The organism is Dyadobacter sp., assembly GCF_017744695.1.
Taxonomy (GTDB): Bacteria; Bacteroidota; Bacteroidia; order Cytophagales; family Spirosomataceae; genus Dyadobacter.
In genome coordinates, this window is the sequence record NZ_JAGIAS010000009.1 from 230,687 (window position 1) to 288,357 (window position 57,671).

Sequence of the window (57,671 nt, forward strand, 5' to 3'; positions counted from 1 at the left end):
TTGACGATCAAGAACTTTCTGACTTTTAACGTTCAAGTGGATTGGATCCAGGGAAGCCATCTTTACAATCAAACCAAGGAATGGATGTACCGCGACGGAATCCATGCCGACTATGCAAAGCCGTTCACGATCGATGGTGAAACCGGAGCATGGACCGCGTTTTACCGGGGTGTGTATGCGGCTGTTACCAGAAATGGCACCAAAGATTATTTCTATGAAGATGCCTCTTTTCTCCGTCTGAGAAATATTTCTGTTGCTTTGGATTTTGCAAAACTGACTCATATCAAAGGATTCAGAAGGCTGCAACTGGTGCTCTCGGGACGTAACCTGGTTACTTTAACCAAATACACCGGTATGGATCCTGAAATCGTGTCGGGTGCTAACAACTCGGCATGGGACCGCGGAACTGACCACAGCAGTATGCCGAATTACAGATCTTATCAGGTCGGCTTAAACTTCGGTTTCTGAAAACATTCATTGCATTCTTAAAAAGATAAAACATGAAAAAAATAAAATTGCTATCGATATTGGTGCTTCTGGCGTCTGTTCTTTCCTGTAAGGATCAATTAGACGTTAAGAACCCCAACCAGCCAACCACCGGAAGCGCTAACTCGGAATCCGGTCTGATCAACCTGGCGCAGGGCGCGATCTATGTAAATGGCTTCCTGACTGTGAAGTATGGCGGTTTTTACGGCGGGTTTTTCGGGGATCCGTTTAGTTATCATGAAATTATGGGGGACGTCGTAGGGGTAGAAGCTGCCAACCAGCGGCTGAACGAAATCGGGGTGGCCAATTATGTGATCCTTGACAACGGCACCAGGGTAAAGAACCCGAATTCTCCGACGCTTCAACTGGACATGCTGCGGCAGGTAAATATTAATGCAAACGCGAGTGACAACCCGTTATATTACGAGTGGGCCTACATGTACAGTCTCAATAGCGGAGCCAATAACGTGTTGGCGCTGGTAGATAAAACCACATTTACAGGAGATGCCGAAAGTAAAAAGAACGCGCTCAAAGCCTGGGCATATTGGTGGAAGGGTTACGCTTATGGACGTATCGGGTCCATTTATTATGCCGGTATCATCAATGACCAGGCAGTGGGCACCAATAATACTTTTGTGAGTAAGGAGGCTATCATTGCCGAATCCAATGCCAACTATGACAAAGCCGCGGCAGCGCTAAGCGCTGTCAGCAGTGTTGCCGATTATTCAGCAGTGATCGGCAAAATTATCCCGGCATTTTTTCAGGTTGGAAAAGGAGGGGTGTTGACACCTGATATGTGGAAGAGAAACATCAATTCTATGAAAGCACGCAACCTGCTGGTGAATACCACTGTAAAAAGCATGACAGCGGCACAGTGGGCGTCCATTATCGCCCTTGCGAAAGATGGAGTTACAGCAACGGATTACGTATTTACGGCCAGATCAAACGAAACCAGCGATTTTATTTCCGCTACCGGCAGCACACCTTCGGCCCTTACTACGGGTACGACTAAAACCACCAGTTTCAAAGTCAGCGAACGCCTGGTACAGGATTTTAAAACGGGGGACAAAAGACTTGAGAACAATTTCGCGATTGAAACCAACCCATGGATCGGCAATAATGACCGTGGAAACATTTTCAATACCCGGTATGGCTTGATCGATGGCGGTAAGGGGCTTGCGGGCGTGGTTGTGCTGGGAAATAAAAAGGTCGGGGAATATGAATTCTATATGGCCACCACCTACGAAGAAAATCAGCTGACATTGGCCGAGGCGCTTATCAACACGGGAGATATCGAGGGTGGTCTTAAAATCATTGATGCCATCCGTAAACTTCAGGGTGCCGGTCTGGCCGCCGTCGCAGGTAAAGGGCTTGGCCTGGCAGCTGCCAGGGAAGAATTGAGAAGCGAGAGAAGGGTAGTCCTGCCTTTCCGAGGTCTTGCCTTCTACGATGCCAGACGTTGGGGAGTGATCGATGACGTTGCGACAGGCGGAGGCAGAACCGGCGCGGTTGTGGTTGACAAAGCAGGTGTGGTAAGCAAGAATGCGACCATTAATTACAACTTCCTGGATTATTGGGACGTGCCTGCCAACGAGCTTGCCTATAATAAGGCTGGCGAAGGGAGCGTGGCGGTTCAAAACCCAAAGGGATTGTAGGATTCCCTTATGTAGCCGTCCTCCGGGTGTGTTTGTGATACGACTGGATTAGCCAGATTTCGGCCCCGTTGATGCGCAGACCTACACTGAAAATGTATCGCTGGGCTATCTTTCAAAAGCTATTAGAGCTGGCAGATTGCGGGTGGGTTTTGTTTTGCTTTTTAAAACCCGTTTTCTGCCAGCCAACTTTTGAACATTCTGAACCAATTATCCTTACTATTCAGATCGGCAAGGGCAAATCCATGTCCCCCCGACTGCAGAATGTGCATTTCGGTTTTTACCCTGGCTTGCTGCAAGGCATTAAAAAAGGAAAGCGTGTTTTTAACGGGGATCACATCGTCATCGGCTGCATGGATCAGAAACGTCGGTGGTGTAGCGGCACTGACATGCTTGTCTGTACTATACTGATCCAGTATTTCGCGGGAAGGCATTTTGCCAATCAGGGTTTCGCGCGTACGGGGAGTGTCCGGATCGTAAATGATCACCGGATATAGCAATGCCATGAAATCGGGGCGAAGGCTAATTTTCTCTTTATTGTCGATCATCACCCTGTTCTGTTGCGTACCTTCCATCGATACCAGATGACCGCCCGCGGAAAGTCCCATCATACCAATTCTATCGGGGTTGATATTCCATTCGGTCGCCCGTTTACGCACCATTTTAATGGCCGCCTGCGCATCTTGCAGAGGGCCAATCGATTTGTCGACCATGATTGTGTCGTTGGGTAGCCGGTACTTCACGACAAAAGCAGTAATGCCTTCCGATTTAAGAGCCCTCGCTATTTCTTCGCACGCGCCAAGTGAAAGCAGCCGATACCCCCCGCCAGGGAAGATTAAAATGGCTGTTCCCGTAGCAGTCTGTTTCTCAGCAAAAAAAGGAACGAGCGCCGGTTGCGTTACCTTTATTACCCGCCCGTCGGCATCGGTTTGCTCGACATAATCTGCCGGAGCCTTGCGGGCATTGGGCACGCTGCTTTCATAAAGCGGTATTTCCCTCTGCTGAGCGGCAACGGGCAGCGAACAAATCATGAACATCAGTGCCGGGACAAAATTTGCGGATTTTAATAACCTGATCATCATACTTCTAACAGTTAAATGGTCAAAAGTAACGATGTCCGTTCACCGGCACTGTGCAAAAATGCTCAAATTAGTTCTCCAACCTGAAACGTGTCGGCTGCATGCCATAGGCCGATCTGAATGCCCGACTGAAAGCCCCGGCATTTTCAAATCCGCATGCCCAGGCAACGTCCTGTACCTGTTGGTCTGTATATTGCAATAACCCGGCCGCTTGTTTGAGCCTGATATCGGTTAGATACTGGTGTGGCGTAGTTTGAAAAACCGATTTAAACTGCCTGACCAGTTGAGGGACTGATAGCCCGGCCTGAGTACCAACCGTATTTAAATCCAGACTTTCCCCGAGCGACGAATGCAGAACATCTCTTGCGATGCACAAACGTTTATATATTTCACGCCGGGTGCTGGCTTTGACTGCTTTCACCAAGCCAACGCTCTTTATATCCGACCGGTAGATGCCGATCAGATCGCGTAACATAAAGATCAGGTATTCATCAACCCCGGCCTGATGATACTCCCCTGTTTGCAGAAGGCCTCTCAGGCCAGAAAACTGTCTGTTGATATCCGGCGTTATCTGACGAAGCGTTTGATAAAATTCGGGTATTTCACTGCTATCCCGCCTAGGATTGTCCAGCAAGAACTCCTCGGTATGCAACCTGTCGATCAACACCGATGAGGCAAAATCATTTTTAAAGAAGATGGAAAAGCACTGCACGTTCTCCTTACTTCTGATGCGGCAGCTGTAACGCTGATCATTATTCAAGACCAGCAACTGGCCGGGACGCACGGCCAATTGCCGGCCGTCTACGCCATAAATTTCTTCACCGCTCCATACGGTCTTAATGGAAAGGCAGCCTACATGGTCATCACAATAACTTTCTTTGCTTTCCGCATGAAAGATGATATTGTGCTTTCCGAATTTATCGAAATGCATGGTTTCATCGAAACCAGCCTTGGAGTGATCAGGTAAACTGGTGAAGTACATTTTGTTAAATGGAGAGCGCTTTTGCTTGCCGGTAATATAAAGTTATGCAGAGAATAAAGCGTAATAATGTTCAATAATCTGTTTACCGCCTTCGCGGGCATGCGGTTAAGCAGTGCTAGCGAATCATCAATATGACCAATTGCCTGGCAGTCGCCCCGTTTCAGCTTTTGGGTGTAATAAAAGCAATATATTCTGAAGAATATATATGAATTATATTGTATTTTTCTATGTATCCGATATTATATATTGCATTATACTGTTTTTTCGATATTTTCAATGCGTTAGCCGCACATTTGATACCATTACAGTATGCAGACCCGGAAAGGGGGCTGTTGCTATCAGACTATGCCCATCCGGTCTGATCCTTTGAAATGAATATCCAACTAAAATCACTCCATTACTATGAAGAGAAACTTACGAAAATGCGAATTCGTGGCCAGGCCTGCGATGCTCTTTCTGCTCATTTGTTGGTTGCCGTTTACCATGCAGGCTCAAAGCAAAAGGATTACCGGTAAAGTGTTTTCTGCATCCACTTCGGAGGTGTTTCCTGGTGTGAACATCATCTTGAAAGGAAATACGAACAAAGGTACTATTACGGATAATCAGGGAATGTTCTCGATCGATGCGGCGCCGGGCGATGTCCTGGTATTCAGCTTTATAGGTTTTAAGACCAAGGAGGTTAAGGTAGGTTCCGAGGCAACGTTAAGCGTTCCGCTGGAAGATGGTGGCACAGAGTTAAATGAATTAATAGTTACCGGGTCCAGAAACACGGGGCGAACCATCCTGGAAACACCCGTCCCTGTGGATGTCATTTCCATCAAGGATATCATGGCAGATCTTCCTCAGATCGATCTAGCCCAAATGCTGGCGTTTGTTGCACCCAGTTTTAACGCGGTCAGGTCCCAGGGTGGTGACCTTGATTCCCATGTGGATCCTGTCCAGCTCCGCAACATGGCCCCCAACCAGATACTGGTCCTGGTGAATGGAAAACGAAGGCACACTTCCGCCCTGCTTATTACCGGAACGGCCGTCGGCAGCCCATCCACCTCTGTCGATTTGATGACCATTCCGGCTTCCGCCATTGACCGGGTTGAAATTTTACGCGATGGCGCTGCTGCTCAATATGGTTCTGACGCAGTGGCCGGCGTAGTCAATATTATCCTCAAAAAAGGGACAGATAAGCTGACAGGCAGCTTTACCGGCGGAGGCTATGCCAATACCGGCGGTAAGGCAGGGGAACTGACCAAGGATGGCAAGCCGGACGGATTCAATTATCAGTTCGATGCCAATTACGGCTTCAAAATGGGAGACAAAGGTTACTTTAACCTGTCCGGGCAAATTACGCAAAAGCGCCCGACCTTGCGACCTTTTGTGAATGATTGGGGATTTTTTGATAATACCTACCTGAACAACCTGCGGACCGATAAAAACGGAAATCCGGTCATCACCAATCCCGAGCTTGTTGCTGCACAGGCTTCTGGCAACACGGCGGCACTTGCTTCGCTGACCACAGAAGCGGGATTGATGGCGGCACGCGGCCTGACCAAAGCTGATTTTGCCGTTTATGCGGGTATGCCTGCCATTACCCTGGGTAGTACTTTTTACAATGCAGGCTATCAATTGAATCCTACCACAACGCTGTACAGTTTTGGGGGAGCGTCTTACAAATACCTCAAGGGATTCTCATGCTACTTCCGCCGTCCCGCACAAACCGACCGTTTCAATTACCTGCTATATCCCAATGGCTTCCGTCCACAGATGACCTCCAATACTTCGGACCTTTCCAATACAACCGGTATTAAGAGTAAGTTGGGGGAATTCAATGTTGATTTCAGCAACACATTTGGCCGGAACCGGATGCGCATCGGAATGGTCAATACCATGAATGCTTCACTGGGTTCCAATTCACCGGTCAACATGTATTTGGGTACGCACCAGTTTACCCAAAATTCCACTAACCTTGATTTTTCCCGCTATTTTAAAGATGTGCTGCGCGGTCTGAACATTGCCTTTGGCGCTGAAATGCGTATAGAAAACTACAAAATTATGAAGGGTCAGGAAGAGGCATATACCTATGGAGATGCAGGTGTGCTTACCGTAGGCAAAACTGGTCTGCTTGTAGGGCCCGACGGAAAACCCTTGGAAGATGCCAGCAGCACACCGATCGTAGATGCAAATGGGAATCCGGTCAGTGTGAATGCGGGCCAGCAGGTTACCGTTAAATCCTTGTCGTCAAACTGCCAGTGTTTTGCCGGATTTGGCCCGAAAAACGAAAGGGATGAGTACCGCACCACCATGGCTGCTTACCTTGATGCCGAGCTTGAAGTGACTAAGAGCTTGCTGGTCGCCGGAGCTTTTCGTGTAGAAAATTATTCGGATTTTGGTGGCGTTACCATCGGCAAATTAGCCGCGAGGTATTCCATCGCCAAAACGCTTTCATTGCGTGCTTCGATTGCTTCCGGATTTCGCGCGCCATCCCTTCAGGAGTTGAATTATACCCACACAGCTACGGCATTCGTGCCGGACGCAAACGGTATTCCGCAACCCCTTGATGTGACAACTTACCCAACCAACAGCACAGCTGCCAGGGTTTTAGGGATTCAGGGCCTAAAGCAGGAAAAATCGAGAACCTATGGTTTCGGCCTTACCTATCAACCGGCCCACGGATTTGAAGTAACTTTGGACGCTTATCAGATTGATGTAGATAACCGTATTTTCAGGACCAGCTACTTCAATGCTTCCGAGGTTGGCAATCATTACGACGAGGTCATCGGTGGGGGAGAAGCCCAGTTCTTTGTGAATGGCGCAGACGTACGTTCCAAGGGAATTGAAGCGGTCGGGAACTATACACTGACCCTGAGCCGTGGTAAAAGCTTTATTTTCAGCCTTGCAGCTATTTTTAGCAAAAACACCATTCTGAACAGGAAAGTACTTGATCTGAATGTGGCTAACCTGACCGAAGACCAGATTGTGGCCAAGTACCTTGACCGGGCCACCATTGGGCAGTTTGAAACCGGAACACCAAGACAAAAATTGATCGGCTCGGTAACCTATCGCGTCAATAAATTTCATGCTATGGTGAGAGGAACATACTTTGGGACGGTTACCTCCCGGTCGACTTCCTCCGATGCAGAAGGTAACTTTTATGATCAGAAGTTTTCTGCGCAATCTATTTTCGATGCCAGTGTTGGCTACGATCTGACCAGGAACTTGAAATTGTCCATTGGCGGCAGTAACGTTTTCAATAAATACCCTGACATTTTGCGCCCTGAAAATCAAGGATTTTACCTGTACGACAACAATCAGCAGGGCTCCAACGGATCGTATTACTACGGCCGTGTTTCTTTCAACTTTTAATGATCATCCCGACATGAAAACATATATCAGCAAAATCACCCCGATGTTATCCCTGGTTATCACGATGATGCTATTTGCGTTGCTTAGTTCTTGTGAACAACAGGACTACCCGCCCAATTTAAGTACAGCACCAGGTGGAGGCACGGTATCGACGTATAAGGCTTATACGTTAGGTGCCGCGACTACGGAAAACATTTATGGACGCGTAGTCTTTTACAAGTACAACAAAACGATCACCTTAGTGCAGATGGGCCTTTATAACGGGGTAAAAGGTAGCTCTTATACAGCTGCTATTTTTCCCGGAAAAGTGACGGCAACGCCCGGCACGGCCCTAAAGGTGCTCGACACGGTCGCCGGCGCTACGGGGGCGTTCGCGACCAGTAAGTATTTTAGCATTAATGAAGAGGGTTTTTTCGATAAACTTGACGCCTACAATGCTAACGTAACGGTTAAACTAGGTGCGGTCACCGTTGCCGCTGGTAATATAGGCGCTAACGCAGCACCGGCGGCGGAGTCCAAATAAAATAAGGTGTGGTTAAACAGAGTCCGGGAAGATGTTAAAATAGCTTCCCGGGCATTGCCGTTACTTTTGTCGTCCCAGCTTGTTGGGTTGGGGCAAACTCCTATCATCCCGAAAGTATAGGTTTCGCCAGCTTTGGCGGAACGCTATGAATAGGCTGAGTACAATGGTCCATCAAAAGTGTCGCAATTCTGCTCAGAAAATTTCGATAAATTGCAAGTCTGGATGTTGCAGAACTTTCCAAGGCCCTGTGAATCTTCGTCTTAAACATAAATATCATGTACAAAGCTTATTTCGTCGTCGTACTGGCTTGTATCTCGCTTTGTACGGTCCGCGCGCAGACGCGGGGGCGCATTCCCGTGCTCATTGTGGACGGGTTCAGCAATCATGACTGGAAACAGACATCTGCCGTGACGAAATGGATACTGGAAGAAAGTGGGCGCTTTAAAGTGGATATCAGCACCGTTCCAATGGACTCTTTGGCCCGCGCAGCCTGGAATCCTTCATTTAGCAATTACGCTGTCGTTGTACAGAACACCAACAATATTCAGAATACCAGGCTCCGCTGGCCATCTCATGCAGAGCGAAACCTGGAAGCGTTTGTAGAAGGCGGGGGCGGATTGTACATCCTGCATTCGGCCAACAATGCGTTCGCCCATTGGAAAGAATACGATAAAATGATCGGGCTGGGTTGGCGCAAGAGTTCGGAGGGCTATTCGCTTGAAATCGGTCCGTCTAATCAAATAACCAGAATCCCGCCGGGCGAAGGGCAGGGTACTGGTCATGGAAATAGATTCAATGCCCTGATTCAGATCGTGAACCGTCATCCAATCAACAAGGATTATCCGGCGCTGTGGCAGACCGCCAATACGGAGGTGTACTACTTCCCTCGCGGACCTGCTGAAAACCTTACGGTGCTCTCGTGCGCATATGATAGCACGAGTACAAAAAGAACCTGGCCGGTGGAATGGGTCGTTACCTACGGTGCGGGACGGGTTTACAATTCGAGCATGGGGCATTTATGGATTGGGGAATTCTATCCGCCGGCTTATCGTTGCGTGGGTTATCAGACAACTGTAATCAGGGCGACCGAATGGCTGGCGACAGGGAAAGTCACTTACAATGTACCGGCGCAGTTTCCAACGGCGGAAAGGCAAAGCCTTAGAGCAGAGAACACTTTTAAGGGTCCCTGAGCTTAGGGGTAATGAGGATGAAGTAGATATGAGGAAAATGTATCCTGACTAACCGGCCGTCCATCAGCAAGCCAGAAGAAATGGACGTCGTGAAAAATCCCATCATAAGTGTAGTCAACAGAAACTAGTAGTTTTTGTGCCTTATTTGGTTTTTGGATTGTTTAATTTGGTGATAATGAGGGAGTTGCGTATTTTTTATTGGTAGAAAAGTAGATGGAATACCAGTAAGAAATAATATACAAACGCCTGAAAATTAGATATTTGATCTAAATTTTCAGGCGTTTTCTTTTACTCTTCTCCTGGTGATTTACTAATCATTGTCCCTCAAGACCAGTTGGTTTTGGAAGGTATACAAAAAAGGAGAGATTACTTCTCTTATTTACGCTTAAATAAGCTTACAAGAACTCAAACATTTCCAACACCAGCATTTGCTAGCATTGATTTTTCGGGACCTGAGTTGCCGAATACAGCGATTCCGCCGAGCAAGAAAATGCAAATAACGTAATTAATACTAATAAGCATAAAACACAGCAAATTCATATATGTATCCTGATGGAAGCGTAGCTACCTCATTATTGTTTTTCGAGTAAAAATGATCATCAATACTGCTATTCCAATACCTATGAATCGGAACGGCATTATTTATTGCTTGATTGTAGGCATAAAAAGCAATTCCTTCGTACGTGTAGGCTGGGTTGCCACTGACGTCACTTTGATTAAGGGTGTAGAAATGATCTCCAAGACTAGCTCCACCGTGAAAGTATCGGTAAACAGGGACTGTTCCCGCTACTTGTGTCGAAAAAGCATAAAACGCTATACCTTCATAGATATAGTCATTATTTGATCCGTTACCTTTTTCGTTAATGTTAGCAGTATAAAGATGGTCTTTAGAACCGTTTCTACTGAAGTATCTGTAAATTGGTACAGAACCCGCTACCGGGGGATTTTCTGGATACAAAAATTGCGCAGTTAGTATGTCATTACTCGATAGTGCCGTTGCTCCAAAATTACATTCACCTCCATTCATTAATGAATTTGCGTCCGTTCCGGTCGGCGTTCCAAATATATGCTGCAGCGACCCCTGCCAATTGCCTTCATTGGTCTCTCCAATACTTGACCAATTTGTATGAGCAAATCCAATTGCGTGTCCAAGTTCATGTGTAATCGTGCGCCGTCTTTGCAAAGTGCTAAAACTAGCAACCACGTTAACATTTATATTTATCCTATTTCCTGCCTGTCCGTTTATTGGGGTATATGCGTTTCCGCAAGTATTGGAACCTAGATCACTATTGTATATAGCTATGTCTGCATCGCTTCCTGTTACGAGTGTCAGATTAACTCTACAACCGGGGACGTTATTCCAATTAGCTATCGCAGCAGTTATATCATTTGTATAGGCACTCATTGATGGATCAATACGAACCGTCACAAATGGCTGTTCATTATATCCTATATAATTACTTACACCATACTGCTGCACCCGCCCGTTACGATTATTTAGAGTATCTGGCACAACCGATTTGTCAAACAACATATCTCCATCTACCAGAAAATCGTTTCCGATATCCTTGATCTCCGAATCTTTGAACCCCAATGATTTAATGTAACTATAAACTTTTTGAGATGTTTGGGCCTGGTTGGGCTTTTCTACTTGAACTTCTTCATTCTTAATAGTCGAAATTTCATTTTCTTGACAGGAAAACAAACCCGCTAACGCGATTACACTTAATACAAGCTGTTTCATACTTTTTTTGTTGTTGAGTTGAGAATTGAAAAATTTTACATTTATAAGCGTTACGTCGCTTATGGTTACATAGTAATGCAATGTAATAGTTATTTTATAAACTTAGAATTAATTTATACAAAACTTGAAAACTTATTTGACTGCACATTTAAATCGCGACGCGGAAGATTGGTTACTACACGGAACCTATTAAAGCCTTATTGAGAGCGTCGCATGACAGAATTGCGATCAATCAAGCGTTCGCCGAATGTGGAGCATCGAAGGAAACGAGTGCATTTACAAGCTGTACATTGAAGCCTTCAATCACATGGATTACGTTCAAGCCGTCGTATTTACCTTCCAGCGTAAACATCTAATTTGATTTGCTAATGACTTACACCGCCCATTTTCTGACACGCGGCGACACTGAGATATTATCCCAACGGCATATAGAAGTCTATGGAGACCAATATTGACGCTTGGCCAGCACGTGACAGCAACGGAGTAATCTGTGTCCTATCTTATATTTGACAAGACTTGTTTAATATAACTGTTCTTGAAGAGCGGCCGGAAAATTAGATTTTCTTTGTGCTGGTATTTTATACTTATTTTGAAGTACGATGACTTATGTTGTTCCTCGTTTGTTTATTGAAATTATTGATAATATGTGCGTGATAAGTTTTGTATCGGAAGGTAATAGGCCATAAATACAGATAAAAATCTATAATTAAAATTAACAAAAGCCGCATTTGGAGCAATCTGATATGGTTTATCAGTTGTTTGGAGATAGTATTGGTTTATTGAGCAGCTCGTTAGGAAAAGCATGAGTAATGGCGGAAACTTTGTCATGGTGGAGGGTTTACATCGGTGATTCCTACAACTTTCCAATAGCAGCAACGATCCTATCTACTGCGATTCATCGTGGCCCGGAGAAAAGTACCTGCCCGTCTGAAATTGCGCGCATGCTGTTTCCTGACGGCTGGCGTACCATATGAAAGAGGTACTCGCAGTAGCAATTGATTTGCACAATAGATGGAGCGTAGTCATAACACAAAAGGGTACACCTGTGTACGCCTGTCGATGTTATGAATATCAAAGGGCCGGTTCGCATTAAAATTATCTGAACCGGCCAGTCGCTGCATGTCAGACATCAAAAATTAGCGGCCTTACCGGTGTCAAACCAAAGGCGAGTTGCGATGTCATCCTTCGCGCCAGCTCCCATTTTGGTTACCGCATCGGCAACCGCAGCGGTATTACCCGTTCGCTCCGCGTTGTCAAAAGGCATTCTTTTTATAAATTCTCCCGCAGGAATAACTCCCCAGGTTGGGTTGCTGGCGTTTTTGGCGGCAGAAGGGATTTTGGGATAGCCTGTTCTCCTGAAATCTACCCAGGATTCGAGCGTATTGGTGAAGTTGTTAATGTACTTCTGAGTAATGATCTTTTCCAGTTTCAATTCGTTTGAGTCGTTGTTGTCCCATGCCACGGTAATGGTTGAAAGCGCGGTGAAGTTATTGCGGGCATCGACAGGATCCACATAATTGATGGGCTTGCTGGTTTTGTCAGCCAGGTAAGCATCTGCACCAGCTGCCCCCCAATCTGCAAAGGACAACTTTACGCCGTCTTCATAATTTGTTTTAGGGTCACCGGCTCCGGCCCAGCCCCTGAGTCCGGCCTCCGCTTTGAGGAAAGAGACTTCCGCAGCGGTGAAATTTCTTCTGCTGGTTACCGTGTTGAAATCTTCACTTACCTTGGAGAAAGGCACGTGATCCGCTTTGGCGTTTATGTGTCCGCCGTTCCGGATGCCTTTGTAAGGGACGGACGGATGGTCTGCATATAAAGCCGGAGTGGCTACGGGAGCGAAATATCTAGATATCCGACCATCTTTTAAACCCACCAAAAAGGATTCCATTGCCGCACCCATTCGTGTATCATCCCATTCATAGCAAATTTGGGCTACCGGTATCTTTTGTCCCATCAGCGAATTGGTGAAATTATCTGCGTTGGTGTTGATCAAACCAGCCGGATCTTTCAAAGCTTTTTCGCCTTGAATTTTCGCCTGGGCCGGATCTACTTTTGACAAACGCATGGCCAGTCTAAGACGTAAGGAGTTAATCACTTTTTGCCATTGCGGAATGCTGCCGGCATAATTTGACGGGTCATAATCTTTGAATTCGGCATAAGTTTTTTTGGCGTTAAAATCAGTCTGGATAGAATCCAGTTGTTTAAAGAAAAGCGGGTACAAGTCGGATTCCTTGTCGTAGGGAATTGAACTGGCATTGATTCCGTATTGAGAATAAATGATGGGGCCGTGTACGGCCGTTAGTTTGGACATAGCCAAAATACGGACCAGCTTAGCCCAGGAGGCAAACAAAGGTAATTTGTTCGCTGTGGCAATTTGTATCATTTGTTTTGTAGGAGCCATGACGTTGCTGTATTCCCGCCCCCAAAATGAATTCCAGGTGATGCTGTAAGTGCTGTTATTAACATTATTGAGAAAAATCGAAGGAGTGCCCATATACCCAAGCCAATTGTCAGCAGAAAGGTCTTCTTCGGTCTGATGCCCGTTGAGGTTGAAGATCACCAGGGGAAAACGGGGGCCTAGCTGACCGAAATTTGGAGTTGTTCTTGGGTCGACATCTGGCTCCACCTCGACAGACTTTTTAGAACAAGCAGCAAGCGCAATCAGAGTCACAAATGCGACAAATATCTTTTTCATGTAAATGATTTTATGTTTTAAAATGAAAACTTAAGGTTTAACCCGTATGATCTCGTCGATGGCATACCAAACACATCCGCGGATTGCAGCGAGTTGCTGGTGCTCATGGCCTGTTCGGGATCGAAAGGCGCCTTTTTGTAAAAGAAAAGTAAATTCCGACCAACTAGGGATATGGAAGCATCTTTGAATATTAGTTTTGCCGTTCTGGATTTGATTGTATAGCCCACGACAAACTGTCCCAGCCTGACGTTCGTTCTGGAAAATACATAGGGCTCCATGATTCTATTCCGATCACCCAAGGCAGAAAAATAGGTGTATGGTTCAATCGAAGTAACGGCCGCCCCATCGACTCCCACTGCATGAATAGCTATTTTTTCGCCATCTCTTACGGCCGCAGTCCTCTCACTCACCCCGTATGAGTCCAGAAATGCTTCTGTTTTAGATAATACCACTCCACCAAATTTCCCGTTTACGAGAACACTGGCAAAGAAGTTACGATAATGAAAGTTGTTCTTCCATCCCAGCAGAAATTTGGGATTGACATTGCCCACTTTTGCCGGAGTATCTTCTTTGGTTGGAAAACCTGCGGAAGACAAAATGATCTGTCCGTCGGCGTTTCGGGCAAATTGATAGATGTACAAGTCGTTGATCGATCCGCCGGCTTTGCTCAGCGATGTAAAACCTTCATTGTCGCTACCTATCTGATACGAAGGATAAGGCGCGACCAGTTCGATAATTTTGTTTTGATTCTGCGAAGTATTAAGCGAAGTAGTCCACGTGAAGCGATCTGTGCGGAACGCCTCAGCATTCAAGGTCAGTTCAAATCCTTTGTTGGTGATTTTTCCGGCATTAAAGTACATGATGGCTACTCCCGACCCCGGAGGTCCCGGCAAAAGAAGAAATTGATTGGTACTCCAACTATTATATATTGTAAAGTCCAGTCCCAGCTTGTCCTTGAAAAAATAGGCTTCAATTCCATATTCATTGGTAACAACTTTCTCGGGTTTGAGCTTCGAGAAGGCCGCACGCGTCACGACGTTGAGGCCACCCGGGCCATTTGGGCCACCCGCCCCGCCATTGGTAATTAATGCGCTCTCAATGTTGTAAGGCACCTCATTTGTTGTTTGTGACAACGAAGCTCTTGCCTTCAATAGTGATATCGCATCAGGTAAATGAGCCATTTTGCTGATGATCGCAGCTCCACCAACGGACAGATTGAGATTCGACTGACTACCGATAAAGTCCCGGGTAGAAGGCCAGTTATTACGTCCTGCCAGATCCAGAAAGAGTAAATCCTTAAATCCGACAGACAGATTGGCAAACGCCCCCTTTTTGGTCATTTTACTATAACGTGCGTCGTTATTAAACATCACATTGTAGGGCATGTTCGCAAATGTGAATACGTTTGGATATTGCAGCGATACAGTTCCATTGTTAACGGTCATGCCATCATAGAATATGTTCTCCTGGTAGCTGAGACCTGCGAGTGCATTTAAACTGAGTTTACCAAAGCTTTTGTTGTAAGTGAAAATGCCGTCGGTATAAATGGATTGATCAGTATATGCTGCGTAGTTCCAGGTCCCGTTGGGGCTGACACTTACAGCATTGCCTGCCGCTGCGTAGCGCTTATCGTCCAAAACGTTGTTGTAATCGATATTGCCCCGTACTTCAAATTTTAGATTCTTTATGATATCGTAGGAGATTTTTGCATTTGCAATGATCCTTTTGGAGGATTGTAGCTTGGAGTTTTTGTTAATTTCCCAATAAGGATTATTTTGCTTTTCTTCCGTCGAATACCAGTTCATCATGTACAAATTCCTGATTGGATTGAACACGGCGTAATTGGCTTTGTAGCTGTTGAAGTCACGCTCCCTGGCAAACAAATATAAACCTGTGAGCGGGTTGTTATCGTAACCTGCACCCGGCCGGTTCCTGGATACTTCCGAGGACAGAATCACGCCTGAACTTAGTGTAATCTTGTCATGCAGCAGCTTGGTACTTTGTCTGAACGAAAAGTTATTTTTATGGTAGCTGCTTGTGGGCATTACGCCCGTCGAAGAAACATTAGCGTAGGAAAAGTAGACATTTGTTTTGGCGTTCCCTCCTGCGATTGATACTGCGTTTGCAGCTGTTATGCCCGTCTGGAAAAAGTCCTTAATATAGTCTTTCTGGTAGTCGTCTGATTTGACAACCGCTGTTCCAACGGGAGTCCAGTTATAATCGTTACCGGTCGTTCCATAACGATACTGGAATTTGGGAAGGCCGGATACCTGTTCGAAAACTGTACTTGAATTAAGGTCCACGGATATCTTGCCTTCCTTACCCTTTTTAGTTGTGATCAGGACGACACCGTTAGCGCCTTGGCTGCCATAAAGGATGGAGGCATTGGCCCCCTTCAATACGTTGATGCGATCAATATCCGATGGGTTAATCATGGAAAGACCATCTCCGCCATCTGTTCCACCAAAAGAGCCTGGTTGGTCACCCTTGTTGTTGACCATGGGAATACCATCGATCACATACAGTGGCTCACTGGATCCTTGGAGCGATCTGCTCCCACGTAGTAAAGCCCTTGTCGAACCACCAACACCGGAGCTGTTTACTTTAATGTCAAGACCCGCTATCTTACCGTTGAGCGCATCAACAAAATTTATATTAGCCGCGCTACGCAATTCATCACCACTAATCTGCTGTGTGGCATAGGTCAACGTCTTTCTCTCTCTTTGGATACCAAGGGTAGTAAAAACAATCTCTTTCTGAGTATCAACATCAGGTTCGAGCGACACGCTGACCGTAGTCATGGAACCGGTGATCTGAACTTCTTTGGTAATGTACCCTTTCATAGAAACAACCAACGTATCATTTGATGCCAGACTAGTAGAAAAATCTCCGCTTGCATCCGAGCTGATCGCTTTGGCGGGGCCTTTTGAAACGATAATTGCGCCGGACAATCCCGCACCTCTTTCGTCAATGACCTTACCGGTGATACGCCGCTCCTGGGCATATACCTTTGATAAAATGAACACCCAACAAACCAAAATGTGCAATCCAGCTTTTAATTTTTTCAGCATATTCAATTTCAGCGTATACTTTTTGTTTTACGAAGTTTGGTTTATTGAAGGGGTTTTAACATCAAACTCATTATGACGTAATTTGTATATGGCTGATTTTCAGGCCCTGGTTGTCAAAAAAAATCGAAGTGGCAAAAAACCACTTCGATTTACAACAAAGATATGTTTAAACATCAAAAATTGGGAGTCCTATAAACTTCACGTCAATTTAGATTTGGTGTCCCTGACTTATAGATTTCTATTTAATTCGTATGCTATATTTTGAATGCAGTGACTTTTGAAAGCGGATAAATAAAAAAGTAACCATTAAAATGAGGTTTTTGTAGAGAGAAATGGGGAAAACTAATTCACCTCAGTGGCTCGTCGAACTTATCAAAGCCAGGAAGTCGGCAAGGATCCTGTTTTCCCAGTTTTGAGGGTTCTCCGCTAAGTCCTCCCTAAGCGCATGTGCAAATCGGACGAAGGTCGCCCGGTCGGATACTTTCGCGTTCCCTTCTACAAGTTGCTGCTACTAAAACTAAATTACCTTAAATTATCAGCGTTTAGGCTCACTCGCCCTGTTTTGATCTTTGTTCAGCCGTGTTAATGGACTTCGAAGCGCGGAGGGAGAATGCTATATCGTCAATAAAATTTTAAGAATTCCTCGTTGTGCAATTCTCTTTGTTTGATGTCATCGTCTTGATCGGGGTACTTCAAGGTCTAATTGTGAGTATCCAGCTCTTTCGTCGTAATCGGAGCAGCGCGGACCAGTTGCTGGCCTGGATTTTAATTACGACTGTCCTTTTGAACTGTAAAATATTGCTGCATACACTGGGCCTTTGGAATACTCGTTTTTTTCGCTATTTCCCGTTGGCTGTCGACCTGACTATCCAACCACTGCTGTATTTGTACGTAGTTTCTATTACCGGGTCCTCACCCAAACTCCCGCGACGGGCCATACTCCACCTTTTACCTTCTTTCTTGTTAATGGCTCACGCTTTACTGGTGTATGTGTGCGTGCTGCCGCTTGACGACTTTTCAGAGAAGAGTAAGGTAGCTGCCGCGCTTGCCTATAATTCTGTCAAAGAAATTGAAGACTACTTGTCTGTTTTCTCCTTTGGGATCTATTTGTTTCTCAGTATCAGGCGTCTGAAAATGTACAGATCCTGGCTGAATGATACGATCTCTGATAGCTCATACCCGACCTACGGTTGGTTGAGAAATCTGTTGCTGCTCATAAGCGGATTAACGATACTATTACTCGCCAACATTACGCTGGATTATGGAATCAACTACGGGCAAGCCAATTTTTTCCATTGGCAGTTGTTTTATTTTCTGATGACGGTGATCATCTATTACATCGGTTTTCAGGCAAGCAAACAAACGAATTTGCCTCTGCAAGCAACTGTCATTGTGAGTAAGGCAGACCAGATCGCGCCGGTGTCGCCGGAAAAACTTCCGCAGATTTACACGGCGATTGAAGTGTTATTGGAAAAAGAGAAGATATATCGAAATCCAACGATCACGCTTACAGAAATGGCCCGGCGACTGGACGTATCGCCCAACGTATTGTCTTTCACAATCAGTAAGTGTTACGAAAAGAGCTTTCGCGACCTTATCAATGAACACCGGGTAGAGGAAGTAAAAGACAAGCTTGTTAGTGGTCGTTTATCCCACCTGTCGATTCTCGGAATCGCGTTGGACTCGGGTTTTAATTCCGAAGCGAGCTTCTACCGGGTGTTCAAAAAACACACCAACTGCTCCCCCAAAGAGTTCCAGGAGCAGCACAGCTAAGCTCTCACCTTACATTTTGCTAGTACAAAACGCTTTGTAACGACCTCTCAAATTTCATTTTGAGAGGTTTCCTGGCATTTTGTTCCCTTGTTTTACAGAAAAATCGATGGGTACACGTTTGCCCGGAGCAACTAATTTCTCAACCGTCTTAGCTATGAACAAACTATTTTACGTCCCGTTGCTTGCACTATTAAGTACCGGCTTTTATAATAAGGGCAGCTACACCGAAAAAGCCATCAACAAGGAAGCGGGGCATGTGATAATGGCCGTTGTGGCACACCCGGATGATGAGCTGTTGATGGGAGCCCTATTGAGTCACTATGCTGCCCGGGGAGTGAAGGTCCGCGTTGTAGTGGCAACAAACGGTGCTTTGGGGCAAACAGATTTTTATAAAGTCCCCGAAGGCAAAACATTAGTGGAGATCAGACGGGACGAAATGTCTTGTTCCGGCAATGTCCTGGGACTTGAAAAACCAATATGGTTAGGTCTTCCAGACCAACTATTGGCAAGCGAAGGTAAATTACAGAGCCAAATTGACTTGCTACGATACAAAATTGATTCTCTGTTTCAGCTTTATCAGCCAGATGCAGTGCTCACTTTCGGAGCCGCAGGTATGACCGGGCACCCGGACCATAGATTGATCGGAAACATTGTAACGGAAGTATTTGAATCCAGATCCTGGCCATGGAAACCGAAACTGTATTATCCGGCGCTTCCAACAGGAAGTATCAATGAACAGAGCTGGGCAACTTATTTAACTGTTGATTCATCACACCTCACCGTGCGTATCAGCCTGGATAGTATCGACTACGTAAGGTTGGGGCGCGCCTACCAATGTCATAAAAGCCAGTACAGGGAGTCTGTAAGGACCAAACTCCCCATTTTTATGAAGAATGTCCAGAAAGGGCAGGTGCTGCTCCGCCCGTTTTCGTCGGCAGGGCCATTGAAAAATTCGTTGTTTTAAACCTTTTACCCCAACCAGCCATGAAGAAGATCGCTTTCATTCTTGTATTTCTGTTCATCGTACAGCAAGCTTTTTCACAATATCAGCAAATTAATATTCCGGCAGACTCTACGCTCAAAAGGCTCATGCACGAGCATAAGGTCCCGGCATTGGCGATCGGGGTGATAGAGAATAGCCAGGTTTCCCAGACCAAAGTATTGGGCGAATTGAGGAAGGGGACGCCCGCCCCTTCAAATGCTATTTTTCAGGTGGCTTCACTAACAAAGCCTGTTACCGAAATGACGACTTTGCGTCTGGTCAGCAAGGGGTTGTGGGATTTGGATGAACCACTGTTCCATTATTGGACCGATCCGCAGGTAGCGGATGACCCACGCCACAAGCGATTAACAACCAGGCACGTTATCTCACATCAAACGGGATTTGTGAATTGGAGATGGTTACACAAGAGTGGCAAGCTGACCTTTGATTTTGAACCAGGAACGCAAACGCAATATTCCGGGGAAGGACTTGAATATTTGAAACAGGCACTGGTAAACAGGTTCAAGTTGCCGTTTGAGGAAATCGTCAGAAAATATCTTCTCAAACCCGACAAAATGGTCGACACCCGATTCTACTGGGATGAAGATATGGACCAGGACCGGTTTGCAGTAGCGCACGACCGTAATCGAGAACCGCTTCCGATTAAAAAGTATACGCAACCTTCCGCCGCAGATTTGCTGATGACCACTATTGCCGACTATACCCGGTTTGGAGCCAACGTATTGAATAAAAAAGAATTAAATAGCCACGTGTATAGCGAAATGATCACGTTTCAAGATAAAAAGCACACATATGGGTTGGGATGGCAGCTTTTTAAAGGCCTGAAAAGCGACGAATTTGTGATAATGCATTCCGGGGCCGATCCCGGTGTACGGACTATCATTATACTATTGCCAAAGTCGCAGAGAGGGATAGTACTATTCACCAACAGCGATAACGGCATGTCATTGATCAAAAATATTCTGAGTCTGTCACTCGATCTGGGTGATGAAATAATTGAGCGTGCGAAATAAGCTTCTTCATTTTTGGGCTTGTAATAAAATAGCTTCGATGCTTTCTTTGAAGCCATTAGACTAATCGGATTTGCCAGGGAATGGAAATCAAGATGAAACTGACCACCTAATTTTAAATTTCTCCTGCCCTGAAGGTGGCAAAACGAACTGAATTTAAAGCTTAAAAAAGGAGTGATGTACCCCCTTGCCGACAGCGCATTAACGTTCGCTGGCCGCGACCGATACTTCCAACTAAACCACCTTTAAATGAGTCCGGTAAACAGAATAGTCTTAATTGGATCTCTACTGATATGTCGATAAATCTTCCAAAACCAGACCGGCTGATGAAAAGCCTTTTATTCACCGGTATATGCATGCTGAATTTCCTAAATTGTAAGGAAGATAAAATTAGTTCAGTAGCACTGGATTGTTATTCTGGGTACGAAGGGTTAACACGTGACGAATATGTAGTCGATGTTCCGGTAACAGTACAATTAAGCGGCGGATTAGCCAGCGGTAGCCAACTGATTGCGTCCAATGGCGTTGCTTGGGGCGGGTGCAATCTTCCGAAACAATTTATGCAAGATAGTTTAGCCATCTACGTGACGGGTTATTTTTTGGCTTCTAAGACCCTTGAAACAATGAATTTGACTCCTTTACCTTTTGTAGTTACTTCCGCAAAACTCAGATAATGGCGATCGATTTTCTAATCGCATTAATACCGCATCGAATGATTTAGTTGAGCAGGGATATTGTGGCCAATACAATCCGAAATGCCGGGGTCAGCCCAAATCAAAATGCGGTGGTCGGTAGCTTCGAATCCTCCCATTTGAAAAGATATTCTGACAAATATTTAAAAGTTACCGGATTTTCATAGATTAACTGTGGGTTACATTATACGCTCAATCATGCTATGAATACTTCCGGCGTAAAGTGGCTGCGTTCGGCTATTTTTTTTCTTGGATTATCGTTAGAAAGTTTGTTTAAACCGGCAGTCGCGCAGAACTACGTGATCACCAAACTCAAACTTTTTCCTGACCGGGATGAAGTGCTGATCAAAGATGTAGCTACGGATAGTAAAGGATTCGTATGGTTTCTGACCAACGGTGAAATATACCGGTACGACGGTTACCGATCGCTCGATATTTTAAAAACGATCGCAGACCAGGTTCATACGACGGACATGCCACAGCACATTCTCATCGATAAGCACGACAGGTTATGGATGACCGGCAACGCCAACCTCAGCTACCTTGATCTGAGGAACTGGAAGGTACATACGGTAGCGTCGTCCCTGCTGCCACCGGTTCAGGACCGCGTAGTATACTCGATTACCGAGCTGGCCGATTCGACCGTTGCCGTGGCCTACGAAAACGGGCATTTACTGCTGGTGAAAGGAAACCGGTTCTTCCGGGTAGACGATCTGTTTGAGCTAGGTAAAAAATCGAGCAATAAATTGTCTCCGAGGGGGATGACGGTCTGGAAAAATAAGATTTGGGTGGGTACGACTGGCGGCAGTCTGTTGTCTATCGACCCTGCCAGGGGTTACAGAACGCAAATCAGGAAATTGCCGGGAGAGGACAGTTATGTGAGAACGCTGATAGGCTGTTCGGATACGCTGTTTGTGGATGTTCCCGATGGTGTCAATATCCGGTTGGAGGAAGGTTTCGCCCGACAAATGCGGCCGCGGGGCTTTGAGCTGTCGGAGGACAAGTATTTTGTATTGAAAGAAGGAACGGACATGCACGTTTACGCCGAAGATGATGCTTTGTGCGTGATGGATCCTGCGTTAGGCTTGCGCCAGAGGCTGAAAATCCCGACCAAACGCAAGTTCAGGACCGTAGCCGCGGAGATCACCAGGAGTGAAATTTTGCTCGGAACAGAAGAGGGGATATTTGTGGCTTATCCTAAAACAAAAGGACTTTCGGAACTAAACATAGCCAATTCCGGGCCTAATACAAGCGTGCGGGGCATGCATGTTTACCCGGATGGCTCGCTCTTCTATGGCACGTATAGCGGGGCGGGGTATGTGGATGCTGGCGGAAAAGCTATTGCATTTCCCGAATTGAAGCATGCCTACACGATGTTCCCCATGAACGATAATGAGCTGCTGGTTGGCACAGAAGGCGGATTCCTGAAAGTATTCAACAGGCGGGAGCGGAGGATTGAACCTCTCCAATATAGCCTCGCTCCTAATGCGCGGGCGAAGTACATGGCGCACCTTCCGATTTACGTGATGTGCCTGGGTGAAACAGCGGACAATTTCCTGATAGGTGGAATGAACGGGCTCTGGCTGCTGAATAAAAAGAGCCGGCAACTCGACCGTTATGAACTTACCGGCGGCTCGCCCCATGCACTCGATCTGCAGATCAGGCATATACAACAGCTCTCCGGGGAACAGCTGCTGCTGAGCACCAACCTGGGGCTTTTTGAGTTAAAACAGGGAAGACTATTGAAAAAATACCCGAAGTCGGGGAATACCGGCGTTTACAAGGTGATCGCCGATGGTAATAAGCTATGGGTCGCTACGCAGGGGGCGGGGCTGGTAGTGATGGACAGCAATGGCCGCGCGTTACAGCAGTTGACTACTGAAAATGGTCTCAGCAACAATTTGGTTTACAGTTTGGAACGGGTAAGTGATGTGATGATCCTGGGTACTGCCGACGGGTTGAATCTTGTGGATGGACAGCAGCGTGTGCGGCGCATTGGTATGGCGGAGGGATTGAGTCAATCGGAATTCAATTCGGGTGCCTCCTTTGTGGATAAGACGCGGAAGCGCGTATATGTGGGAGGGTTAATGGGTTACACCGTTTTGAATATGAACCATAATTGGTTCGACAAAAATGACCAGCTCGATAGCTATGTGACCGAGATTCATACTTCCACCGGCAAAGCCGGGCAGAGAGTCAGGGATTATAGCTGGCCTTACCGCGGAGAGACGCAGCTATCGCTCGATCACAACCAAAGCCTGACCGCATTGTATGTAGGCACCCCCGGCAACTACCGTGCCAACAGCCAGGTGACATATGCGCTGAATGATGGCGACTGGGAGCCGCTCATACGCGGGCAGTTTATTTCGCTCATCGAGCCATCGCCAGGAACGTACAAACTTAATTTGCGAACCCGGAGCTTCGGTTTGGAAAGCAAACAGAATGTAGTGACGGTCATCAAAAAGCCACATTTTTCACAGACCTGGTGGTTCCGTGGATTACTCGGGCTGTGCGCAGTGGCTATCGTAGTGGCATGGTACCACAGCCGCATCGCGAAGATCCGCCGCGAGCAGGATATCCGTAACCGCATCGCAGCGGACCTGCATGATGAAGTGGGTAGTTCGCTGACGAGGATTTTTTTTCAGGCGAGTACGCTGGTTAGTAGTCCGGCGGCCGGCGATCCGGCGGCCGGCGATCCGGCGGCCGGCGATCCGGTGGCCGGCAGTCCGGTGGCCGCTGGTCGGTTAACTACCGGTGAACAGGAAGCAGCCGAGCGGCAAAGCAGGCAATTGGAGCTGATCGCCGACACGAGCAAACAGGCCCTTTTAACGATGAGTGACATGGTATGGTCTATCGACTCGCGGTTTGATACCATGAAAGATTTGGTGATCCGGATGAAGGATTATGTGTACAGGCTCAAAGAGGAACTGGAATTTAAATACCGGTTTGAGGAAGGCGCGGAGGTAGAATCGGGCAAAGTTTCCCAAGCCGTCCGGCAGAACCTTTTCCTTATTTTTAAGGAAGCCCTGATAAACGCCATCAAATATAGCGACGGGACTGAAATTCTGATTTCATTGCATGTTGAACCGGTTATCAGGTTGACTCTATCTAACGGCTACCTGCCAAAACCGGCCACTCCGGGTGGACGCCAGGGAGGGCGAGGGCTGGAAAATATGGAATTGCGCGCCGGAAAAATCGGGGGAAAGCTTTCGGTGAGTGATGCGGGAGGCATTTTTCGAATTGTTTTCGAGATACCACCCAAAAGGGGGATATAAACTGAAAGAGCCGTAGCCTAGATTTGTGTAATGATACGATTGGGCATTATTGAAGACGACGATGAGATCAGGCGTATGCTGGACCAGTACCTGGGGACCCAGCCGGGCATTATCGTTTTATTATCGGCGCCGTCGGTAGAGTCGTTTTTTGAACAATGGAACGATGCCATCTACCTGGATATCGTCTTGTCCGATATCGGCCTGCCGGGGGAGTCGGGCATCAAGGGCATTTCGCGTATTAAACGACGGGCTCCTAAATGCAGTGTGATGATGCTCACAGTGTACGACGATGCGAGCCGCATCTTCCAGGCATTGTGCAATGGCGCAACGGGTTATTTGCTGAAACAAACACCTTTACCGCAGATCAAAGAGGCGGTAACATCCTTGTATCAGGGCGGTGCGCCGATGTCGCCAGGTATAGCGCGGAAGGTGGTTGAGTATTTCAATCCCAAAAATGCAGGTCAGCTGTCGGACAACCTGACGCCCCGGGAATCACAAATCGTCCTGGCGATTGAAGAAGGCCTTACCAACAAGGAAGTGGCTATTCGAATGGACATTTCCCTGGAAACTGTAAAATATCACATTAAGAATATCTACGAAAAGCTTCAGGTAAACAGCCGCCACGCGCTCATTAGCCGCAAATACAAGTAAACCCACCCCCCCAAAAGAGGGATACCCTGGTAACCGCGAATTGATTCACTTTGCGATACTATGGAAAAACTTCTACAAATTATATCGATAGGCTGCGGTCGTTGGGTTAACGGTCACCGGGCCTTTTGGACTATGCTCGTGTGCTGGCACGGGATTGCTTTTCTTCATACAACTGCGTCAGGTCAGGGGATTTCGCCCGACGGCAACAACATTCTGTATGTCGATATCAATGTGAACACCGGAGCAGGCGGCTATACGGGTGCCGGGAATTCCTGGGCCAATGCAGTTCCGCAACTGGCAGATGCGCTCAAATGGGCCCGGGAAGAATATGCTGCCGGCGACCACGGTTGGAGCAGCGCGAACCCCCTTCGTATTTTCGTTGCCAAAGGGAAGTATCTGCCGGCATATCACTTAGACGACCGGTATTACACCACCAACGGCGGCAGAAACAATGGGTTCGTCATGGTGCGCGACGTACAGCTTTATGGCGGGTTTGACCCGGCTGCCGGAATTGAAGATCTCGACGATGCGCGTATACTTCCCAACGTAGCGACACCTGGCCAGGGTACCGTATTGAGCGGCGACCTGGCCGGAAATGATAGTCCCGACAATTTCGAAAATCATGCAGAAAATGTACGCCACGTGGTCCTGGCGGGAGGGACAGTCGGGGCGGGAAGCATCGATGGTTTTACGATTTCCGGCGGTAAGGCCGACGACAGTATGGCGGACATGCTTGCGGTAAACGGGCAGTTTGTTATGTCGTCGGCGGGTGGCGGAATGTATTTGGCGAACTCGTCCCTGTCGGTGAAAAATAACCTGTTTTACCGGAATATGGGAGTTTTGGGTGGAGGTGCGCTCGTTTTTGGTTCAGCTTCGGAGCCGGTGTTCTCGCATTGTACATTTCATTCAAATGCGGCTGAAACCGGTGGTGGTGCGGGCAATTTTACTGCGGCGCCCACCTTCAACGACTGTGCGTTTTCGGATAACACCTCATCTTCTTCCGGGGGAGGAGCGGGCAACGTTCAATCCAATTCCTCCTTTACGGATTGCAGGTTCACAGGCAATACGTCCGATGCAGGAGGTGGAATGGGAAACCAGGGAAGTAATCCGACCATCACCAATACCAACTTCATCGAAAACTCAGCCCGAAATGGCGGGGCCATGCTCAACGGCGGAGGATTGATCACGTTGAACGGATGCGAGTTTTTACGAAATTCGGTCGAGGCAGATGGCGGCGGGCTATTCAATGGGCAAACCCAGGTGTCTTTCTCAAAATGTATTTTCGAGGGGAACAGGGCCGATCAGCGGGGAGGGGCTATGCGAAACGACCGCGCTACCGTGGCGATCAGAAACAGCCGGATTACCGCTAACAACTCTATCCAGGGTGGCGGAATCATCAATGAAGGATGCCCCTCCATTTTGCTGGTCAATAGCATCGTGTCGGAAAATACGGCGCAAATGGCCGGAGGCATGATGAGCGGAGTGAGTGAGTCCGTTGTTGTAGCCAACTGCACATTCTGGGGGAACGTTTCCGAACAGTCGGGCGGCGGAGCTTTGTTGAATTTTCAGGCACCGCTGAGCTTAACTAATACGATTATCTGGGACAATGAGGCAATCGGGGCCGGCAATAGCGCCGAAGCGTCCATTTTCATCGCGGGGGATCAATTGCCGGTCGTTACGAACAGTCTGGTGGCTAACTGGGGCGGAAGCGACAACTGGAGCGACCTCCGAGGGGTAGATGGCGGTGGCAATATTGACATCGATCCCGCGTTCGCATCAGTTACCCCCACAGATGCGAACTTTCTGGATCTGACCGATTTAAGTCCCGCCCGCGATGCTGGGAGCAACAGTGCCTACACAACAGCGGGAGGAAATTTAGCTAATGACAAGGACTTCGCCGGTAGTCCGCGCTCCTTTGGCACGTCCGTCGATATGGGGGCCTATGAAAACCAGCATGCGCAGGCAGTGATGCGGGTCCTGTATGTCGATGCAGCAGCGGGGGACGATAGCGCTGACGGTATTTCCTGGCCAACGGCATTCAAAACCTTCTCCCATGCATTATCAGTCGCCAATGCGGATACTGATGTGGATACGATTCTGGTAGCAAAAGGTACTTATTATCCCACCGGCATTGCTTCGGGTACCAACCGGGCAGAGGCGTTTCATATCGGTCGGGGTGGCATTAAAATCTTTGGCGGATACGATGCCGGTACCGGCCAGCGAAACCTGGCCGCAAATCGCACGATATTGAGCGGAGGGATAGGCGATGCCGGTGCTCCGACAGATAATAGTTATCATGTAATGGTGATCGCCGGAATTCCGGCAGATTCGGATAGTATCGAGGTTAATGGCTTTGTGGTCACGGATAGCTATACCGATGGAGGTGGAAGCACCCGTTACAATGGCGTCGACGTGGCGCAGAACTACGGCGGCGGTATTTATACTAAACAAAATGGTTTGGGTTCGAAACTCCGGTTGGCCAATCTGATAATTCGGAATAACTACGCAAACTATGCCGCGGGGATCTTCAACGACGAACAGTCGTCGCCGTTGGTGGTCAACTGCCAGATAACCGGTAATGCCGCTGCCTACAACGGGGGCGGGATGCTTAACCGAAACGGCTCTTCGCCTCAGATTATCAACTGTACCATCGCCGGAAATGAGGCCGATGACGGTGCCGGGATATTCAATAACATCAATGCTTCGCCAAGTATTCACAATAGCATCGTTTACGGCAATCGCTCCGGCATCAGCAATTATGGTGGTAGCAATCCTACGCTGACTTACAGCCTGGTTCAGGGCCAGCCGGTCGGATCGGGCAACCTGCCGGGGGCGGCTATCCCTGGCTTTATAGCCCCGGCCGGATACGACCTCGCACCCACCAACGGAGGCGATTATCGTTTGCAGGCATGCAGCCCGGCATTGAACAAGGGCAATAATTCCCTATTTCCTGGAATTGCAACGCTTGACGCGAACGGCGACACACGAATAGCGCATCTGCTGGTCGATCTGGGCGCATTCGAGCACCAGGGAACACTTCCGACTGCGGCCGACGCGTTGGCTAAAAATGGTGACCAAAGCAGCAGGACTGTCACCGCGGTAACCGATTTCTGGGCCAATGATGAAGCCTGTCGGCTGGTTGCGCGGCTGGAACCTACTGGCAACACTCCGTTGTCGGGTAGTGTAACGGGCCGCGTAGACATTGATGCCGAAGTAGCTTTCCACAAGGGCTCACCCTACGTCCAGAGACATTACCTCTTCAATGGGCCCGCCGGTGGGTCGGCCAGGATGACGCTCTATTTTACGCAAGCCGAGTTTGATCGTTTCAATCTGGAACTCCCTTCTGGCCCGCTCCCAGGCAATGCCACCGATGAGGTGCACAAAAGTAATCTTCGCGTGTTCCAATATGAGGGCACGGCGGGAAGCAAGCCGGGCGATTTTCAGGGTGCTCCATCGGTAATTGACCCGGACGACGCCAATATCCGCTGGCATGAGGCGTTGCAGCGTTGGGAGGTCAGTTTCACGATTGAAGGTTTCAGCGGTTTTTTCATCGGATCGATAGCCAGCCCGCTGCCTGTGAAGCTGGTATCGTTTGCCGGGGCGGCGGATCCGGAGAATGCTGTCACGCTGGACTGGCGGGTAGTTGAGCAGGAGAATATTACAGCCTATGGCATTCAGTACAGTACGAACAGCCGCGATTTTCAACACGCCGGAACGGTGCCAGCTACCCAGGCATCCGAGGCCAGCTATACTTTCCGTCATCATCCGCCACTGAGCAGCGCACAACTTTACTACCGTTTGCTGATCTCGGAAGGGGACGGTAGTCAGAGTTTTAGCAAGATAATTAGTTTAAAAATTCAGGATTTGGAGCACGCGTTCGTCTATCCCAACCCGGCCAGCGAGGGCTTCCGGATCAAAAGGCGGGGAGTTGCGGGTACCACGGCGAGCCTGGTTAACATGGGCGGGATAAATCTGAAAACATGGAGATTCAGGTCCGACGAGGAATATCTGGATGTCCGGTCGCTGCCTGCAGGCGTTTATTTTATCCGGTTCAACGACGGAACTTATATGAAAGTGGTCAAAAATTAACCGAATTGGCGTTTAGCAACTTTTATAACTGCAATAAGCAGAATTTCTGCCAGATCGATCCCGACCACTTTGGCGCCGGATTTAATGAAGATGTGCTACTTCCCCAATGTATTCGAGGGCAAGCGTGAAGATTTTGCAATGCATCCCGCCGCCGGACGCGACGGCTTTCAAGCCCGCCGAAAGCTGGAACACTGGTAAAATCGTGGTGGTGGATCCCGGAACTGCGCCAAAAATGGATCGCGAGCAATAGCGGACTAGCCTGTCCGATTTCGAACAAGCAGGGAAAGGAAAAAGAGGCTTTTCGAGCGAAATGAGGTATTTTTTAGAGCGGGTACAATTGTTTCGCTTCCATTCAACAAATGAAGGGGGCATTTTCGGCCCGCCTGATGAGACGACGGCAAATCAGAACTATCAGAATATGCTCCTCAATTATACCATTAAGTTGCTAATGGTGCTGTTGTGGATCGGCGTGAAAACCATTGCTACTGCATTGCTCGACCCCGTCAAATCGCTCAGAAGCGAGTGAGTGTCAAAATCTGTGAACCGTGCAAAAATATTTCTTCATTTTATTCCTGCTTATTGCCGCGCCGGCATTAGCACAGCCACGAGGCATTCCGCAACAGCCAATGTCGCTGTCGTATGGTAAAATGCTCGACTGGTATTCCCCAACTGTGGGGGATAGCTTTCGCACATATGTTTTTCTTCCGCCGGGATACGATAATTCCCTTGCTAGCTATCCTGTATTGTACCTCACAGATGGCGATTGGCTATTTACGAGCGCCGTAAGTGCGTTGGGTAACCTGAAACAGGATTACCAGGTGCATGAGCCGATCATCGTTGCGATCGGCTATGGCGACCGGGAGAACAAGCGTCATCGCGATCTCGATCCCGACCAGGGCGGTGCCGCGTTTCTGCGCGCGCTGAAAAAAGAGGTGATGCCATGGGTGCAGGAGCACTTCAGGGTGGATCAAGATCAACTGCTTTACGGATATTCGATGGGCGGAAAGTTTGCGACGTTCGCTTTATTCAGTGAGCCTACATTGTTTTCTTCGGTGATGATTGGTGCGCCAGCCGATGGAGGTACGCATATGCTGCCTACGGCAAGAAAATATGAACCGAATCTTCGAACGCTCCGCACAAAAGTTTTCATGGGTGCCGGATCGTATGAGCACGAGACGGTCGATCAAATCCGTCGCTTCCGGTTGTGGTGCGCACAGCACGTTCCCGGAGCGGCAATTACCACATATACGGCCCCGGAAATGAACCACGGTGCTGCTATTTCGGCAGTACTCCAGGAAGCGTTACGGGTAAACTTTGCGGTCTTGCAAAAGGAAATTGCCGTGCCGCCGTCAACTTTGAAACGCTACACTGGTGTGTACGTAAATAGAGCCGATTCTGCAATGTCCAGCAAAGTCTTTCTACGGGACGGACACCTTTATATTTCCCTGCACGGTTACGGCGATAGTTACGCGCTGCAACTGCACGCTACCTCACCGGGCACCTTTTTCCTTAAAGAATATGAGCAAAACAGTTATACCTTTTTTCCTGCGGGTTTGCGCATTCGTCTGAGCAACGGGAACACTCTTGAATTGAACAAGAGATAGTCTAGCCTTTTTATTAATCTAACCCACAAACCTTGCCATGAATAGGAGTCGGTCTATCCCATTCTCTCAGCCCAGTGAAGACCGGCAGGGCACCGAACTTGTTCTCGATAATCTTCTCCGCTCCGGCCCGGTTGTGTCATCTCGACCTACTGGTCCGATTAAAGCACTGATAATATTGGATATTATATGATGGCCTGGCAGATGTTCAGCATAATGTGATCCACGAATCTCCTTTCTTAATCCCGTGTAGGAGCCGGCCGCCCAATTGTTTCCAGTTTTTAGCAGTATTTTGCCACTATGAAAATACTGGTGGTAGAAGACGAAGAATCACTCGCCCAGGTCATATCGGAATCGCTTGTGATAGAAGGGTATTCGGTGGAGGCTGCGGACACCTTCGTCAGCGCAATGCAAAAGCTGCTGGCCAACGATTACGACTGTATCCTGCTGGATATCATGCTCCCGGGCGGTAGCGGACTGGATTTGCTGCGTGAGCTGAAATCACTCGGCAAATCGGATAATGTGATTATTATTTCGGCCAAGGATTCGGTCGACGACCGCGTGACCGGTCTTGATCTCGGCGCGGATGATTATCTACCCAAACCTTTTCACATGGCCGAACTGACGGCCCGCGTGAAGTCGGTGATCCGCAGAACAGCGATGCCGGACAGTCATTTGATCGTCGTCGGGAATGTGAGTCTCGCCCCTGAAGGCCGGACGTTATCTGTCAACGGGCAGTCGCTGGCCGTAAACCGGAAAGAGTTCGATATTCTCGCCTATCTGATCGCCAACCGTAACCGGCTCGTTAACAAGGCGTCGCTGGCAGAACATGTGTGGGGCGACCGCATCGATCAATCGGACGATTTTGAATTCATTTATTCCCAAATGAAAAACCTTCGTAAAAAGCTGAAAGACAACGGTGCAGACCTGGAAATTCAAGCGGTTTACGGGATCGGATATAAACTCGTTCAGGCATGAATCTGCTCAACCATACCCTTAAATACCTCGCTTTCGCATTGCTGGGCATTATCAGTGTGTGGGCCGTCATTTTCTATGTCAATATGCTCGATGAGGTGTACGACAGCCTGGACGATGGGCTGGACAACTATAAAATGCTGATTATCGAAAAGGCACACGCCGACCCTGCGACCCTGCGAAAAACCGAATTTGCAGAAGGGAACTACGAAATCAGGGAGATCGACCCGGGCCGCGCCAAGCACATGAAGGACGTGCACAAGGATACGCTCATGTACATGCCCTACGAGCAGGATATGGAGCCGGTGCGTATCCTGACGACGTCCTTTCATATCGACGACAAATACTACGAGCTGAAAATCATTTCATCGATGGTGGAGGAGGACGATCTTATCGAAGACCTTTTGTATGCGCTGATATGGCTCTATGTGGCGCTGGTCGTGAGCATTCTGGTGGTGAACAATCTGTTGCTGCGAAAGATCTGGAAGCCGTTTTACCATCTGGTAGGCCAGCTCAAAAGTTTCAGGCTGGGCAGGAACCAGCAGTTGAACCCGGCGGCTACGAATGTGAAAGAGTTCAAAGTCCTGAACGAATCCGTAGCAGCGCTCGTACAGCATGCGCTGGATACCTACAACAGTCAGAAACAGTTTATCGAAAATGCATCCCACGAGCTGCAAACGCCTGTTGCGATCAGTATCAACCGGTTGGAGCTGTTGGTCGAGAAGAGCGGAATGACGGAAGCGGATCTGGAAACGGTAGGAAATGTGATCCAGACGTTGGAAAGACTATCTCGCTTGAATAAGTCGCTTTTGCTGCTTTCCAAAATTGAAAACAGGCAGTTCGAAAAGGCCGAACCGGTCTCAATCAACAGCGTGGTGGCAGATTTGAAAGAGGAATTCGCGGATTTCGCGGCCTACAAATTGGTAGCGGTCAACGTTGCCGGGGATGCCAGCGTGGATGTGATTATGCAGAAAGACCTGACGGTGATCATGATTTCCAACCTGCTTAAAAACGCGATCGTGCATAACCATACGAACGGGTTTGTGCAACTCCTGCTAAGTGAAAACAGCCTCAGCATTGCCAATTCGGGTGCCAATGCGCCGCTCGACGGGCAGCGGATATTTCAGCGGTTTCATAAATCCGCAGCCGGTAACAGCCATACCGGGCTCGGCCTGGCGATTGTGAAGGCGATCGCAGACCTGTACGGATTTAAGGTCACTTATGCGTTTGACGGCCGGCACATCATGCACATCGATTTTCGGATGCAGCAAGATAACTAGGGGCCTGCTGCTTCCCAATTCCTTCCGGTTTTGACCTTTAACATTGTAATAAAAAAGTTAAAGGCATGAAAAAGATCATCAACACACTGCTGGTACTGCTGGCCGGAATCACGGCTTTTGCACAAACCGATTCGATTCAAAACCGGAAACCGCTCAAAATTCGCCATGCCGAACCGCTGTACATGGATCTGATCCGCGACCTGGGTGCGCGGAAAGGTGAAAAGGAATGGAATGTGGGTTATGGCCTCGAAGGACACAAAAAGTATACCGCCAGCCACGCATTTGTGGAATACGAATTTTCGCCCGTCAACCGCCTGGGGCTGGAAGCGGAAGTGCCGTTTGAGTTTTATACCGGCAGGATTGGAGAACAGGCGGGCGATGTCCCGCGCAACAGGCTGGAAGGATTGAAACTCGCCTCGCAATATACTTTCCTGGTTTCTCAAAGGCATCAGATGTCGATGGCGGCGGGTTATATGCATGAATTCCGCACGCATTCATTCTACTCGATCGATCACGGCCGCGGAATGCTGAAAGGCAGCACGGTGAGCCCGTTCTTCATTATCGCCAAGAAATGGGGACAGCGTATCCACAGTCTGCTCTATACCGGCCCGGAATGGGAATTCACCCCCGCCGAATCCCGCCGGCAGACATTCTGCCAGGTCAATGCGAGCATGCATTACGTGCTTCCATCGGGCAATTTCGTAGGGCTGGAAGTGAACGATGAGTTCTCTTCCGAAGGCCATAGCCCTGTTTTCCGACCGCAAATGAAGCTGGTGCTGAACCAGCGCCTTGCTCTGGGACTGCTCGCAGGCATCCCTGCCCGCGCGCGTGAGGGCGGCCTGAGCTTCATGGCGCGGCTGGTGTTTGAGCCATAACCGGGTGGATCGTTAACTCCGTATTCTTCGGGCCGGGGTGTAAACCATCCTGAAAAAATTATGATCCAACGAATGGTTCGATTTATGTGCGGGAAAGCAGTATTTGAAGTGTTTCGAACATTGTTTAGGGTTATATTATTAGCATATTAAACTCTGTTTGCAAGTAATTTCATTTTGTAATTTGTTTTATTGAACAGTGTTCAATAATTTTGCAATGAACTTTAAAAACAGTGTTCATGAAGAAGGCATTCATCACAGGTGCAAGTGGCGGGATCGGGCTCGAAGTAGCCCGGCAGCTTGCTGCCCGACAATACCAGATAACCATGGTAGCCCGCAACGAAAATAAGCTCAGGGAAGCTGTGAAGTCCCTGCCAGGGAGCGGCCATTTATTTTTGGCCGCCGATTTGACCGACGAACGGGATTTACAGATGGTCGCTGATCATTTGGCCACCTACAAGTACGATCTGCTGGTAAACAATGCAGGTGCAGGGATTTACGGTAGATTTACCGATATCAAACTCGATGACCACCTGGCGAATATGCATTTGAATATGGATGCGCTGGTAAGGCTGTCATACAGCTTTTTACAGCATGCTACCTCCGGGGATGCGCTGGTCAATGTGGGTTCTTTGCTGGCCCATTCTTCGCTGCCCGGCGGGTCGGTTTATGCGGCTACTAAGAGTTTTGTTGCTAACTTTTCCGAATCATTGTGGTATGAATATAAACGAAATGGCATTTTTGTGATGGGTTTTAACCCGGGCGCCGCCGACTCGGAATTTCATGCTCATGCCGGCCGGACAGCCGGTGATTTTCCCGAATTTGTGGTTTCCAAGGTCGCCGATGTGGCGCGGGAACTGGTCCAGGCGCTGGAAAACAGGCAAAAACCGCGTGTGATGCAAGGGTGGAAAAACCGTCTGATGATGTTTGGTTTTCGCTTCCTGAGCAGGAAGTCGGCAGTTAATATCATGGGGCAAATAAGCCCGGGAATGCGTAGTTAACATTATTGATCATATACATTATTGAATATGGGGATTGCAGAACGTAAACTGGAAGAAAAGCAAGAAATGCGTGACCGTATCTTAAACGGAGCGCGAAAGATATTTCTGGAAAAAGGTTATGAGCAGACCAGTATGCGCAATATCGCCAATGAGATCAATTACAGCCCCGGCTCGATATATTTTCACTTTAAGGACAAAGGCGAGATTTTTCATGAGCTTCATAAAGAAGGATTCAGGCTGCTGCTCACTCAGCTGAAAATATTGAATAAGGTGGCCGACCCTTTCGAACGTTTGAAGGCGGTTGGGCGCATTTTTATTCAGTTCGCGCAGGAAAATAAGGATTACTACAACCTGATGTTTATTGTCGAAGAGCCGGCGAAGTCACCTGGGGCGGGCGGATTCCAGATCGCTCAGGAGGCAATCAACCACTTGCTGGGCATCGTCAAGGAATGCCAGCAGAAAGGCAGGTTCAAAGACATGGACACGGAGTATTTTACGTTCATGGTCCTCTCTGCGATGCATGGTATCTGCGCGCTTTTCTGCAAGGACCGCGCCACGAACTTTGTAACCAAAACCAACGAAGAGCTCATGGAACATGGCTACGAATGTTTTGTAGCGCTGCTCGAAAAAGGCTAGTCCTTTTTTTGTCCTATTATTGAACAATGTTTAAAATTAAAACAATGATCAAATCAATTTCAAGATTATCGAAACCGGCCTGGCACTTGCTGATGGTATTGTCGATGGCAGGTGTTGATAACGCCAGGGCGCAAAGCAAGCTCGATGAATACATTCGGGAAGGGCTCTTATCGAACCAAAGCATCCGGCAGCAAAATTTTGTGCTTCAAAAAAATGTCGATGCTTTAATGGAAGCAAAAAGCATGTTTCTCCCGCAGGTATCGCTTTTAACAACCTATACCAAGGCGGACGGCGGACGTACGATCGATTTTCCGACCGGCGACCTGCTGAACGGGGCTTATGCGACGCTTAATCAGCTGACGGGGAGTAACGCATTCCCGCAATTGCAGAACCAACGGATACTGCTGAATCCCGATAATTTCTACGACGCCAAATTCCGCACGAGTCTTCCCATTCTCAATGCAGAGCTGATCTACAACAAACGGATCAAAACCCAACAGGTGGATCTTCAAAAAGCAGAGGTGATGCTCTATAAGCGCGAGCTGGTAAAGGAAATCAAGACGGCTTATTACAATTATCTGAAAGCAAACACGGCCATTGGTATCTATGAGTCCTCTCTGAGGCTTGTTCGGGAGGGCGAAAGGATCAATACCAAACTACACGACAACGACAAGGTAAACCGTACGGCAGTGATCCGGAGCCGGAACGAGGTGTCTAAAATCAATGCTTCACTTGTCTCGGCAAGGCAAACCGCAGCATCGGCACGTTACTACTTCAACTTCCTGCTTAACCGTCCGCTGACTGACAGCATAATGGTAGATCAGGTTACCGCATTGCCCGGGCAGGACGGGCTTCCCGGCGATGATGTCAGCGGCCGTGAAGAATTATCCAAGCTCGGTATTGCAAAAGATATCAACAGCAATCTCAACGGGCTTGCCAAAGCTTACATCATCCCGAAGGTAGGCACTTACCTGGATCTGGGCTCGCAGGCTTTTGACTGGAAGTTCAACAGGCACAGCCGGTACTATTTCCTGGGTGTCTCTTTGGAATGGAATCTCTTTTCCTTCGGCAAAAACACTTATAGAATCAAACAGACGCTATCCGACCGCGACGCGATCGCCGCGCAGACCGACTACGTGCGCCAGCAGCTGCTGACGGAGCTCGCGGTCAAGCAGGCAGGTATGCAAGGTACAATTGCCGAATACCATGCCGCAGAGTCACAGTTGAACACCAGCAAGACCTACTACCAGGACATGGTCAGGCTGTATACGGAAGGTGCAGCTATCTACATAGAGCTGCTTGATGCGCAAAACCAATGGATCGATGCCCAGCTGCACGCCAATATTGCCCTTTATGACGCATGGATCGCCAACGCGGCCATTGAACGGGCCAATGCCAGCTTCAACATTCAATAATCAGAAACATCATGAAAAGAAATCGTATACTCAGCATCGTGATCGCGACTGCATCGCTGCTGACCAGCTGCAAACCAACCCATAAGCAGCAAAATCCAATGGGTGAACCGGACGTCATTGCCGTTAAGACCTCTGCCGTATCTGTTTTAACGGTACCCGACCATATCCATGCCACCGGCCTTGTAAGTACAGAAGATGAAGCCAGGTATTCCTTCAAGATAGGTGGGGTGATCAGCCGCATTTTTGTAGATGAAGGGCAGTTCTTCAAAAAGGGCCAGCTACTGGCAACGCTCAATGCCACCGAAATATCGGCTGGCCTGGAACAAACCGATTTAAGCATGGAAAAGGCCCGGCGTGATTACGGCCGCGCGGTTAACCTTTACCGCGACAGCGTATATACTTTGGAACAATTACAGAATACCAAAACGGCCCTGGACATTGCTGTGAAGGCCCGGGAGGCCACCGCGTTCAATGAGCAGTATTCAAAGATATATGCGGCGTCCGACGGTTTTGTAACCCAAAAGATCGCCAGTGAAGGCGAGGTGGTTAGTGGCGGCATGCCGGTGCTGCTGATCAATTCAACCCGGCAGCACAACAGTTATGTCCTCAAAGTGGGCGTCACCGACCGTGAATGGGCTGTTATCAACCCCGGACAGCCGGCAACGGTAACCCTGGACGGTTACGGGAGCCAAAAATTTGACGCAGTGGTGTTCCGCAAGTCGCAATCCGCAGACACGCAGCTGGGCTCTTTTCAGATCGAATTGAAACTTTCTTTAAATAATGTAAGGCCTGCGGTAGGCATGTTTGGGAAAGCGGAAATCGCAACCCGGCAGCAAGACAGGCTAATGGTTATCCCATACGGATCATTGGTGGAGGCAGACGGCAACAAAGGTTTCGTGTTTACGCCGGTCGGGACCAATCGGGTTAAGAAAATACCGGTTACGATCCTTCGGTTCGACAACGAAAGGGTGTACCTGAAAGACAAGCTCGAAGGGATAAACGAAATAGTCATTTCCAACAGCGCCTATCTGAATGAGCAATCCGCTATCAAAATCATCCGGTAATACCCACAGCTATGAAAATCACAAATTTTTCTGTCAGAAACTATCAGTTCACGTTGATAATATTTCTTCTTGTCGCGGTAGTCGGTGTGCTTACGCTATTCACCATGCCGCGCTCGGAAGACCCGACCACGCATCCGCCGCAATATCTGATCACGGTCATTTATCCCGGTACCAGTCCCAAGGACATGGAAGAGCAGGTAGTAAAGCCCATTGAAAACAAAATCTATGGACTTGAAAATATTGAAAAGATACTGACCACCGTAGAGGACGGGGTGGCGGTGATCCAGCCTAAGTTCAAATACGGCGTGGATGTGGACAACAAGTATCAGGAGATTTCGACGGAAATCAATGCTTTGAAGAACAGCGAGCTTCCCAAAGACATTTACCTGATCAAAACGGAAAAGATATCTTCTGCCGATGTAAAGATTTTGCAAATCGCCCTGGTGTCCGACAATGCCTCGGGGAAACTGCTGAGGGACAAAGCCGATATGCTTAAGACCCGTCTGGAGAAAATCACCAACCTGAAAGAGGTGAGGTATTTCGGCATGCCCGAGCAGCAGATCCGCATCGACATGCACCTGGATAAGCTGGCTCAGCAAAAAATACCGCTGAATGTCGTCATAGGCAGCCTCCAAAGCGAAGCGGCGGATATCCCGGGAGGCAGCATTAACCTGGAAAGCAAGATCTTCAACGTAAAGACGAGCGGCAAGTTCAAGACCGTCGACGATGTAGCCAATACCGTTATTTATAATGCAGGCGGCAAGATCGTATACCTGAGCGATGTGGCCGATGTGAGCTACAAGGACGGCACGGTCGATCACATTACCCGTTTGAACGGGCACCGCAGCGTACTGGTCACCGCGGCGATGAAAGATAACGTCAATATTGCGGCGGTGCAGCAGGAGTTCCTTCCGGTGCTCGAAGCATTTTCCAAAGAGCTTCCGGGTAATATCCGCTTGGTCAAGAACTTCGATCAGGCCAACATGGTCTCGCAGCGCCTGGGGCATCTGGGTTTTGATTTCGCGCTGGCCATTTTACTGGTGGTCATTACCCTTTTGCCTCTGGGTTTCAGGGCATCGCTGATCGTAATGATCTCGATTCCTCTTTCGTTGGCGTTGGGTCTTATCGCCTTAAATGCCCTGGGGTACTCTTTAAACCAGCTAAGTATCGTCGGGTTGGTTGTGGCGTTGGGCTTGTTGGTCGATGACAGTATTGTGGTGGTGGAAAACATAGAAAGGTGGCTCAGGGAGGGGCACTCGCGAAAAGATGCCATTCTAAAAGGGACGAAGCAGATCGGGGTTGCGGTGGTGGGATGTACGGCCACTTTGGTCATTGCATTTTTACCGCTGGCTTTTTTGCCTGACGTGGCCGGAGAATTCATCCGCAGCCTGCCGGTAGCGATCATGACCAGCGTTCTGGCTTCTATGATCGTGGCATTAACGCTGGTACCATTTCTGGGAAGCCGGATGTTGAAAACGCACACGCACGGAGAGGGCAATGTGTTTTTGAAGTATCTGCAAAAATTCCTGACCTGTGCTTACAGCCGCGTCATGCCTTTGGCTTTAAAGTGGCCCAAAACCACAGTCGCGTTATCGCTGGCTTTAAGCGGACTTGCTTTTTTTCTGTTCACCGTAACCGGGTTCAAGCTTTTTCCTACGTCTGAAAAGCCGATGTTTCTTATCAACATCAAAATGCCTTTACAGGCCGACATCCCCGAGAGCGACCGCGTAACCAGGCTTGTAGAGCATGAATTGAAAAAACACAAAGAGATCGTCTATTATACAGCCAATGTGGCCAAAGGCAATCCACAGGTCTATTATAACGTACACCAGCAGGATGTAAAGCCGGATTTCGGACAGGTATTTGTGCAGCTGGATGACGAGGCCAGTCCCGGTGAAAAAACGGCGCTGATCAAAAAGCTTAGAGCGAAGTTCAAAGATTTTCCGTTTGCAAGAATTGAAGTAAAAGATTTCGAGCAGGGAACGCCTATCGAGGCCAATATCGTCGTCAGGCTTTTTGGCGAAGATCAGCAAAAGCTCCGGGAGCTCTCTTTCAAGGTGGAAGAGCTGCTTAAAAAACATCCCGGGACCTTTTATGTCAACAACGAGTTGAATACCTACAAGTCGGACCTGAAAATAAGGATCGACAAGGAAAAGGCCCGGACCCTGGGTGTGCTTACCAGTGATGTGGACAGGGTGATCCGGATGGCCGTGGCGGGACTCACCGTGGGGGATTATATCGACGACCGGGGCGATTCCCGCAGCGTTGTGATCACCCTTCCCAGGGATAAGTTCACGAATCTGGATGCATTTAAGAATTTGTATGTTAATAACCTTCAAGGCAAACCAGTCCTTGTCGACCAGATCGCAACGATCGAATTTGAAACTTCACCGACTGCAATTAACCATTTTAATAAATCACGTTTTGCGAAAGTGACCTCGCTGGTCAAAGAAGGTGTGCTGGCTAACGACGTTTTGAAAGAAATCGTACCTCAGCTGGACAAGCTGAAAATGCCGCCGGGTTATTATTACAAGCTGTCGGGGGAAGCGGAATCCGAAGGCGACGCGCTGGGCGGCAACTTCCTGTCGGTGATCCTGCTCAGCGGCTTTTTGTTTGTGGGTGTGCTATTGCTGCAATTCAAAACTTTCAAGGGTATTATCATCGTATTATCGATTATACCCTTGGGGATACTTGGCGGGGTGGTATTTCTGCTGCTGACAGGCAGCCCTATGTCACTGGTCTCTATTATTGGTTTTATCGGTCTGTCGGGTATCCAGGTCAAAAACTCACTGCTACTCGTTGATTTTACCAACCAGCTGCGCGCGGAGGGATATAGTATAGAGGAAGCCATCAACATGGCCGGTGAAACGCGCTTTCTTCCCGTTGTGCTTACTTCTATCACGGCGATATGCGGACTACTGCCGATCGCGCTTAACCCTAATCCCCTTATTGCTCCACTGGCGGTTGTACTGATTGGCGGCCTGATTAGCTCCACAATACTTTCCCGGATCGTTACGCCGGTGATGTACAAGCTGATTCCGCCCAATATTGAAATGGACTGATAAGGCACATGTCAGGTTGTCCTCGTGCTTCAAATACGCTCACCGGATTTCGGATACAAATCTCCCGGATATGGTTAATCCTGCTGCACGCGACCTTCCTAGTTTTGCATTGGTTAAAACAAACAAATACCAACAGTATGAAACTTGTAAAATTAGGAAGTCAGGGGCTCGTGGTGCCGTCGCTAGGGCTGGGCTGTATGGGAATGACTGGCATGGCGCATATGGATATTTATGGCAAAGCGGATGAAGCCGAAGCCATTGCCACCATACACCGCTCGCTCGAACTTGGCGGGAATTTTCTCGACACAGCCGATCTTTACGGCCCGCTCGTCAACGAACAGCTCATTGCCAGGGCAACGAAAGGACGAAGGGGCGATTACCTGATCGCCACGAAGTTTGGCTGGGAAATCGACGATAATGCGCAGATTACCTGGAAGTTCAGGGCAGATAAGGCTTATGTGAAGAAAGCCGCGGAGCGCTCGCTCGAAAACCTGAAAACCGACTACATTGATCTGTACTATTTGCACCGGCTCGACGCCAATACACCCATTGAGGAAACCGTGGAGGCCATGTCTGACCTGGTAAAGGAAGGCAAAGTGCGTTACATCGGATTGTCGGAAGTTTCTGCTGAAACTGTCCGCAGAGCCCATGCGATCCACCCGGTCACTGCGGTGCAAACCGAGTATTCACTCTTTGAACGCAATCCCGAAGAAGCAGGCATTATGAGAGCGCTGGAAGAACTTGGCGTTGGCTTTGTGGCGTATTCGCCGCTAGGTCGCGGGTTTATTTCGGGCGAACTGAAAACGCCGGATGATCTTGCCGAAGACGATTTCAGACGGAGTATCCCACGCTTTCAGGGTGAGCAGTTTTACAAAAACCTGGATTTGCTTGCGGAAATCCAGCGCATGGCGGAGGAGAAGCAGGTAACGTCCTCGCAGCTGGCGCTGGCGTGGGTGATGGCCAAAGGCGCCGTGCCCATTCCGGGAACGAAGCGCCGAAAGTACCTGGTAGAAAATATCGCTGCCACCGAAATCGTGCTCAGCCATGACGATCTGGCGCGGTTGGAAGCCATTATTCCATTGGGGACTGAAACGGGCGATCGGTACGACAAATTTGGTATGGACGCGATTGACCGCTAACTCATGTGCGGGCAGGGTAACGTTCCTGCCCGTATGTTTTATATTTATCAAATGAAAAGGCAGACCCCCTATATAATCCATTCTATTTCGGAGCAGCACCGGCTACTGGGCTTACCAAAGCCTGTGCACCCGCTGGTGAGCGTCTTCGATTTTAACGAAATGGATCATGCCCATGCCGATACCGGCAGGGAGATGCTCGTCATGGATATGTATTGTACTTCATTGAAAAGAAATGTGATCGGCAAGGTACGTTACGGGCAGGGTTTCTGCGATTTTGATGAAGGAATCATGTTTTGCACGGCGCCCGGCCAGGTGGTCAGCAATATTTCGGAAGACCATAGGCCCAGCGGCTGCTGCGTGGTATTCCACCCCGATTTTATCAGACGTCACCCGCTCGGGCAGCGCATGAAAGAATACAGTTTTTTCGACTATGCCGTCAGCGAGGCGCTTCACCTCTCCGAACAGGAGGAAGGCCTGGTGCTGTCGGTCATGAAAATGCTCGGAGAGGAAATCAGCGGGCGGATCGACGCATATTCCGAAAATGTGATCATCGCGCACCTGGAACTGCTTTTAAGTTACGGGCAACGTTTTTATGGCAGGCAATTCCTGACCCGAAAACCCGTTACCAGCGACGTGCTCATGCGACTGGAAGAGCTCCTGGCTGATTACTTCGCCAGCGACCGGCCCATTTCCGAAGGTTTGCCGACGGTATCCTATTTGGCCAGTCAGCTGAATTTTTCCGACAACTACCTGAGCGATCTGCTCAAAAGCCTCACCGGTCAAAACACGCAACAGCACATTCACCGGTTTGTAATCGAGAGGGCCAAAACGCTGCTTACCCAAACGCTGCTCACCGTAAGCGAGATCGGTTTCAAGCTGGGTTTTGAATTTCCTCAATCGTTCAGTAGACTTTTTAAAAGCAAAACAAATACTACTCCGCTTGATTATCGTCGGTCCTTTCATCGCTGAATGGTATGCTGATCCAGCCCGATCTGATTCTAGCTTCTGATCTCTCTCCGCATGAATAAGTAGTAAGAATACGCAAAGCAAAGAAAAGTTGCGGCCAATAACCCCGATAACTGGGGCCAAACCACCATCAGGCTTTCCATAAACGGAAGTGGCGAGGGAATAGCGCCCGCCATTTGTTCCATGGTCATAGGGCCCAGGCTTCGCACAGATGGCATCAGCAAAGTGGTCGTCGCATCGGAAAACAGCTGGCTTGGCGCGAGACGGAGTACATTCAGCATCATTTCATTGTAGCCGACCACGTCCGCCTCGGTATGTATGGTATGTCTGGGAATGAAAGCGGCCATCACCAAATTGACGACTATCTGATAAAATACTGTAAAGAATAACCACACACCGATCGCTGCGAGCGCGGACGTGGCCGTTTGTTTGAATGCGATCGAGAACAATATCGACAAGCTGAGCCAAAACCCGACATAGACGACCGCCAGGACGGTGAAGGTGAAAATTCGGAGTACCTCGACCGGTTCGATCAAAACTCCTGTGATACACAAGCCTGCGCCAATCATCAGTAAGACGAGCGTAAAAAACAGGGTACCTACAAGGATTAACGCACTCACAAATTTTGCCAGGATCAGGTTGTCGCGGTATACAGGCTGAGCCATCAGGCGAATCAAGGTGCCGTTGTTCTGTTCAGAATTGATCGCATCGAAACCCAGCGCTATCCCGAGCAGGGGGCCTAGAAAATTCAGAAATACGTGAAACGGGGGCATTGTGCCGTCTGTACTGGTAAGCAGTTTCAGGTAAAGAAACGTGTTATCCGGGTCCTGAGCATTTGAAACTATGCTTCTGATATTGCTCAGTGAAACATACAAAGCCCCAAAAAATGTGAGCGCCAGCAAGGCCAGCAATAGGATAAGCCGCCAGCTACGGATATGGTCAGTCACTTCTTTATCGACCACCACCCAAAAAGCGGTGGTCGGGTTCGCGGCGGGCTCACTTTTTATTGACGTACCTTTTGAAAATGCTGCGAGACTTTTCATGGGCATTGTTTTCAATTAAATTATTGTCAAAGTATTTTTGATAAATCTCATCAAGTCCGAATTCCCGCTTATGGACACCCATTACGTCAAGCCCCTTGGCGACGAAGAAGCGGACAATGTCAGGCGTAACATCCGAGGCGCACGCGATCTGCACGAGGTTTTCGGTAATGCGCAATCCTTGCACATCCGGGATGTTTCGCAGTTCATCACTATGCTCCCAGGAGGCTGGTAAAGGTTCTCTCACTGTGATGCCGACCGAGTAGGAGTCTTCGGCAAAAAGGGTTTGCGAAAGCTTGTGAATATTTCCCTCCATCTGCATTTTACCGGCAGCGAAAATACCTACACGGTCACAAACCATTTGGACCTGGTGCAAATGGTGGGAAGACAATAGGACTGTCAGTCCCTGCTCTCTACTCAACTGGTGTATCAGACTGAGGAATTCTTTAACGCCCGCAGGGTCGATACCGAGCGTGGGTTCGTCGAGGATAATTACTTCCGGACGCTTGATTAACACTTCTGCGAGCCCCAGCCTTTGTTTCATACCGCGGGAAAAAACAGACGCCCTCTTGCGTGCCGAGTCGCCCAGTCCGACCAGATCCATCAGATCCAGCGCGCGCCGGTTTGCCTCTTTTTCAGGGAGGCCGTTCAGTTTTCCGGTGTATACCAGGTTTTCAAGGGCTGTCATGCTTTCGTAAAAGCCGATGCTGTCGGGCATGTAGCCTACTTTGCGCTTTACCAGGATGGGATTGGTCGTTGCGTCGATCCCGCAGACCAGCGCTTTGCCCGAAGTGGGCTCGGTAAGCCCGAGCATCATCAGGATGGTCGTAGTCTTCCCTGCTCCGTTCGGGCCTAGCAAACCGAATATTTCGCCTTTTTCGATTTTCAGGTTGAGCTCATCGACTGCCTTTAGAGAACCATAACATTTAGTCAACCCCTTCAAATCAATGACAGGATTTTCCATACTGTTTATCGTCTGCCGTATTTTCTGATTAACCCGAATATCAAGCCGATGGCAAGTAAAATGACGAGAATGCCAAGCCAACCAGACAGCAGGGAAGTTTTGACGGTGATCCGGAAAGCAGCGTCAGCATTTGCGTTCTGCGTTTTGGCAGTAAACGTGGAGACGTAATCTCCGGCTATTGTTTTGTCGGGAACATGCACCTTGGCGGTTATATCGATAGAACCGGAGGGGTCTATACGCTCCACCTTGGCCGGCTCAAAGGTGACCTGCCATTTCGGGGGTGTCTGGGCTGACAGTTCCACGTTGGTAAGCGGCAGGGTGCCCGTGTTCTTGATCGTGCATACGATCTGCTCCACGCTGCCTTCCGTGACATTTTCACTGAGTCGCCCGGACGGGGTTGTCAGTTCAATCTTGTAAGCCCCTTTGAGAACAGCTTCAAGATTGAGCCTGAGCGTGTCGACAGGCGAAACCGCCGTTACAGGAATGGCATACTTTCCCGGCTTGGAATAAGGGCTTGCGCTCAGTTCTACGGATACCTCTTGCGTGGCGCCCGCGTCAAGATGGACCGAGGTGACCGGGCTGCCCAAGGTACGAAAGGATACCAGCCAGCCGGAGGGCACTTTCGCGTCCAAAGCATAGATCTTTGGCTGACCAGCCCCGTTTTTCAGTGTTGCCGAATACCGGAATGGCTCATTGGCGCTGGCTTCCAGATTAAATAAGTTGGTTTGAAAAGAAGAAGCTCCGATGGGTTTACCCGAAGGCTGAGCCTGTGAATTTGCCGGGAGTCCGGCCATGAAAAGTAAACCGCAAATGGAATAAGTGTTGTACTTTTTGAGAATTGGACAAAAAAGAGACATAATCTAACAAACAAAAGTTATCACTAAGTTTCATTTATTAAAGAATGATTGCGAAGCCTCGTTCGGCCTGCGCACTTTTCTTGCCGCGAAAATAAAAAATGAGTGAATTTTTCAAAAACCTGTTCAATAAAAATTTCCGATACTGCCAGGTTTGTCAGTTTTCTGCAGTGTAAAACTGTCAGAAAAAATGTCAGAACCCTGAAAAAATTTCCGGCAAATCCGGCTTGGAACATACTTTGAATTAGCAGGGCCAGGCAGGCAATCAAGGCCGGCCGAAAGTTCATTATTCATTGTTTAACTTTTTAAAAAGGAGGTTGATTATGTCACTCATCAAAAGGAACGGGCTATTGCCCACAGCATTCCCGGCGCTGTTCGACGATTTCTTTGGCCGCGAACTTTTTAACTGGGGCAACAATAACTACTCAGCTACCAGCACAACAGTGCCTTCGGTAAACATCCGCGAGACAGGCGATAACTTCGAGGTTGAAATGGCCGCTCCCGGAATGGACAAAAGCGACTTCAAGGTCGAGCTGGATGGCAACACGCTCACCATAAGCTCTCAAAGAGAGCACCAGCAGGAGTCTGATCAGGATGGTTACAGTCGCAGGGAGTTCAGCTACCAATCCTTCCAGAGGAGCTTTGTCCTCCCAAGGGACGTCGTCGATGTCGAGCACATCGCAGCCAGATATGAGAACGGCCTGCTTCACCTGACCATCCCCAAACAGGAACAGGCGAAGCAAAAAGCCCCAAGGCTGATTGAGATAGCTTAATCGAAAAAGAGGGTCTGCCTGGCAGACCCTCTTTTTTTCTATCGGTTCATTGCGTTAAGTTTTAATGAAATAAGTAATTGATTTTTAACCACTACTCCCGCCCATTAGCCTATGGGTTTATCGACCCCAATATCCAACTCTCGTGGTTTAGTATAATCTCCTATATTTGCTCCGCAAACGTTACTAAAATTACTATGAGCTTACTACAAAAACACAGGAAAAAATTGGTCTTGGAGAGGCATACGGGTGAAAGTCCCGAGACCTGCCGAAGCTCGCTTTGGTGACGTTTGCAGTGACCTCTCCTTATTCATTCACCTCAATCCATTTTAACTTGCAAACGTCAAATGGTCAAGGTGTTGTCATGAATGAGCATTCTGCCAACACAACGAATGATGCACGTCAGGCATTAACAGCTGGTTCGCAGCTGACAACTTTACAGGCCGAGTTTCTGTACCTGGTTGAATGTCAAGGTTGTCAGGAACTATCGGGTTCGTTAAAAAATGATTCACGATCTGGCATTGTATCACTCGGACATTCCGCTTGATCAGGCTCAGAAATCAGCGCTGTTTGATCTGAAACTTCTGTGGGAGGGTTTGGAGCGAATGGCTGAGAGCGCTTAGAAATTGAGGACTGTCGGTTGGCAGTCCTTTTTAATGAACGAGCGTATAACTTTCTGGAAGACTTCTGCACAAGTAATGGGCTAGACATTGGTAACTGGACATTGGCAAGTTGAAAGGAATGAGCAAATTGGGAACAAGATTCTCTTTTGCGATTTGTTCCTCCTCTTAAAGTGTTATTTGAAAATTACAGAATTCCACTATTTCTGTAATTTATAAATAACACTTTGGAGGCTCTTTTCACCAAATACTTACCGAAACTGCAACGCACTTCGACCGAGTTCGTGCGGGACTTTATTTGTCAGATCGACTGGGAGCGTAATCGATTGATCGGCATTAAAGGCGCTCGTGGTGCCGGGAAGACAACGCTCGTCCTGCAATATTTAAAGCAGACGGCGTTACCAACCGGCCAGTCGTTATACGTCAGTTCGGATGATCTCTATTTCAGTGCGCATGGTCTATATGACCTGGGAGAGGCTCTTGTTCGGACTGGTGGGCGGCTCCTGGTGTTGGACGAGGTTGACCGGTATGCCAATTGGTCGCAGGAGATCAAAAATCTTTACGACGACTTCCCTGATTTACGGATCGCCTTCACCGGTTCGTCGATTATGCACCTGGAACGCAGCAAGGGTGATTTAAGTCGCCGGGGCAGTCATGTATCATTTACATGGGCTCTCGTTCCGTGAATTTCTTCAGATTCAACAAATTGTGTCCTGGCCTGCAGTATCTCTGCCAGATCTTCTGAAAGGCCACACAGAATTGGCGTTGGATCTGACGCAGGGAATCAAGCCGCTGATGCACTGGAACGATTATCTTCAATACGGCTACTATCCATATTTTTTGGAGAACAAAGACGTCTATGTGCAAAAGCTGACCGAAACAATTCATCTTAGTTTGGGGTTGAATTTGCCAGCAGTTTATGGTATAAGCTATGCTTCCGTTGACAAGCTGAAACAACTGCTTGTGGTGCTGGCCGAAAGTGTGCCTATGAAACCGAATATCAGCAAGCTTGGTGAAACGCTGAATACGAGTCGGGCTGGTCGTGGAGTATATGCATTATCTGGAAGAGCTGGGAATTTTGACGTTGTTGGGCTTGAAGTGGGGTACGGCGATAAAATTCCGCTTTGGATGTTTGGACTATTGTACTGAGCCAATTCCAACCAACCCGACCAGGTTCTGACTTTTCGACCAAACTCAACCGGTTTCTACCCGTTTCAGGTTTTTGATGTTTTCAATCACGCCCCCACGCTATTTAACTGTCCAATCGCGAACGTGCCCCGTCCGAATTTGAACGGTGGGATGACACATTTTGCAGACCTGTGCCTTACAAAAGCCGTTTCCGGGCAGTGGTATTACATTTGATTTACACCATTGTTTGTAAAAAGTATTTCAGGTCAGTATTCCAATCCCGGCAACATCGGTATGATCCGCAATCATTTCAAAATCGCCTTTCGTAATTTGATCAAAAACAAGGCATATTCTGCTATCAATATTGGCGGGCTGGCCGTGGGTATGGCTGTCGTGGTGCTCAATGGTTTGTGGCTATGGGACGAGTTGACATTCAATACCTATCATAAAAACTACGACCGGGTCGCCAAGGTCACTGAGCTCGGGACAAGGACTGATGACGGAAGGCACTATTCCAATGTGATGTTGCCCTATCCGCTGGCAACCGAACTGAAGTCAAACTATCCGGGATACTTTAAGCATATCCTCATTACCCGGGAGCCGGAAGATTATATTCTGTCTTCCGGAGACATAAAACTGAGCCAGAGAGGGCAGTTCATCGAAGGGGGCATTGCGGAAATGCTCTCATTGAAGATGCTAAGGGGCAGTTGGGCCGCGCTAGCCGATCCGCATTCCATTTTGTTGTCGGCTTCGGCAGCCAGAGCCATGTTCGGGGATAAAGACCCGATGAACAAGCTTGTCAGGATTAACGCAAGCATGGATGCGAAGGTAACGGGCGTGTATGAGGATTTACCCGGCAATACCGAATTCAACGATATTCGCTTTTTTGCGCCATTCGACCTATGGACATCGATCAATCCCTGGGTGAGGCAACAGCAATGGGATAATTGGTTCCTGTCCATAATTGTACAACTCATGCCGGAGGCGGATATAAGTCAGGTCTCCGGCATGATCAAGGATATCGAGCTCAATAACCTCAAAAAACTGGATGGGACGGCGGAAATGCTGGCCCGGCATCCACAAATAAGTCTGCTGCCGATGAGCCGGTGGCACTTGTACGGCCATTACGACGTGGAAGATAACGGGCCGGTGCAGATGGTATGGCTCATCGGGCTGATCGGCGCATTTGTTTTGCTATTGGCCTGCATTAATTTTATGAACCTGGCAACGGCCCGGTCGGTAAACAGGGCAAAGGAGGTTGGCATTCGTAAAGCCGTCGGTTCGTTGCGCGGACAACTCGTCAGGCAGTTTTTAAGCGAATCATTTCTGGTTGTTTTTCTTGCATTTGCCATCACGATCCTGTTGGTCAATAGCGCATTACCCTGGTTTAATAACATAACCTCGAAACGACTAAGCTTCCCCTGGACAAACACCTATTTCTGGTTGGCAAGCCTTGTTTTTATCGGATTCACCGGCTTTGCTGCCGGTAGTTATCCTGCCTTGTACCTTTCTGGTTTTCAGCCTGTAAAGGTCCTGAAAGGTATGATAGGCCAGGGGGCATCCGGGATCGGGAGTCTGGCTGCTATGCCCCGTAAGGTGCTGGTTGTCATTCAATTTACTGTTTCGGTTACGCTGGTGATCAGTACGTTGCTCATATACAGGCAAATTCAGCATGTCAAGAACAGGCCGATCGGTTATAACCGGAACGGACTATTACTGATCCGGAAAAAAACGGCTGATTTCTCAGGAAAGTCGGACTTGCTACGGCAGGAATTGAAAAATACAGGTGTTGTGAAAGAGGTGGCAGAGTCGAGAAGCTCGGTGACGGATATTACCATGTGGAACGGCGGTTTTTCCCGGAAAGGAGAAGAAATTACTTGCCCCACAGGATGCGGCACGCTACCGGTCAGCGCGGAATACGGGAAAACGGTGGGCTGGCAATTTGTTGCCGGCAGGGACTTTAACAGGCAATTTGCCAGCGACTCCTCAGGCTTCATCATCAACGAATCCTTCGCAAAACAGATGGGGCTCAAAAATCCGGTGGGTGAAACGGTGGTATGGGGGCCCAGCTGGCGTAAGCCAAAGTCATATCAGATCCTGGGTGTAGTCAAAGATATGGTCGCTATGTCGCCCTTTGAGCCAACGGTCCCCACCGTATTTTTCATGGAAAAGACACAGGATTGGATCAATATCCGGCTCAATCCGGACGTGAGCGCATCGGAAGCATTGCCGAAATTGGAAGCGGTCTTTAAAAAGCTGGTCCCTTCTACACTTTTCGATTACAAATTCGCCGATCAGGAATATGCATTGAAATTTGCCCGGGAAGACAGAATAGGCTATCTCGGCCTTGTATTTACGGTGATTGCCATTTTTATTTCCTGCCTTGGCCTTTTTGGGCTAGCTGCTTTTATGGCTGAGCAGCGCACGAAAGAAATCGGTATCAGGAAAGTCCTTGGGGCATCGGTGCTCAATGTTTGGGGTTTGCTTTCGAAAGACTTCATCGTTCTGGCGCTGATCGCCTTTGTGATTGCTACACCAATCGCTCATTATTTCCTCCATAACTGGTTGCATCAATACACTTACAGGACTGAGCTGTCATGGTGGATTTTTGCGCTTTCTGGGATTGGGGCACTGGTCGTCACCCTGCTGACGGTCAGTTTTCAGAGCATCAAAGCCGCGCTGATGAACCCGGTTAAGAGCTTGCGGATGGAGTAATTCGATTGCACCATTCGAAACCCCGATATACTTTGTAGGGCCGGGCCCCCGTCAATTTTACCACGTTACAACCGGGTTCGTCCACCAGTCGTCCCGGCCGTTCTTACTGTAATACATGCCAAAATGGAGTGGTGTATGCCTCGCACGCTTATCGGGATGTTCGACTCGCAGCGTATAATTTCCACTGCGAAGCGGCAGGATGATTGCCTGGCGCAGGTTAGCGTTTTCTGCATCCGCCTGCAATAGCAACGAGTCGTTCAGGAAAAGCTTTGTGCCTACCGGTGGTGTGCATTGCAGCACATAATAGCCATCCTTGTCGATCTGTACCCAGCCATCCATGACTTCTGCCGCATTGTCTTTGAAGTTACCCGACAACCTTCGGGCCGGATCCAATTTTGTCTTTCGCGGTTTGGGACTGAGGTAGCCGCCAGGCCGCAGGTTGACAGGGATCGGGTGGTCCCAGCGTCCACTCGGCGAAAAGGAATAAAGTTTTAACTTCTCCGGTTCGCTCACCAATAGATGATCGTCGAGTTTCTCGCTTGACCGGGCAGGTGTTGCGCCGTCTATCGTGTAGCGGATATCCGAATAATCAGTCGGTATGTAGAGCTTCACGGGCTTATCTTTCAGCACAATACCGCCATTCGGATAACAGCGGGCAGATCGGACATAGTAGCCAAGGTAGGAAAACTTGAGCCCATCGTAGATCGATTTGAAAGGGGTAGAGCTATGTACTTCGTCGGGATAGAGTGCCGAATGCCAGCGTAACCCGGCAGGAGCGGCTACCGCGAGTACGCTATCCATCATGGCCCGGGCCATTTGATGGTAAGAAACCTTTTCGCTCCGCCCGCCGATACTTAGCACAGTGTTGGAAAATTGCATGGCCGGCAGCCGCTTCGCCGCGAGCTGCGGAATCTGCCGGTTGTCATTGTGCAGCGCAGGATCAGCTGTCGCATAAAAGTGAAATAGGGAAGGTTTTTCGAGCAGTGCATAGATCGTGAACAGGCCGCCAAACGACCCGCCGAACAGACCGTTCTCCCCATTTGTGCGGTATTTTTTGTGGATATGCGGAATGAGCTCCTTTTCAAAAAATGCCAGGTAATTTGCCGCTCCACCGGAACTGTCCACATCGGGAAACTTCGTGGGTGTCAGGTCGCGGTCCCGCAGGTTAAAGCCGTTCACATAACGGTTTGGCACCGCCACCAGGATAGCCGGTGGCGCAAACTTCATATTGACCATGTAGCTGAATATCTGCGTGAACAACGGGCCATCCCACTCGCCGTCGAGAACGTACCATACGTCATACCGCGCGGTGTCATTCGCATAACTCGCGGGCAGGGTGATCACAATGTCCCGCTGTTCGCGGAGGATAGCGGAATGCACGGAATCTCTGATCGGTGCGGCAAATTGGGCGCGGAGGTCAGAACAAAGAATCAGCAACGTAACAATGGCACAAAATCGGACTTGCATAGATTGTCAAAGGATTGTTTTAAAATCTTAATACTAAGTTGATCTGTGGCTGGCAATTATTTAGGCCCTATGGCATTCCCAGCACTTTCATCACGTCGGCTTTGTATTGCCGGCCAATGGGCAGCTCCTGGCCGCCTACCTCTATGACCGAAGTATTGAACGATCGGATCTTGTCGGTAGCGATAATGTAAGCACGGTGGATTCGAAGAAACCGGCGATCGGGTAATTTCTCTTCCAGGTAGCTGATCCGCTGGTAGCTCACTACGTCGCCGGACACGGTTTTTACTTTGACATAATCTTTAAGGCTTTCGATGTACAGGATTTCGTTCAGAAACACCTTTATCATCTTCTTGTCTGATTTAAGGTAAATGAACTGTTCATTGATACCGTTCTCATTGGCTGGCACCAGCAGTTGCGGCAGCTTATTAGCGGGCTCATTGCCATGGTATTTATTGATAGCGAGCAGGAACCGGTCGAACGGGACGGGTTTCAGCAGGTAATCCAGCACGTTAAGCTCAAAACCTTCCAATGCATATTCGCGGTAGGCGGTGGTGAAAATTACTTTTGGGCGGTTGGCCAACGTTTTCAGGAAATCGATGCCGGTAAGTTTAGGCATTTGAATGTCCAGGAAAAGCAAATCCACTTTATTTTTTTGCAAAAAAAGCAGCGCCTCCACTGCATTGCAGCATGTGCCGACCAGCGTCAAGGTTTCCAGCTGGCTGATGTACTCCTGCAAAACGGATATGGCCAGCGGCTCATCGTCCACGATCAGGCACCTGATTTTACTTGTGGTCATTGATTTTTACAATCTGATTTTAAGGTCAACCGAATAGTATTCCGCTTCCTTTGTCAAGGTCAGCTGATGTGCTTCCGGATAGAGCAACGCCAGCCGGCGTTTTACATTTTGTAAGCCGATCCCGCCCGTCACACCATTGTCGTTACCGCGCTTTTCGCTCGCCGTACAACTATTTTCCACTTTTACGCCGAGCCATCCGTCTTTTACTTTTAAGTCGATGGTCACCCACACATTTTCCGTTTCATCGCTCACGCCGTGTTTGAATGCATTCTCCACGAAGGGTATCAACAGCAGCGGTGCGATCGTCCTGCCTTCCGTTTCTCCGGAAGCGACTAGCGAAACGTCCAGCCGGTTGCCATACCGGAGTGTTTCGAGCGCAATGTAGTTTTGGATGTGCCCGATTTCCTGTTCCAATAAAATATGCTCCGATTGGGACTCGTAGAGCATGTAGCTCATCAGTTCGGAGAGTTTCAGCACTACCTGCGGCGCAGCCGGGGCCGCTTGCAATGTGAGTGCATAAAGGTTGTTGAGGGTATTGAAAAGAAAATGCGGGTGCACCTGAGCTTTCAACAGGCTGAGCTCGGCCGCTAGTTTTTCACGCATTGTATCCTGATGAAGTCGTTCCTGGTCGATCCAATGCCCGACGGCTTTGATCAAAAGCGTGAACAAAAGGACCGGAGCCAGAAACCATAGCATGACCTTCAAGAGCAGGTACCAGACGAAAATGGGCTCATAATAGGTGGTGTCCGGGAAAAATCGGGGTTCGATAAAGCGCTCGATCAGGATCCGGTTCAGCAGCGCGGCCACGAACAACAATGCCACGGCTGCGACGGCATAGGCAACATACCTTTTCGGCTGGAAAAAGCGGGGGAACAGCACGTAAATATTGACATAGGCAACGAGCATCGCGGCAGGCATTCCTTGTAGTTCAATCAGGAAATAGGCCCAAAGCCCATCCTCGCTTTCCGCATGTACGCCCGTGTATACGAACAGGTAACCCGCCCAGAACAATATGTGCGTGAGCAAACGGTTGCCTGCGATGTAAAAGCGTCGGGTCATTCTGTAACCGGCCGGAGTATGTGATTGTGACTTTGTTATCAAAGTTAACAATTTGAAACCTTTGGTGATTAACATTCGACAGACTGCGATTTTCAAGCAGTTTTCAACCGGTTTTTACCCTCTTTCGGTTAACGGGGCCAATTCGGGTTTTATGCAGGACGTGACAGGTACTTCGGCTAAAACCCGGGAACCGGTAACTGCGATAGCGTTCATTTGCATTGAACCAAATAGAACGGCTATGTCGACGCTTTGCATTTCTAAATCCAATATCCGAACCTTCGTATTTGCCACGTGGAGCCTGCTTGTCATCGGTGCTCGCGGGCAGGGCCTACCGGCAGCGCGCCCGAATGGTTCTCCGGACAGCATTCGGATACGGTCGATGAAAGACGATACTATTTCTTTGCATGAGGTAAAGATCGTAGCCGAAAGACCGGACGTGGATTTACAGCTGGACAAGAAGGTTTACCGCATTGGTAAAGACATTCTGTCGCAGGGCGGGGCGGCTGCGGATGTGCTCAACGGCATTCCGTCCGTTGCTGTCGACGCAGCGGGGGTGATCAGGCTCCGGGGGAACAGCCATGTGGCCGTGTTGATCAATGGCCGACGGTCCGGTCTTGCGCTGGCTGGCATCCTGGCGCAGATTCCGGCGGGTGGTATCGAAAAGATTGAAGTGATAACCACGCCGTCGGCCAGGTACGATGCCCTGGGACCGGCAGGAACGATCAACATCATCCTTAAAAAGAATGACAAGGAGAAATTCGCGGGCCAGGCGCGCATGGTGGCGGGGCAGCCAAATGATTACAATCTGAATGCCAACCTGAGCTACAAGGCTGGCCCCTGGAACGTTTTCGCTACGTTAGGCGGCCGCTATTCGGATTACGTCGGGTTTTATACTACAAGGCAAATGGCAATAGATCATGCCGCCAATTCACTGGAAAAAGTGCAGCATGAGAGCCGCCACGACGATGGCAGATTGATTTACCTCGGGGGAGACTACCGGCTCGATTCAAAAAATATCTTTACGCTGGCATATTTCAGAAATGCGACCAAAGACATCGATGGCACCACACTCGATTACGCTTTCGGGCCTGCCGGTGCCGACAGCCTGCTCACGCGCAAAGGCAGCTCGCACGAAAGCCGTAGTTATAACCAGTTTGAATCCAATTATACCCGGACGTTTAACAGAGAGGGAACAAAACTAACGGCCGATGTGCAATACGACTTTTGGAATAGCGATAAAACATGGGCTTTGTCGACAAGCAGGACATTCCCATTGCCCGCTGCATTACCTGCCATCCGGACGGCTTCGACAGGCGGCAGCCGCGATCTGGTCATTCAATCCGACTTTGTTTATTCTTTTTCCAACCAGTCGGCGTTCGAAGTGGGCCTCAAAGCGGAAGCCAGGTCGGTACTAAGTGACTATAAAGCCGAGCAATACCTGGATGACACCTGGGCGGTGCTGGACGGCATCGATAACAAGGTCAGTTATAAGGAGAAGATCGGTGCAGCTTATGCACAATACAGAAGCCGCCCGGGAAAGCTCCGTTACCAGTTTGGCCTGCGTTATGAGTACACCCAGGTCGATATTCAGGACAGGAAAGGCGATTTCGGCAGCAGAAAGCATTATGGCCGTATGTTTCCGTCTGTGAATCTGAGCTATATTCTACAAGAAAGGGCCACCATCCAGGCTAATTATTCCAGGCGTATCGGCAGGCCGTCGCTGTGGTACTTATATCCGTTCAACGAGGTCACCGATCTTAATGCGCAGTTTGTCGGTAACCCGGGGCTAAACCCTTCGTTTACGCATGTAATGGAGCTGGCTTTGACAAAACAGTGGGACAAACTTACATGGAGCCCGACTATTTTCGCCCAATTTACAACGGCTCCGATGCTGCAATACACCTTCCAGAATGATAGGAACGTGATGATCACCATGCCCTTTAATCTGTCTGGCGAAAAGCGCTGCGGCGTTGAACTTTCGGCGGCTTATAATCCGCTGTCGTGGCTGTCGATCCATGCGCAGTGGACCGGGTATTTGTTTCACCAGCGCGGCAAATACCGGGATGCTGATTTTAGTTTTTCAAACCAGTCGTGGAACGGAAGGCTCAACATGCGCCTGAAATTACCCTGGGCGCTTATGTTTCAATGCCGGCTGGATGCGCAGGGACCTGATAACAATGCGCAAAGCAAAACGGGGGCCTATTGCTATTTGGCGTCAGGACTTAGCAGAACCCTGTTTAAAGGCAAGGCTACATTAGTACTGGACGGAACCAACATTTTAAATACTAACAAACAAAGAACGCTGACAGTCACAGAAAACTACCGCATCGATCGCGTCAGTAACTTCAACGCCGCCCGGTTCCGACTGGGTCTTACTTACCGTTTCAGCCAATCGGAGAGCCCAACTTTCAGAAACCGAAAGGAAGCAAATCGGGATTGATTGAGCAGGGCATGCGCCGGCTGCCAATTAAATAACATCAGTTTCGTGCAATTTTTGTCGGTCAGAAAGCTACTTTTGAGTACGAACCGGAAATGGTTATCGGACATTAAATCTAGTAGCAAGGGTTGTTGATTTTGAAGATTGGTAGTGAAACGACTAAGTCTATTGAAGAGTTGCGCGTTGGCAATGGTGCTTGTGCTTATGCAAGCCTCATTTTCAGTGTTTGGGCAGCAGCGTCGGTTTGTTCATATTGACGCCCGCCAGGGCCTTTCCCATGCCCATATCAAGGTGGTATACCGCGATGAGACCGGTTTTCTCTGGATTGGTACCGAATCTGGCCTCAACCGGTTTGACGGCTACACGATAAGGGTGTTTCGGAATGATGCCTCGGACGCTACCTCACTCTTTGACGACGATATTACCGGATTATTTAAAATGCCCGCGGGGAAAATGGGGGTTCTTACCAGTCGCGGCCCTTGCATTTATGACCCCGCAACGGAGTCTTTCTCGCGGCCCTTGCAAGGTTTTCAGGCCT

The 57,671-nt window shown here is 48.7% G+C and carries 42 protein-coding genes (2 of these 42 running past the window's edge); 31 read left to right on the top strand and 11 right to left on the bottom strand.

The window, feature by feature from the left end:
• A protein-coding gene (locus tag J7619_RS27645; RefSeq protein ID WP_291206845.1) for a SusC/RagA family TonB-linked outer membrane protein crosses the window boundary here: on the top strand, positions 1-468 show its final stretch. The gene continues 2,697 nt to the left of window position 1, outside the view; the window shows 468 of its 3,165 coding nt (coding positions 2,698-3,165); its start codon lies beyond the left edge, outside the window; its stop codon occupies positions 466-468.
• Positions 469-500: 32 nt separating this feature from the next.
• Positions 501-2,141 carry a RagB/SusD family nutrient uptake outer membrane protein gene (locus J7619_RS27650; RefSeq protein WP_291206848.1) on the top strand — a complete coding sequence of 547 codons (1,641 nt, stop codon included), beginning with the start codon at positions 501-503 and terminating at the stop codon, positions 2,139-2,141.
• Positions 2,142-2,302: 161 nt separating this feature from the next.
• On the opposite strand, the gene J7619_RS27655 is transcribed toward J7619_RS27650, so the two are convergent.
• Both J7619_RS27655 and J7619_RS27660 read right to left on the bottom strand, forming a co-directional pair.
• Positions 2,303-3,220, bottom strand: a complete 918-nt coding sequence (locus J7619_RS27655; RefSeq protein ID WP_291206852.1) for an alpha/beta hydrolase — start codon at positions 3,218-3,220, stop codon at positions 2,303-2,305.
• A 67-nt stretch (positions 3,221-3,287) separates the two neighbouring features.
• Positions 3,288-4,199 carry an AraC family transcriptional regulator gene (locus J7619_RS27660; RefSeq protein WP_291206855.1) on the bottom strand — a complete coding sequence of 304 codons (912 nt, stop codon included), beginning with the start codon at positions 4,197-4,199 and terminating at the stop codon, positions 3,288-3,290.
• A 402-nt stretch (positions 4,200-4,601) separates the two neighbouring features.
• Between J7619_RS27660 and J7619_RS27665 the strand changes: the two genes are divergently transcribed.
• From J7619_RS27665 to J7619_RS27675, 3 genes are all read left to right on the top strand, one after another.
• Positions 4,602-7,556 carry a TonB-dependent receptor gene (locus J7619_RS27665; RefSeq protein ID WP_291206858.1) on the top strand — a complete coding sequence of 985 codons (2,955 nt, stop codon included), beginning with the start codon at positions 4,602-4,604 and terminating at the stop codon, positions 7,554-7,556.
• A 13-nt stretch (positions 7,557-7,569) separates the two neighbouring features.
• Complete coding sequence (locus tag J7619_RS27670; protein WP_291206861.1) at positions 7,570-8,079, top strand: hypothetical protein; 510 nt, start codon at positions 7,570-7,572, stop codon at positions 8,077-8,079.
• Between the two features lie 275 nt (positions 8,080-8,354).
• On the top strand, positions 8,355-9,269 hold the full coding sequence (locus J7619_RS27675) for a ThuA domain-containing protein (RefSeq protein ID WP_291206864.1): 915 nt from the start codon (positions 8,355-8,357) through the stop codon (positions 9,267-9,269).
• 511 nt (positions 9,270-9,780) lie between these two features.
• Here the strand turns inward: J7619_RS27675 and J7619_RS27680 are convergent.
• A complete protein-coding gene (locus J7619_RS27680) occupies positions 9,781-11,013 on the bottom strand; it encodes a M57 family metalloprotease (protein WP_291206867.1) in 1,233 nt (410 codons plus the stop codon).
• An 809-nt stretch (positions 11,014-11,822) separates the two neighbouring features.
• Here J7619_RS27680 and J7619_RS27685 point away from each other — a divergent pair.
• Positions 11,823-11,987: a DUF3253 domain-containing protein gene (locus tag J7619_RS27685; RefSeq protein ID WP_291206869.1), complete on the top strand. Its 165-nt coding sequence runs from the start codon at positions 11,823-11,825 to the stop codon at positions 11,985-11,987.
• A gap of 155 nt (positions 11,988-12,142) precedes the next feature.
• Here J7619_RS27685 and J7619_RS27690 read toward each other — a convergent pair whose 3' ends face one another.
• A complete protein-coding gene (locus J7619_RS27690) occupies positions 12,143-13,708 on the bottom strand; it encodes a SusD/RagB family nutrient-binding outer membrane lipoprotein (RefSeq protein WP_291206872.1) in 1,566 nt (521 codons plus the stop codon).
• 17 nt (positions 13,709-13,725) lie between these two features.
• Complete coding sequence (locus tag J7619_RS27695; protein ID WP_291206875.1) at positions 13,726-16,779, bottom strand: SusC/RagA family TonB-linked outer membrane protein; 3,054 nt, start codon at positions 16,777-16,779, stop codon at positions 13,726-13,728.
• A gap of 966 nt (positions 16,780-17,745) precedes the next feature.
• Between J7619_RS27695 and J7619_RS27700 the strand changes: the two genes are divergently transcribed.
• The 19 genes from J7619_RS27700 (at position 17,746) to J7619_RS27790 (ending at position 43,286) form a co-directional block, all read left to right on the top strand.
• A complete protein-coding gene (locus J7619_RS27700) occupies positions 17,746-18,552 on the top strand; it encodes an AraC family transcriptional regulator (protein WP_291206878.1) in 807 nt (268 codons plus the stop codon).
• A 154-nt stretch (positions 18,553-18,706) separates the two neighbouring features.
• Complete coding sequence (locus J7619_RS27705; RefSeq protein ID WP_291206880.1) at positions 18,707-19,516, top strand: PIG-L deacetylase family protein; 810 nt, start codon at positions 18,707-18,709, stop codon at positions 19,514-19,516.
• Positions 19,517-19,536: 20 nt separating this feature from the next.
• The gene (locus tag J7619_RS27710; RefSeq protein ID WP_291206883.1) at positions 19,537-20,568 is read left to right on the top strand and encodes a serine hydrolase; all 1,032 of its coding nucleotides are present in this window, start codon (positions 19,537-19,539) and stop codon (positions 20,566-20,568) included.
• A gap of 323 nt (positions 20,569-20,891) precedes the next feature.
• A complete protein-coding gene (locus J7619_RS27715; RefSeq protein ID WP_291206886.1) occupies positions 20,892-21,239 on the top strand; it encodes a hypothetical protein in 348 nt (115 codons plus the stop codon).
• 287 nt (positions 21,240-21,526) lie between these two features.
• Positions 21,527-24,532: a hypothetical protein gene (locus J7619_RS27720; RefSeq protein ID WP_291206889.1), complete on the top strand. Its 3,006-nt coding sequence runs from the start codon at positions 21,527-21,529 to the stop codon at positions 24,530-24,532.
• Positions 24,533-24,562: 30 nt separating this feature from the next.
• Positions 24,563-25,183 (top strand): response regulator transcription factor, encoded by a 621-nt coding sequence (locus J7619_RS27725; RefSeq protein ID WP_291206892.1) that lies wholly within the window; start codon positions 24,563-24,565, stop codon positions 25,181-25,183.
• 60 nt (positions 25,184-25,243) lie between these two features.
• A complete protein-coding gene (locus tag J7619_RS27730; RefSeq protein WP_291206895.1) occupies positions 25,244-29,272 on the top strand; it encodes a choice-of-anchor Q domain-containing protein in 4,029 nt (1,342 codons plus the stop codon).
• Positions 29,273-29,378: 106 nt separating this feature from the next.
• The gene (locus J7619_RS27735) at positions 29,379-29,522 is read left to right on the top strand and encodes a hypothetical protein (protein ID WP_291206898.1); all 144 of its coding nucleotides are present in this window, start codon (positions 29,379-29,381) and stop codon (positions 29,520-29,522) included.
• A gap of 295 nt (positions 29,523-29,817) precedes the next feature.
• On the top strand, positions 29,818-30,876 hold the full coding sequence (locus tag J7619_RS27740; RefSeq protein WP_291206901.1) for an alpha/beta hydrolase-fold protein: 1,059 nt from the start codon (positions 29,818-29,820) through the stop codon (positions 30,874-30,876).
• 297 nt (positions 30,877-31,173) lie between these two features.
• Complete coding sequence (locus J7619_RS27745) at positions 31,174-31,851, top strand: response regulator transcription factor (RefSeq protein ID WP_291206904.1); 678 nt, start codon at positions 31,174-31,176, stop codon at positions 31,849-31,851.
• Entirely contained in the window at positions 31,848-33,128 is a 1,281-nt protein-coding gene (locus tag J7619_RS27750) for a HAMP domain-containing sensor histidine kinase (RefSeq protein ID WP_291206907.1), read from the top strand. Before J7619_RS27745 ends, J7619_RS27750 begins: the two co-directional genes overlap by 4 nt.
• 65 nt (positions 33,129-33,193) lie before the next feature.
• The gene (locus J7619_RS27755; RefSeq protein WP_291206910.1) at positions 33,194-34,003 is read left to right on the top strand and encodes an HAEPLYID family protein; all 810 of its coding nucleotides are present in this window, start codon (positions 33,194-33,196) and stop codon (positions 34,001-34,003) included.
• Positions 34,004-34,239: 236 nt separating this feature from the next.
• Positions 34,240-35,001 (top strand): SDR family oxidoreductase, encoded by a 762-nt coding sequence (locus J7619_RS27760; protein WP_291206912.1) that lies wholly within the window; start codon positions 34,240-34,242, stop codon positions 34,999-35,001.
• A 27-nt stretch (positions 35,002-35,028) separates the two neighbouring features.
• The gene (locus tag J7619_RS27765) at positions 35,029-35,637 is read left to right on the top strand and encodes a TetR/AcrR family transcriptional regulator (RefSeq protein ID WP_291206915.1); all 609 of its coding nucleotides are present in this window, start codon (positions 35,029-35,031) and stop codon (positions 35,635-35,637) included.
• A gap of 44 nt (positions 35,638-35,681) precedes the next feature.
• Positions 35,682-37,052, top strand: a complete 1,371-nt coding sequence (locus J7619_RS27770; RefSeq protein ID WP_291206918.1) for a TolC family protein — start codon at positions 35,682-35,684, stop codon at positions 37,050-37,052.
• A gap of 11 nt (positions 37,053-37,063) precedes the next feature.
• Positions 37,064-38,116, top strand: a complete 1,053-nt coding sequence (locus J7619_RS27775) for an efflux RND transporter periplasmic adaptor subunit (RefSeq protein WP_291206921.1) — start codon at positions 37,064-37,066, stop codon at positions 38,114-38,116.
• Positions 38,117-38,127: 11 nt separating this feature from the next.
• Complete coding sequence (locus J7619_RS27780) at positions 38,128-41,178, top strand: efflux RND transporter permease subunit (RefSeq protein ID WP_291206924.1); 3,051 nt, start codon at positions 38,128-38,130, stop codon at positions 41,176-41,178.
• A 137-nt stretch (positions 41,179-41,315) separates the two neighbouring features.
• The gene (locus tag J7619_RS27785) at positions 41,316-42,317 is read left to right on the top strand and encodes an aldo/keto reductase (protein ID WP_291206927.1); all 1,002 of its coding nucleotides are present in this window, start codon (positions 41,316-41,318) and stop codon (positions 42,315-42,317) included.
• A gap of 51 nt (positions 42,318-42,368) precedes the next feature.
• Positions 42,369-43,286 (top strand): AraC family transcriptional regulator, encoded by a 918-nt coding sequence (locus J7619_RS27790; RefSeq protein ID WP_291206930.1) that lies wholly within the window; start codon positions 42,369-42,371, stop codon positions 43,284-43,286.
• A gap of 29 nt (positions 43,287-43,315) precedes the next feature.
• Here the strand turns inward: J7619_RS27790 and J7619_RS27795 are convergent, their stop codons facing one another.
• The 3 genes from J7619_RS27795 to J7619_RS27805 are packed head-to-tail and all read right to left on the bottom strand — an operon-like array spanning position 43,316 to position 46,081.
• Complete coding sequence (locus J7619_RS27795; protein ID WP_291206933.1) at positions 43,316-44,326, bottom strand: ABC transporter permease; 1,011 nt, start codon at positions 44,324-44,326, stop codon at positions 43,316-43,318.
• The gene (locus J7619_RS27800; RefSeq protein ID WP_291206936.1) at positions 44,280-45,287 is read right to left on the bottom strand and encodes an ABC transporter ATP-binding protein; all 1,008 of its coding nucleotides are present in this window, start codon (positions 45,285-45,287) and stop codon (positions 44,280-44,282) included. Before J7619_RS27800 ends, J7619_RS27795 begins: the two co-directional genes overlap by 47 nt.
• A gap of 5 nt (positions 45,288-45,292) precedes the next feature.
• Positions 45,293-46,081, bottom strand: a complete 789-nt coding sequence (locus J7619_RS27805; protein ID WP_291206939.1) for an NEW3 domain-containing protein — start codon at positions 46,079-46,081, stop codon at positions 45,293-45,295.
• Between the two features lie 383 nt (positions 46,082-46,464).
• Between J7619_RS27805 and J7619_RS27810 the strand changes: the two genes are divergently transcribed.
• The 4 genes from J7619_RS27810 (at position 46,465) to J7619_RS27825 (ending at position 51,374) form a co-directional block, all read left to right on the top strand.
• Positions 46,465-46,914: an Hsp20/alpha crystallin family protein gene (locus J7619_RS27810; protein WP_291206942.1), complete on the top strand. Its 450-nt coding sequence runs from the start codon at positions 46,465-46,467 to the stop codon at positions 46,912-46,914.
• Between the two features lie 844 nt (positions 46,915-47,758).
• Entirely contained in the window at positions 47,759-48,217 is a 459-nt protein-coding gene (locus tag J7619_RS27815) for an AAA family ATPase (protein ID WP_291206945.1), read from the top strand.
• Complete coding sequence (locus tag J7619_RS27820; protein WP_291206948.1) at positions 48,186-48,680, top strand: hypothetical protein; 495 nt, start codon at positions 48,186-48,188, stop codon at positions 48,678-48,680. Before J7619_RS27815 ends, J7619_RS27820 begins: the two co-directional genes overlap by 32 nt.
• A 273-nt stretch (positions 48,681-48,953) precedes the next feature.
• Complete coding sequence (locus J7619_RS27825; RefSeq protein WP_291206950.1) at positions 48,954-51,374, top strand: ABC transporter permease; 2,421 nt, start codon at positions 48,954-48,956, stop codon at positions 51,372-51,374.
• A gap of 57 nt (positions 51,375-51,431) precedes the next feature.
• On the opposite strand, the gene J7619_RS27830 is transcribed toward J7619_RS27825, so the two are convergent.
• From J7619_RS27830 to J7619_RS27840, 3 genes are all read right to left on the bottom strand, one after another.
• Positions 51,432-52,841 (bottom strand): alpha/beta hydrolase-fold protein, encoded by a 1,410-nt coding sequence (locus J7619_RS27830; RefSeq protein WP_291206953.1) that lies wholly within the window; start codon positions 52,839-52,841, stop codon positions 51,432-51,434.
• A 67-nt stretch (positions 52,842-52,908) separates the two neighbouring features.
• Positions 52,909-53,637 (bottom strand): LytTR family DNA-binding domain-containing protein, encoded by a 729-nt coding sequence (locus tag J7619_RS27835; RefSeq protein WP_291206956.1) that lies wholly within the window; start codon positions 53,635-53,637, stop codon positions 52,909-52,911.
• A 6-nt stretch (positions 53,638-53,643) separates the two neighbouring features.
• The gene (locus J7619_RS27840; RefSeq protein WP_291206959.1) at positions 53,644-54,696 is read right to left on the bottom strand and encodes a sensor histidine kinase; all 1,053 of its coding nucleotides are present in this window, start codon (positions 54,694-54,696) and stop codon (positions 53,644-53,646) included.
• Between the two features lie 64 nt (positions 54,697-54,760).
• Here J7619_RS27840 and J7619_RS27845 point away from each other — a divergent pair, with 64 nt between their 5' ends.
• Together J7619_RS27845 and J7619_RS27850 are read left to right on the top strand one after the other, a co-directional pair.
• Positions 54,761-57,136, top strand: a complete 2,376-nt coding sequence (locus J7619_RS27845; protein WP_291206963.1) for a TonB-dependent receptor domain-containing protein — start codon at positions 54,761-54,763, stop codon at positions 57,134-57,136.
• 201 nt (positions 57,137-57,337) lie between these two features.
• Positions 57,338-57,671: the 5' end (the start) of a two-component regulator propeller domain-containing protein gene (locus J7619_RS27850; protein WP_291206966.1), read on the top strand. It continues 3,761 nt past the right edge of the window; 334 of the gene's 4,095 nt are visible here — the first part of the coding sequence; the start codon lies at positions 57,338-57,340; the stop codon falls past the right edge of the window.

Bases quoted from the DNA above. Each gene is read 5' to 3' on its own strand.
- J7619_RS27650 (WP_291206848.1), top strand. From the start codon at position 501: ATGAAAAAAATAAAATTGCTATCGATATTGGTGCTTCTGGCGTCTGTT.
- J7619_RS27655 (WP_291206852.1), bottom strand. From the start codon at position 3,220: ATGATGATCAGGTTATTAAAATCCGCAAATTTTGTCCCGGCACTGATG.
- J7619_RS27660 (WP_291206855.1), bottom strand. From the start codon at position 4,199: ATGTACTTCACCAGTTTACCTGATCACTCCAAGGCTGGTTTCGATGAA.
- J7619_RS27665 (WP_291206858.1), top strand. From the start codon at position 4,602: ATGAAGAGAAACTTACGAAAATGCGAATTCGTGGCCAGGCCTGCGATG.
- J7619_RS27670 (WP_291206861.1), top strand. From the start codon at position 7,570: ATGAAAACATATATCAGCAAAATCACCCCGATGTTATCCCTGGTTATC.
- J7619_RS27675 (WP_291206864.1), top strand. From the start codon at position 8,355: ATGTACAAAGCTTATTTCGTCGTCGTACTGGCTTGTATCTCGCTTTGT.
- J7619_RS27680 (WP_291206867.1), bottom strand. From the start codon at position 11,013: ATGAAACAGCTTGTATTAAGTGTAATCGCGTTAGCGGGTTTGTTTTCC.
- J7619_RS27685 (WP_291206869.1), top strand. From the start codon at position 11,823: ATGGCGGAAACTTTGTCATGGTGGAGGGTTTACATCGGTGATTCCTAC.
- J7619_RS27690 (WP_291206872.1), bottom strand. From the start codon at position 13,708: ATGAAAAAGATATTTGTCGCATTTGTGACTCTGATTGCGCTTGCTGCT.
- J7619_RS27695 (WP_291206875.1), bottom strand. From the start codon at position 16,779: ATGCTGAAAAAATTAAAAGCTGGATTGCACATTTTGGTTTGTTGGGTG.
- J7619_RS27700 (WP_291206878.1), top strand. From the start codon at position 17,746: ATGGCTCACGCTTTACTGGTGTATGTGTGCGTGCTGCCGCTTGACGAC.
- J7619_RS27705 (WP_291206880.1), top strand. From the start codon at position 18,707: ATGAACAAACTATTTTACGTCCCGTTGCTTGCACTATTAAGTACCGGC.
- J7619_RS27710 (WP_291206883.1), top strand. From the start codon at position 19,537: ATGAAGAAGATCGCTTTCATTCTTGTATTTCTGTTCATCGTACAGCAA.
- J7619_RS27715 (WP_291206886.1), top strand. From the start codon at position 20,892: ATGAAAAGCCTTTTATTCACCGGTATATGCATGCTGAATTTCCTAAAT.
- J7619_RS27725 (WP_291206892.1), top strand. From the start codon at position 24,563: ATGATACGATTGGGCATTATTGAAGACGACGATGAGATCAGGCGTATG.
- J7619_RS27730 (WP_291206895.1), top strand. From the start codon at position 25,244: ATGGAAAAACTTCTACAAATTATATCGATAGGCTGCGGTCGTTGGGTT.
- J7619_RS27735 (WP_291206898.1), top strand. From the start codon at position 29,379: ATGTATTCGAGGGCAAGCGTGAAGATTTTGCAATGCATCCCGCCGCCG.
- J7619_RS27745 (WP_291206904.1), top strand. From the start codon at position 31,174: ATGAAAATACTGGTGGTAGAAGACGAAGAATCACTCGCCCAGGTCATA.
- J7619_RS27750 (WP_291206907.1), top strand. From the start codon at position 31,848: ATGAATCTGCTCAACCATACCCTTAAATACCTCGCTTTCGCATTGCTG.
- J7619_RS27755 (WP_291206910.1), top strand. From the start codon at position 33,194: ATGAAAAAGATCATCAACACACTGCTGGTACTGCTGGCCGGAATCACG.
- J7619_RS27760 (WP_291206912.1), top strand. From the start codon at position 34,240: ATGAAGAAGGCATTCATCACAGGTGCAAGTGGCGGGATCGGGCTCGAA.
- J7619_RS27765 (WP_291206915.1), top strand. From the start codon at position 35,029: ATGGGGATTGCAGAACGTAAACTGGAAGAAAAGCAAGAAATGCGTGAC.
- J7619_RS27770 (WP_291206918.1), top strand. From the start codon at position 35,682: ATGATCAAATCAATTTCAAGATTATCGAAACCGGCCTGGCACTTGCTG.
- J7619_RS27775 (WP_291206921.1), top strand. From the start codon at position 37,064: ATGAAAAGAAATCGTATACTCAGCATCGTGATCGCGACTGCATCGCTG.
- J7619_RS27780 (WP_291206924.1), top strand. From the start codon at position 38,128: ATGAAAATCACAAATTTTTCTGTCAGAAACTATCAGTTCACGTTGATA.
- J7619_RS27785 (WP_291206927.1), top strand. From the start codon at position 41,316: ATGAAACTTGTAAAATTAGGAAGTCAGGGGCTCGTGGTGCCGTCGCTA.
- J7619_RS27790 (WP_291206930.1), top strand. From the start codon at position 42,369: ATGAAAAGGCAGACCCCCTATATAATCCATTCTATTTCGGAGCAGCAC.
- J7619_RS27795 (WP_291206933.1), bottom strand. From the start codon at position 44,326: ATGAAAAGTCTCGCAGCATTTTCAAAAGGTACGTCAATAAAAAGTGAG.
- J7619_RS27800 (WP_291206936.1), bottom strand. From the start codon at position 45,287: ATGGAAAATCCTGTCATTGATTTGAAGGGGTTGACTAAATGTTATGGT.
- J7619_RS27805 (WP_291206939.1), bottom strand. From the start codon at position 46,081: ATGGCCGGACTCCCGGCAAATTCACAGGCTCAGCCTTCGGGTAAACCC.
- J7619_RS27810 (WP_291206942.1), top strand. From the start codon at position 46,465: ATGTCACTCATCAAAAGGAACGGGCTATTGCCCACAGCATTCCCGGCG.
- J7619_RS27820 (WP_291206948.1), top strand. From the start codon at position 48,186: ATGTATCATTTACATGGGCTCTCGTTCCGTGAATTTCTTCAGATTCAA.
- J7619_RS27825 (WP_291206950.1), top strand. From the start codon at position 48,954: ATGATCCGCAATCATTTCAAAATCGCCTTTCGTAATTTGATCAAAAAC.
- J7619_RS27830 (WP_291206953.1), bottom strand. From the start codon at position 52,841: ATGCAAGTCCGATTTTGTGCCATTGTTACGTTGCTGATTCTTTGTTCT.
- J7619_RS27835 (WP_291206956.1), bottom strand. From the start codon at position 53,637: ATGACCACAAGTAAAATCAGGTGCCTGATCGTGGACGATGAGCCGCTG.
- J7619_RS27840 (WP_291206959.1), bottom strand. From the start codon at position 54,696: ATGACCCGACGCTTTTACATCGCAGGCAACCGTTTGCTCACGCACATA.